Source organism: Streptomyces sp. NRRL F-5123, from assembly GCF_000721495.1.
Taxonomy (GTDB): Bacteria; Actinomycetota; Actinomycetes; order Streptomycetales; family Streptomycetaceae; genus Actinacidiphila.
On the sequence record NZ_JOHY01000010.1, the window covers coordinates 111,322 to 165,525 of the forward strand.

General features: G+C 73.8%; 47 protein-coding genes, 2 tRNA genes and 1 pseudogene (1 of these 50 only partly in view). 22 read left to right on the forward strand and 28 right to left on the reverse strand.

Going from position 1 to position 54,204, the window contains the following annotated elements; translation table 11 throughout:
- Window positions 1-923, forward strand: partial view of a serine hydrolase domain-containing protein gene (locus IH54_RS0112560; protein ID WP_031515984.1) — the 3' portion only. Its footprint begins 253 nt before the window's first position; only the last 923 of its 1,176 coding nucleotides appear in the window; the start codon falls outside the window, past its left edge; its stop codon occupies window positions 921-923.
- 3 nt (window positions 924-926) lie between these two features.
- On the opposite strand, the gene IH54_RS0112565 is transcribed toward IH54_RS0112560, so the two are convergent.
- Entirely contained in the window at window positions 927-2,222 is a 1,296-nt protein-coding gene (locus IH54_RS0112565; RefSeq protein ID WP_159011798.1) for a hypothetical protein, read from the reverse strand.
- Between the two features lie 152 nt (window positions 2,223-2,374).
- On the opposite strand from IH54_RS0112565, the gene IH54_RS0112570 reads away from it, so the two are divergent.
- Window positions 2,375-3,178 carry an inositol monophosphatase family protein gene (locus tag IH54_RS0112570; RefSeq protein WP_031515988.1) on the forward strand — a complete coding sequence of 268 codons (804 nt, stop codon included), beginning with the start codon at window positions 2,375-2,377 and terminating at the stop codon, window positions 3,176-3,178.
- A gap of 119 nt (window positions 3,179-3,297) precedes the next feature.
- Window positions 3,298-3,957 carry an MSMEG_1061 family FMN-dependent PPOX-type flavoprotein gene (locus tag IH54_RS0112575; protein WP_031515990.1) on the forward strand — a complete coding sequence of 220 codons (660 nt, stop codon included), beginning with the start codon at window positions 3,298-3,300 and terminating at the stop codon, window positions 3,955-3,957.
- 25 nt (window positions 3,958-3,982) lie between these two features.
- On the opposite strand, the gene IH54_RS0112580 is transcribed toward IH54_RS0112575, so the two are convergent.
- From IH54_RS0112580 to IH54_RS0112590, 3 genes are read right to left on the reverse strand one after another with little or no spacing between them, the layout of a single operon-like run.
- Window positions 3,983-4,450 carry an NUDIX hydrolase gene (locus tag IH54_RS0112580; protein WP_234343476.1) on the reverse strand — a complete coding sequence of 156 codons (468 nt, stop codon included), beginning with the start codon at window positions 4,448-4,450 and terminating at the stop codon, window positions 3,983-3,985.
- Between the two features lie 48 nt (window positions 4,451-4,498).
- Window positions 4,499-4,651 carry a hypothetical protein gene (locus tag IH54_RS45460; RefSeq protein WP_159011800.1) on the reverse strand — a complete coding sequence of 51 codons (153 nt, stop codon included), beginning with the start codon at window positions 4,649-4,651 and terminating at the stop codon, window positions 4,499-4,501.
- A 17-nt stretch (window positions 4,652-4,668) separates the two neighbouring features.
- On the reverse strand, window positions 4,669-5,949 hold the full coding sequence (locus IH54_RS0112590; protein WP_159011802.1) for an MFS transporter: 1,281 nt from the start codon (window positions 5,947-5,949) through the stop codon (window positions 4,669-4,671).
- 272 nt (window positions 5,950-6,221) lie between these two features.
- On the opposite strand from IH54_RS0112590, the gene IH54_RS0112595 reads away from it, so the two are divergent.
- On the forward strand, window positions 6,222-7,208 hold the full coding sequence (locus IH54_RS0112595; RefSeq protein WP_031515996.1) for a helix-turn-helix transcriptional regulator: 987 nt from the start codon (window positions 6,222-6,224) through the stop codon (window positions 7,206-7,208).
- 1 nt (window position 7,209) lies between these two features.
- Here the strand turns inward: IH54_RS0112595 and IH54_RS41550 are convergent, their stop codons facing one another.
- Window positions 7,210-9,855 (reverse strand): protein kinase domain-containing protein, encoded by a 2,646-nt coding sequence (locus tag IH54_RS41550; protein ID WP_052397349.1) that lies wholly within the window; start codon window positions 9,853-9,855, stop codon window positions 7,210-7,212.
- Window positions 9,856-10,145: 290 nt separating this feature from the next.
- Between IH54_RS41550 and IH54_RS0112605 the strand changes: the two genes are divergently transcribed.
- Window positions 10,146-11,432, forward strand: coding sequence for a choice-of-anchor A family protein (locus tag IH54_RS0112605; protein WP_052397350.1), 1,287 nt, complete (start codon window positions 10,146-10,148; stop codon window positions 11,430-11,432).
- Between the two features lie 47 nt (window positions 11,433-11,479).
- Here IH54_RS0112605 and pcaB read toward each other — a convergent pair whose 3' ends face one another.
- The 4 genes from pcaB to IH54_RS0112625 form a co-directional block, all read right to left on the reverse strand.
- Window positions 11,480-12,880 (reverse strand): 3-carboxy-cis,cis-muconate cycloisomerase, encoded by a 1,401-nt coding sequence (gene pcaB, locus IH54_RS0112610; protein WP_031516002.1) that lies wholly within the window; start codon window positions 12,878-12,880, stop codon window positions 11,480-11,482.
- A gap of 20 nt (window positions 12,881-12,900) precedes the next feature.
- Window positions 12,901-14,955 carry an FAD/NAD(P)-binding protein gene (locus IH54_RS0112615; protein WP_052397351.1) on the reverse strand — a complete coding sequence of 685 codons (2,055 nt, stop codon included), beginning with the start codon at window positions 14,953-14,955 and terminating at the stop codon, window positions 12,901-12,903.
- A gap of 226 nt (window positions 14,956-15,181) precedes the next feature.
- Window positions 15,182-15,736, reverse strand: a complete 555-nt coding sequence (locus IH54_RS0112620) for a hypothetical protein (protein WP_063762284.1) — start codon at window positions 15,734-15,736, stop codon at window positions 15,182-15,184.
- A 305-nt stretch (window positions 15,737-16,041) separates the two neighbouring features.
- Entirely contained in the window at window positions 16,042-17,856 is a 1,815-nt protein-coding gene (locus IH54_RS0112625; RefSeq protein ID WP_052397352.1) for an LCP family protein, read from the reverse strand.
- A gap of 281 nt (window positions 17,857-18,137) precedes the next feature.
- Here IH54_RS0112625 and IH54_RS0112630 point away from each other — a divergent pair, with 281 nt between their 5' ends.
- Together IH54_RS0112630 and IH54_RS0112635 are read left to right on the forward strand one after the other, a co-directional pair.
- Window positions 18,138-19,871: an MFS transporter gene (locus IH54_RS0112630; RefSeq protein ID WP_078862142.1), complete on the forward strand. Its 1,734-nt coding sequence runs from the start codon at window positions 18,138-18,140 to the stop codon at window positions 19,869-19,871.
- A gap of 188 nt (window positions 19,872-20,059) precedes the next feature.
- A complete protein-coding gene (locus tag IH54_RS0112635; protein WP_031516013.1) occupies window positions 20,060-20,680 on the forward strand; it encodes a TetR/AcrR family transcriptional regulator in 621 nt (206 codons plus the stop codon).
- Window positions 20,681-20,874: 194 nt separating this feature from the next.
- Here the strand turns inward: IH54_RS0112635 and IH54_RS0112640 are convergent, their stop codons facing one another.
- Window positions 20,875-22,125: a glycosyltransferase family 4 protein gene (locus IH54_RS0112640; RefSeq protein WP_052397354.1), complete on the reverse strand. Its 1,251-nt coding sequence runs from the start codon at window positions 22,123-22,125 to the stop codon at window positions 20,875-20,877.
- A gap of 159 nt (window positions 22,126-22,284) precedes the next feature.
- On the reverse strand, window positions 22,285-23,592 hold the full coding sequence (locus tag IH54_RS0112645) for a helix-turn-helix domain-containing protein (RefSeq protein WP_031516018.1): 1,308 nt from the start codon (window positions 23,590-23,592) through the stop codon (window positions 22,285-22,287).
- 203 nt (window positions 23,593-23,795) lie between these two features.
- On the opposite strand from IH54_RS0112645, the gene IH54_RS0112650 reads away from it, so the two are divergent.
- The 5 genes from IH54_RS0112650 to IH54_RS0112670 all read left to right on the forward strand — a co-directional run bounded on the left by IH54_RS0112650 (window position 23,796) and on the right by IH54_RS0112670 (window position 28,693).
- Window positions 23,796-24,581 (forward strand): DUF4232 domain-containing protein, encoded by a 786-nt coding sequence (locus IH54_RS0112650; RefSeq protein ID WP_052397355.1) that lies wholly within the window; start codon window positions 23,796-23,798, stop codon window positions 24,579-24,581.
- Between the two features lie 231 nt (window positions 24,582-24,812).
- Entirely contained in the window at window positions 24,813-25,556 is a 744-nt protein-coding gene (locus IH54_RS0112655) for an ABC transporter ATP-binding protein (RefSeq protein WP_078862154.1), read from the forward strand.
- Complete coding sequence (locus IH54_RS0112660) at window positions 25,556-26,914, forward strand: FtsX-like permease family protein (protein WP_031516024.1); 1,359 nt, start codon at window positions 25,556-25,558, stop codon at window positions 26,912-26,914. The genes IH54_RS0112655 and IH54_RS0112660 overlap by 1 nt, the downstream gene beginning before the upstream one ends.
- Before the next feature lie 79 nt (window positions 26,915-26,993).
- Complete coding sequence (locus IH54_RS0112665) at window positions 26,994-28,082, forward strand: sensor histidine kinase (protein WP_199923375.1); 1,089 nt, start codon at window positions 26,994-26,996, stop codon at window positions 28,080-28,082.
- Window positions 28,034-28,693, forward strand: a complete 660-nt coding sequence (locus tag IH54_RS0112670; protein WP_031516028.1) for a response regulator — start codon at window positions 28,034-28,036, stop codon at window positions 28,691-28,693. The genes IH54_RS0112665 and IH54_RS0112670 overlap by 49 nt, the downstream gene beginning before the upstream one ends.
- Here the strand turns inward: IH54_RS0112670 and IH54_RS0112675 are convergent.
- From IH54_RS0112675 to IH54_RS0112685, 3 genes are all read right to left on the reverse strand, one after another.
- Window positions 28,686-29,732, reverse strand: coding sequence for a Gfo/Idh/MocA family oxidoreductase (locus tag IH54_RS0112675; protein WP_199923376.1), 1,047 nt, complete (start codon window positions 29,730-29,732; stop codon window positions 28,686-28,688). The genes IH54_RS0112670 and IH54_RS0112675 overlap by 8 nt on opposite strands.
- Before the next feature lie 318 nt (window positions 29,733-30,050).
- Window positions 30,051-30,386 carry a DUF6092 family protein gene (locus IH54_RS0112680; RefSeq protein WP_031516032.1) on the reverse strand — a complete coding sequence of 112 codons (336 nt, stop codon included), beginning with the start codon at window positions 30,384-30,386 and terminating at the stop codon, window positions 30,051-30,053.
- The gene (locus tag IH54_RS0112685) at window positions 30,367-31,008 is read right to left on the reverse strand and encodes a nitroreductase family protein (RefSeq protein WP_234343478.1); all 642 of its coding nucleotides are present in this window, start codon (window positions 31,006-31,008) and stop codon (window positions 30,367-30,369) included. Before IH54_RS0112685 ends, IH54_RS0112680 begins: the two co-directional genes overlap by 20 nt.
- 63 nt (window positions 31,009-31,071) lie before the next feature.
- Between IH54_RS0112685 and IH54_RS0112690 the strand changes: the two genes are divergently transcribed.
- The 4 genes from IH54_RS0112690 (at window position 31,072) to IH54_RS0112705 (ending at window position 34,531) form a co-directional block, all read left to right on the forward strand.
- Window positions 31,072-31,956 (forward strand): methyltransferase domain-containing protein, encoded by an 885-nt coding sequence (locus tag IH54_RS0112690; protein ID WP_052397356.1) that lies wholly within the window; start codon window positions 31,072-31,074, stop codon window positions 31,954-31,956.
- Between the two features lie 35 nt (window positions 31,957-31,991).
- Complete coding sequence (locus tag IH54_RS0112695) at window positions 31,992-32,708, forward strand: hypothetical protein (protein ID WP_052397357.1); 717 nt, start codon at window positions 31,992-31,994, stop codon at window positions 32,706-32,708.
- 144 nt (window positions 32,709-32,852) lie between these two features.
- A complete protein-coding gene (locus IH54_RS0112700; protein ID WP_052397358.1) occupies window positions 32,853-33,644 on the forward strand; it encodes a tRNA-dependent cyclodipeptide synthase in 792 nt (263 codons plus the stop codon).
- The gene (locus IH54_RS0112705; RefSeq protein WP_031516038.1) at window positions 33,641-34,531 is read left to right on the forward strand and encodes a phytoene/squalene synthase family protein; all 891 of its coding nucleotides are present in this window, start codon (window positions 33,641-33,643) and stop codon (window positions 34,529-34,531) included. The genes IH54_RS0112700 and IH54_RS0112705 overlap by 4 nt, the downstream gene beginning before the upstream one ends.
- A 31-nt stretch (window positions 34,532-34,562) precedes the next feature.
- On the opposite strand, the gene IH54_RS0112710 is transcribed toward IH54_RS0112705, so the two are convergent.
- Window positions 34,563-35,351, reverse strand: a complete 789-nt coding sequence (locus IH54_RS0112710; protein WP_031516039.1) for a class I SAM-dependent methyltransferase — start codon at window positions 35,349-35,351, stop codon at window positions 34,563-34,565.
- A gap of 150 nt (window positions 35,352-35,501) precedes the next feature.
- Window positions 35,502-36,119, reverse strand: a complete 618-nt coding sequence (locus IH54_RS0112715) for an NAD(P)-dependent oxidoreductase (RefSeq protein ID WP_031516041.1) — start codon at window positions 36,117-36,119, stop codon at window positions 35,502-35,504.
- Window positions 36,120-36,259: 140 nt separating this feature from the next.
- Here IH54_RS0112715 and IH54_RS0112720 point away from each other — a divergent pair, with 140 nt between their 5' ends.
- Window positions 36,260-36,916 (forward strand): TetR/AcrR family transcriptional regulator, encoded by a 657-nt coding sequence (locus IH54_RS0112720; RefSeq protein ID WP_031516043.1) that lies wholly within the window; start codon window positions 36,260-36,262, stop codon window positions 36,914-36,916.
- A gap of 267 nt (window positions 36,917-37,183) precedes the next feature.
- Complete coding sequence (locus tag IH54_RS0112725) at window positions 37,184-37,543, forward strand: hypothetical protein (protein ID WP_159011804.1); 360 nt, start codon at window positions 37,184-37,186, stop codon at window positions 37,541-37,543.
- Window positions 37,544-37,652: 109 nt separating this feature from the next.
- On the opposite strand, the gene IH54_RS0112730 is transcribed toward IH54_RS0112725, so the two are convergent.
- Window positions 37,653-38,543, reverse strand: coding sequence for a LysR family transcriptional regulator (locus IH54_RS0112730; RefSeq protein ID WP_031516047.1), 891 nt, complete (start codon window positions 38,541-38,543; stop codon window positions 37,653-37,655).
- A 117-nt stretch (window positions 38,544-38,660) separates the two neighbouring features.
- Here IH54_RS0112730 and IH54_RS0112735 point away from each other — a divergent pair, with 117 nt between their 5' ends.
- Complete coding sequence (locus tag IH54_RS0112735; protein WP_420711739.1) at window positions 38,661-39,791, forward strand: DMT family transporter; 1,131 nt, start codon at window positions 38,661-38,663, stop codon at window positions 39,789-39,791.
- Between the two features lie 152 nt (window positions 39,792-39,943).
- On the forward strand, window positions 39,944-41,266 hold the full coding sequence (locus IH54_RS0112740; RefSeq protein WP_159011807.1) for a C39 family peptidase: 1,323 nt from the start codon (window positions 39,944-39,946) through the stop codon (window positions 41,264-41,266).
- Between the two features lie 26 nt (window positions 41,267-41,292).
- Here IH54_RS0112740 and IH54_RS44440 read toward each other — a convergent pair.
- Window positions 41,293-41,394 (reverse strand): annotated as a pseudogene (locus tag IH54_RS44440) (IS5/IS1182 family transposase); the annotation flags it as partial.
- A 99-nt stretch (window positions 41,395-41,493) separates the two neighbouring features.
- Window positions 41,494-43,269, reverse strand: a complete 1,776-nt coding sequence (ggt, locus tag IH54_RS0112745; RefSeq protein ID WP_031516053.1) for a gamma-glutamyltransferase — start codon at window positions 43,267-43,269, stop codon at window positions 41,494-41,496.
- Window positions 43,270-43,418: 149 nt separating this feature from the next.
- Here ggt and IH54_RS47660 point away from each other — a divergent pair, with 149 nt between their 5' ends.
- Together IH54_RS47660 and IH54_RS0112755 are read left to right on the forward strand one after the other, a co-directional pair.
- Complete coding sequence (locus IH54_RS47660; protein ID WP_267965182.1) at window positions 43,419-43,541, forward strand: hypothetical protein; 123 nt, start codon at window positions 43,419-43,421, stop codon at window positions 43,539-43,541.
- Window positions 43,538-43,774, forward strand: a complete 237-nt coding sequence (locus IH54_RS0112755; RefSeq protein WP_234343480.1) for a DUF397 domain-containing protein — start codon at window positions 43,538-43,540, stop codon at window positions 43,772-43,774. Before IH54_RS47660 ends, IH54_RS0112755 begins: the two co-directional genes overlap by 4 nt.
- 497 nt (window positions 43,775-44,271) lie before the next feature.
- On the opposite strand, the gene IH54_RS0112760 is transcribed toward IH54_RS0112755, so the two are convergent.
- The 9 genes from IH54_RS0112760 to IH54_RS0112800 form a co-directional block, all read right to left on the reverse strand.
- Window positions 44,272-44,356, reverse strand: a tRNA-Thr gene (locus tag IH54_RS0112760).
- A 293-nt stretch (window positions 44,357-44,649) separates the two neighbouring features.
- Window positions 44,650-46,218 (reverse strand): glycoside hydrolase family 43 protein, encoded by a 1,569-nt coding sequence (locus IH54_RS0112765; RefSeq protein WP_199923377.1) that lies wholly within the window; start codon window positions 46,216-46,218, stop codon window positions 44,650-44,652.
- Between the two features lie 215 nt (window positions 46,219-46,433).
- A complete protein-coding gene (locus IH54_RS0112770; protein WP_031516060.1) occupies window positions 46,434-46,841 on the reverse strand; it encodes a type II toxin-antitoxin system VapC family toxin in 408 nt (135 codons plus the stop codon).
- The gene (locus tag IH54_RS0112775; protein ID WP_031516062.1) at window positions 46,838-47,068 is read right to left on the reverse strand and encodes a FitA-like ribbon-helix-helix domain-containing protein; all 231 of its coding nucleotides are present in this window, start codon (window positions 47,066-47,068) and stop codon (window positions 46,838-46,840) included. Before IH54_RS0112775 ends, IH54_RS0112770 begins: the two co-directional genes overlap by 4 nt.
- An 867-nt stretch (window positions 47,069-47,935) precedes the next feature.
- Window positions 47,936-49,171, reverse strand: a complete 1,236-nt coding sequence (locus IH54_RS0112780; protein WP_031516064.1) for an IS256 family transposase — start codon at window positions 49,169-49,171, stop codon at window positions 47,936-47,938.
- 142 nt (window positions 49,172-49,313) lie between these two features.
- Window positions 49,314-49,390: transfer RNA gene (locus IH54_RS0112785), tRNA-Thr, on the reverse strand.
- 90 nt (window positions 49,391-49,480) lie between these two features.
- Window positions 49,481-51,112: an alpha/beta hydrolase gene (locus tag IH54_RS0112790; protein ID WP_031516066.1), complete on the reverse strand. Its 1,632-nt coding sequence runs from the start codon at window positions 51,110-51,112 to the stop codon at window positions 49,481-49,483.
- Between the two features lie 139 nt (window positions 51,113-51,251).
- Window positions 51,252-52,265, reverse strand: a complete 1,014-nt coding sequence (locus IH54_RS0112795) for a hypothetical protein (protein ID WP_052397359.1) — start codon at window positions 52,263-52,265, stop codon at window positions 51,252-51,254.
- A gap of 308 nt (window positions 52,266-52,573) precedes the next feature.
- Window positions 52,574-53,767 carry a DNA polymerase III subunit delta' gene (locus tag IH54_RS0112800; RefSeq protein ID WP_031516069.1) on the reverse strand — a complete coding sequence of 398 codons (1,194 nt, stop codon included), beginning with the start codon at window positions 53,765-53,767 and terminating at the stop codon, window positions 52,574-52,576.
- Window positions 53,768-54,204: the final 437 nt, after the last annotated feature.

Here is a 54,204-nt window from a genome sequence, read left to right on the forward strand (position 1 = left end):
GCGAGTTGGACCTCGACGCGCCTGTCGCCCGCTACTGGCCGGAATTCGCCGCGAACGGCAAGGGCGGGATCCCGGTGCGCTGGCTGCTCTCCCACCGCGCCGGGCTGGTCGCGCTGGACGAGCCCGTACCGCTCGCGGACGCGCTCGCCTGGACGCCGATGGTCGACGCGCTCGCGGCGCAGAAGCCGCAGTGGACGCCGGGGACGGCGCACGGCTACCACGGGCGGACGTTCGGATGGCTGGTCGGCGAGGTGATACGCCGGGTGTCGGGCCGTACGCCGGGGCGGTTCCTCGCCGAGGAGATCGCGGCCCCGCTGGGCGGCCTGGACTTCTTCGTCGGCCTGCCGCCCGCCGAGCGCGAGCGGGTGAGCGTCATGTCCTACCCCGCGCCGGAGGTCGATCTCGCCTCGCTGCCGCCCGAGTCGTTGCCCGCTGAGATCCGCGACGCGGTGGCGATGTGGGCGGATCCGCAGTCGCTGGCGAACCGCGCGTTCGCCGTGACGGACCCGGCGGACGTGGACTTCGGGTCCGCGGAGGTGCAGGCCGCCGAGATCCCGTCGTCGAACGGCATCTGCACCGCCCGTGCGCTGGCGCGGATCTACGCGGCGCTGGTCGGCGAGGTGGACGGGGTGCGGCTGCTGTCGCCGGAGACGGTGGCGGCGGCGACCGTGCAGCAGTCGGCGGGCCCGGACCTGGTCATGGGCTTCCCGAGCCGCTTCGGGTCGGGCTTCATGCTGCCGACCCTGCTCGCGCCGCTGACCGGCCCCGCCGCCTTCGGGCACCAGGGGCGGGGCGGTTCGCTGGCCTTCGCCGACCCCGAGCGGGGGCTGGCATTTGCCTACGTCGTGAACACCATCGTGGAGGGTGCCGACGACCGGCGCGCCGCCACGCTGGTCAACGCGGTGCGGGCGGCTCTGGCCTGAGCGCTACCCGCGCGGGGCGGCCGTGGCCCACAGGTCGGCGTTGCCGGCGATCAGGATGCGACCGCCCGCGAGGGTGACGACGGTGGTCGGCGGGTTCTCGGAGCAGCCGAGGCCGCCGCGCCGCCACTTCGCGGTGTCGGCGGTGCCGTCCCCGATCCACACCGAACCGCACGCCACCGAGCGGGCTTCGGGCTTCGGCTTGGGCTGGTGGGCGGAGCCGACGAGTACGGGGTGCCCGTTGCCGTCGACGGTCGCGGCGACGACCTCGCCGCTGCCCATCGCCGCGGTGTCGGCCCGCGACCAGTGCCGTCCGTCGGTGCTGGTGAGGACCAGCGGCAGCGTCGCGGAGACCCCGCCGGGCGCGGCATACCCGCCCACCGCGTACCAACGGCCGGACGCGTGCAGGACGTTGGTGACGACCGTGCCCGCGGGGGTGCCGGTGACCCGGCCGGCGGTCCAGTGCGTACCGGAGTCCGCGCTGTACCAGAACGGCAGTGTGCCGTCGGGGGTGTGGTAGTCGTACGCGTTGCTCGCCTTCAGGGCAACGGCGACGACCTGTGTGCCGTTCACGGCGAACCCGCCGACGGGCGTGGGGGGTTGGAGGCCGTCCACGGTCGGCAGCGGGACCCGGCGCACGGTGCGGCCCGCGTCGTCCGACGCGAGGACGTACGGCGTCTCGACCTGGTGGACGTACTCCCCGCCGCCGATCAGCAGCCGGTCACCCACCTTGACGGCGGTGTTGACCGAGGCGTCGTCGGAGGTCTCCTCCTCGGGGCGCAGGCGGAAGGTCAACGGCAGCTCGGCCAGGGTCGTCTGCTTGCCGCCGGGCGCCCGCAGGGTGAGGTGGCCGCCGACGCCGAGGAGCGCGCCCCCGGTCCACGGCACGACGACGTCGGCGGCGAGGCCGCCGCCCGTCCACCCGGTGCGCATCGAGTACGGCTTGTCGTCCTCCTTGTCCGCCGCGGGCCGCGGGGTGATCGCGAAGGACGTACAGCCCTTGGAGCCGGTCCAGTTGACGTTCGCGTAGTGGTAGCCGTTGTTGTACGTGCCGATGCCGAGGGCGCAGTCGCCCAGCGGGACGAGCTGCCGCAGCCCCTCGCCGGGGGCGACGTACGGTTCGGAGCCCGGGTATTCCACGGACGCGTACTCGACGGCGTTCGCGTACCGGGTGAAGCCGAACTTCGTGGCGCTCGTGTCCCCGCCACCTGCTCCGTGCGCGGTGCCGCAGCCCGCGAGCGCCAGCGGCGCACACGCCGCGAGGCCCGCGATGACCGCGAGCCGCCCCCCTCGTGGTGTCATGCCGCCCACGCTAGCCGAGCGGCCGGCCTCGCGGCCGGGCGGTTCCGGGACGGCCCCGGGGCCAAGAGGTCGCGTGGCGGGCCTCCGCGGCGTCGCGTGCCCCGGCACCTCCCCCACGCGGGACCCGCACGCCGCCCCCTAACCTTCCTGTCATGATCAGCTCCTACACACCGGCCGCGGACGCCGAGGTCGCGGCGGCCGCCGCCAAGGCAGGCGCGGACGTGGTCCGCGCGATGTACGGGACGCGGCTGGACCGCGTCGACAAGGGCGGCGGCGACTTCGCGACCTCCGCGGACATCGAGGCCGAGAAGACGATCCTGGGCGTCCTCCGCGCCGCCCGCCCCGACGACGCGTTCCTCGGCGAGGAGGGCGGACGGCAGGGCGGTGCGGCCGGCACGCAGCGGGAGTGGCTGGTCGACCCGCTGTGCGGCACCCTCAACTACGCGGCCGGCACGATGCTGGTGGGCGTCAACGTGGCGCTGCGCGGCGGGCCCGCGGCCGTCGCCGACCCCTTCTCCGGCGAGGTCTTCTGCACGGACGGCACCACCGCCTGGCTCCGCGAGGACGGCGCCGCGTCCTCCCCCCTGGCACCGTCCGCCGCGACCCGCCTCGTCGACGTCAACCTCGACCCGCTGGCCCGCGGCCCCTACGGCTTCCGCGCCCTCGACATGCTGGCCGACCCCGCCTTCGACGAGCACTTCCGCACCCGCGTCGGCTCCACGTCCCTGGCCCTCGCCTGGGTCGCCACCGGCCGCCGCGCCGCCTACGTCACCGACGGCGGCGACGTCGCCTCCAGCGTCCACTTCGCCGCCGGCATCGCCCTGTGCCGCGCTGCCGGCTGCACCGTCACCGCCCTCGACGGCTCCCCCCTCACCCCGACCACCCGCGGCCTCCTCGCAGCGGCGGACGCCCCCACGCACGCACGGCTGCTGTCCATCGTCACCGCGACGCACTGAGTCCCGGGGCCGCGCGGGCGGTTCCGGCTGCACGCCGGACACCCCGCGCGGCCCCGCGCGGCCCCGCCGGGCACGACCGGGCACCACCGGGCGCGGACCGGCTGGTTAGGGTCGACGGCATGACGACACCCCTCGCCGGCAGCGCCTTCGACTCCCTCCGCCTCGACGCCGTGCCCGACCGGGAGGCGCTGCGCCGTGCGTACGCACTCCCCAGCGACGCGGCCGTGCGCAAGCAGATGACCGAACTCACGCCCCAGACACGGCGGTTGATCGGCTGCGCGGCGCTGGTCCTGATCGCCAGCGCGGACGCCGAGGGCAACTGCGACGTCTCGCCGCGCGGCGGCCCTCCCGGCTTCGTCTCCGTCCTGGACGACCGGACCGTGGCGATACCCGACGCGACCGGCAACAAGCGCCTGGACACCCTCCAGAACGTCATCGCCACCGGCCGCGCCGGCCTCCTCTTCGTCATCCCCGGCCGGACCACCACCCTGCGGGTGAACGGCCGCGCCGTCGTCTCCACCCGCCCGGACCTCCTCTCCCAGCTCACCCCCGTGGGCAAGCCCCCCGCCGGCGCCCTGGTCCTGGGCATCGAGGAGGTCTACCCCCACTGCCCCAAGTCCCTCCTCCGCAGCGCCGCCTGGAAGCCCGACCAGTGGCTCCCGGCGGACGCCCAGCCCACCTCGGCCGAAGTCACCCTGGCCCAACTGCGGATGCCCGAACTGACGATCGCCGACATCGAGCAGGCGGAGGCGGACTCGCTGAAGTACCGCTACGAGTGACGGACCGGGCCCGGCCCCGCGAGGCTCAACGGCAAGGCGTGCCCGCGGGCTTGTGCCAGCCGTGGAGGGAGAAGGGCTCGCCCTTGAGCCAGTGGCCGATCCCGTAGGCGTTGTACGGGACGGTGTTGTCCGGCAGGACGTCGGCCGGGTGCCAGGACAGGCCCGCGCACTTGTGGGGCTCCATGTTCCGGGGCTCGCCGTGCCAGTACCGGGCGGTGAAGAACCAGCCGACCCGGGTCTCCCCCTCAGGATTGCGGAAGTGCATGACGTGCACGATCCGCAGCGCCTCGCGCTCGACGACGATTCCGGTCTCCTCGCGGGCCTCACGTATCACGGCCGCACAGACGTCCTCGCCCTCGTCGAGCTTGCCGGACGGGAGGTTCAGCATCCCGTCGGCGTAGCCGGTGCCCCGCCGCTCGGCAAGGCACACGGCACCGTCGCGCTCGCGCTGCAGGATGAGCATCACGTCGTTCACGGGGCGTTGCGGGGCCACTTCGTCCTCCGACCGGTGAGGCGTTGCCGGCAGGGGGCTCCAGCCGGATCAGGCGGCGGGCAGCCCCATGTCCTCAACGCGCTCCACGGTCCGCTGGACACGCTCGGCGACCGTCAGCCCGGTGGGCATGTCGGGGATCCGTACCGCGGTGAGCGCCCCGGCGGAGCCCACAGGCTGCCGCGAAGACCGCCGGACGTCCATGTCCTCGCCGAACGCCTTCAGGGCGCGGTTGCCGCGTCCGGCAGACCCGACCCGACGCCGGTCGGCTCGGCTCCCCCGGGTGCGCGGGCGCCGCGGATCGCCGGGTGCGCGGTCGTCAGGAGGGCCAGCGCGAGCAGCCATGCGGTGGAGGCCCAGACGAGGGGGTGGGTGCCCAGCACGGAGATGAGGAAGCCGCCGGCCAGGGTGCCGGCGGAGAGTGCGCCCGTCGTGAGGGTCGAGACCGCGGCCGAGGCGCGGCCGCGCAGCGCGTCGGGGGTGGCGGAGAGCTGGTGGGCTGTCATGGCCACCATGTAGACGGGAGCCGCCACGGACTCGGCGGCGGCGACGGCCGCGAGGGCGAGGGGGCCGGGCGCGAGGGCGTACAGGGGGAACATCAGCGCCTCGGACCACAGCATCACCACCGCGATCCGCCCGAGCGGGAAGCGGCGGACGGCGTATTGGGAGACGAGCGCGCCGGCCATCGTGCCCGCGGCGGCGCCGCTGAAGATGACGCCGATCCACAGCGGCGAGGCGCCCGCCTCCCGGGCGAGGGTCACGATGAGGAGGTAACCGGCGCCGTAGCGGATCTTGTCAGCGGCGTTGACGAGGGTGAGGAAGCGGATGACGGGCCTGCCCCACAACCACCGCAGCCCCTCCCGGATTTCGCGCGTGAGCTGCGCAACCCCGCGGCCGGACGCAGTGGTTGCGGGGCGGAAGTCCGCGCGCATGAGGCGCAAGGAGAGTGCGGACCCGGCGAAGGAGAGTGCGTTGGCGGCGAACGGCACGATCCGGCCCACCGCGTACAGCGCCCCCGCGAGCGGTGCGCCGAGGACGCCGACCGCGCCCGACGCGGACTGCGACCAGCCGAGCGCGGCGGCCAGCCGCTGCGGGCCGACGACGGCGGGCAGCGCCGCAGTGCTCGCCGCCTGGAAGAGGGTCGTGAGGACGCCGGACAGCACGGCCGTGGCGTACAGCTGCGGCATGCCGAGCGCGTCCTGCCACAGCGCGACCGCGACGCCCGCGGTGAGCAGCGCGCGGCCGGCGTCGCACCACACCATCAGCGCGCGCCGGTCGAAGCGGTCGGCGAGCGCTCCCGCGACGAGTCCGAAGACGAGGAAGGACAGGGTGCTCAGCCCCAGGACGAGGCCGGCGCGGGCGGCCGAGCCGGTGAGGGCCAGCACGACGAGCGGCAGGGCCATGCCCTGCGCCTGGTCGCCGACAGCCGAGACGACCTGGCCGCACAGCAGCAGCGAGAAATTCCGGTCACGCAACAGACCGGGCTTACGAGAGGTGTTCACGAAGATACGCTCCGTAGTAGCTCATGGGCACAAGGGCGGTGTCGCGCTTGGTGCCGGGCTACGAGACCCGGGGCGTGGTGAACACGCGCGGATCTTCCCGTGCCGAACCGGCCTCCCGCAACCGATTTCGGGCCGGAAGCAGCAGCGCGCGGAACCTCCGGGCGCGGCCGATGCGTCGCGGCATATGGCGTCCCCACGGGGGAATGCGGTTGACTCCGCTACGCAAGCGGCGGGGAGGCCGGTTGGGGCAGGTGTGCCGGGGGTGATCCTGAGTGCTGGACGAGATGGTCTTCCGCAGCGAGGAGCTGGCGGCCGCCGACAGGTTCGACGTGTGGCACGACCTGATGAGCAGCACCCACGCGCCCATGGACCTCACGAGCGACTACGCCGCGGACTTCCGCGGGACGCTCCGGCTGATGGACCTCGGCGGGATCACCCTGTGGCCGGCGTCCTTCCCGCAGCTCACCTTCCACCGCACGCCCCGCCGTATCCGGCAGTCCGACCCGGAGACGGTCAACCTCTCACTGGTCGTGCAGGGCGACGCGTGGACGAGCTGGCCCGACCGCCCGCAACGGGCCCTCCGGGTACAGGACTTCCACATGAACGTCTCGTCGGTCCCGATGAGCGTCTGCGGCGTCGGCCCGTGGATCGAGATGATCGGCGTCGAGATGCCCCGGTGCGCGCTGAGCCTGCCGTGGGACCGGGTACGGGACGTCCTCGGACGGGACCTGCAAGGGCGGACGGGCATCGGCGCGCTGGTCGCGCAGTTCCTCACCCAGGTGACCTCGCACACCGGCCAGTACCGGCAGGCCGACGCGCCCCGCCTCGGCCGGGTCCTCGCCGACCTGGTGAGCGCGCAGTTCGCGCAGGTCCTCGACGCCGAGGACGGCCTCGCGCCGGAGACCCGCACCCGCGCGCTCACGCTGGAGCTGATGGCGTTCATCCGCCGCCACCTCGCCGACCCCGACCTGACCCCGAGCAGCGTCGCCGCCGCCCGGCACATCTCCCGCAGCCACCTGCACCGGCTCTTCCAGGCGCGGGGCACGACCGTCGCCGCGTACATCCGCGAGCAGCGGCTCGAAGGCGCGCGCCGCGAACTCGCCGATGGCGCCGGGGAGGTCCCCGTCCACGCGATCGCCGCGCGCTGGGGCTTCAAGGACCACGCGACCTTCACCCGCAGCTTCCGCGCCGCGTACGGCGTCAGCCCGCGCGACTTCCGGCACGCCGCGCACCTCGTCCCGACCCCGGCAGGACGGTGAGTCAGCGCGGGGGGCGCACCGCGTAGAGGGTCTTCGGCTGCATGCCCTTGCCGGACGCGAACGTGGACGCCTGCGCGACGAGCAGCCCGCTTCCCGGGTCCTCCGCCCACGCCTCGATGTAGCCGTCGGGGATGCCGTCGGGAGCCGTCCACACGTCGTGGCCCGTCGCCGGATCGACGCCCGCGAGGCCGAACGGCGCGGGCGTGGGCGGCCGTCCGGCCGGGGCCGCGGTGGCGGGCGGCCCGGAGCTGACGGTGAACGGGACCCAGGGGGCGGCGACGGCGGTCGGAGCCGTGCCGTCCGCGCCGGCCCAGGAACCGGCGGGCAGCGGCATCCGGCCCTGCCCCTCCCAGAGCACCGCGCCGGTTCGGGCGTCGAGGGCGCTGTACTTCCCGCCGGGCGCCGAGGGGCCGGGCGGCTCGTCCACGCTGATCACGCACGGCCGCGGATCTCCCGCCCCGAGCCCCATGAACCACGCGGGCGACTTCCGGCTCCACAGCGCGTGGCCGTCGTCCATCGAGTACGCGGTGAAACCCCCCGCGTACTGCGCGCTGCCCTCGCGTCTGAGGCGCTGCACGAAGAAGGCGCCCGACGGGGAGGACACCCCGACGTAGCCCTCCGCCCCGGACACCGGCACGCTGCCGCGTACCGTGCCGTCCTCGACGCTCACCAGGGTCAGGGACGACGGGTCGGTCTCCCCGGCGGCGAGGAGGGCGGTGGGCGCGTGGGCGGACACGCGCCACGAGCCGGTCCAGCGGGTGGACTTGGTGGTCGGGTCGAGGCAGAGCAGGATCCCGAACCCGCCCGGTGACTGCGGGTCCTCGCGACCGATCAGCAGGGCCTCGGCGGAGACCGTCGTCACGGAGTTGATGATCGCCTGGCCGTCGGTCTCGTCGGTCTCCCACGTCCACCGCCACAACTCCTCGGCGTCCGACGCCCGGAGGGCGACGAGGAATTTCGCGAGGACCGCATAGAGGGTCCTGCCGTCGGCCGAGAGCGCGAGGTGGGGGAAGCCGGTGTTGAGGAGCCAGTTGCTGCCGGAGGGCGGGGCCGGGAGCTGGAGGGAGTAGCTCCAGGACGCCTCGCCCGTCGCGGGCGCGATGCGGCGGATCCGCCGGTCCTCGGTACTGAGGTAGAGCGCGCCGTCCTGGCCGATGACGTAGCCGTAGGCGCTGTCGTCGGCCTTCGAGGCGTCGGAGAGGTCGGGCAGCTTCCACCGGCGCTCGCCGGTGGTGAGGTCGACGCCGATGAGCTGCTTGTCGTCCTCCAGGAGGGCGGCGCCGGAGGCGAGGCCGACGAACTGCTCGGTGGCCGGGATCTGCCAGGCGAGTGCGGCCTTCCCGAGGCCCTTGCCGCTGCCGCTGCCGCCGTCGCCGTCGCCGTCGCCCTTGTCCGGGAGCAGGGCGAGGGTGGTGGCCGTGGCCCCGCCCGCGACGACGACGCCGATCCCCGCGAGCAGCACCGTCCGCCGGGTGGGGCGGCGCCTGTCCGGTACGGGCGCGGGTACGGGCTCGGCCGGCGGTACGGGAGCGGGGGCGGTCTCCGTCGGAGCCTGCGGGACGGATACGGGGTCCGGCTCGGGCGGACGTACGGGCGGCGGCGCGTCCGGGCGGGTCGGGACGGACGCGGGGTCCGGCGCCGTACCCTCCGCCCCCTGCGGCGTGAGCGCACCCTCCGGCGTACCCGGCGACGCACCCGCCACGGGCCCCAGCGCCGCCGCGGCCCCCGCGTACGGCATCAGCCGGGCCGCGACCTCCGTCGCCGACGCCGGGCGGGCGGCCGGGGACTTGGCCAGCAGCGCGAGGACGAGCTCGTCGAGGGCGGGCGGGATGCCGGGGCGGGCGGCGGAGGGCGGGACCGGGGCCTCGGTCGCGTGGGCGAGGAGTTGCGCGGTGACGACGCGGTCGCCGAACGGCGGGCGGCCGGTGAGCAGATGGTGCAGCAGGCAGCCGAGCGCATAGAGGTCGGCGCGGTGGTCGACGGCCGCGCCCGTGGCCTGCTCGGGCGACATCCAGGGCGCCGAGCCGAGGACGGCGGCGGGCGCGCTGAGCTTGGTGAGGTCGTAGGAGAGGTCGAAGGCGGCGATGCCGAAGTCCAGGACGGTGGCGCGCCCGCGGTCGTCGACCATGACGTTGGCGGGCTTGATGTCGCGGTGCACGATGCCGCGCGCGTGCGCGGCCGCGAGCGCGAGGGCGACCTGCCGGGCGAGGTCGGCCGCGGCGGCGGGCGGCAGCGGGCCGCGGTCGTCGAGGACCCGGTCGAGGCTGCTGCCGGCGGCGAGGGCCATCACGATGAAGACCTCGGAGCCGTCGCGCCCGAAGTCGTGGACGGTCAGCACGTGTTCGTCGACGAGCTGCGCCGCGGCCGTCGCCTCCCGCTCCAGCCGCCGTACGGCGCCGGCGTCGTCGGCGAGCGGGCCGCGGATGAGCTTGATCGCGACCGCGCGGTGCAGCACCGGGTCGTCCGCCCGCCACACCTCACCCATGCCGCCGCGCCCGAGCCGCTCCTGCAGCCGGTAGCGCCCGGCGAGCGTCCGCCCGTCCGGAACCCCGGGAGCCGCCGGAACGCCCGGACCCGCCCCCGCCCCCTCCGCCGCGGGCTCCCCCGGCGTACCGCTCCCGGCGCCGGCCACGTTCCCGTCCACCACGTCCGCATCCCCCCGGCTGACCAGACGTCAATCATCGACTACGACGTGATCACCGCGCCAGCGGATCCGGCCATCCCGCCCGCCGGACCGGGCGCGACCGTGCTCGCCGCTGCCCCGCACCCGTATCCGCTCGGCCCCGCCCGCGGCGGGGAACCGGGACAGCCCCGGTCGGGCCCGTCCTCCCGGACTACTCGCACGGCCCACGCCGGTGTGCGCCGATCGGATGCAGGAGGAGACGCGCCCCCGCCGGTCCGGAGGATTCGCGAGCCCGTCTGCCTACGGTCGCGGGCATGCGCAAACCACTCTTCGCCACAGCCGGCCTCGCCGTGTGCACGTGCAGCCTCGCCGTCGCCGGGCTCGTCGCCATGCCCTCCGCGCCCGCCGCGGTCGCCGCGACCCGCGCGGTCGGCAACCCCGTCACCGGCAACCAGGGCTTCGGGACCATCGTCGAGCACGACGCCGTGCTCGGCACCACCGAGACCGAGGGGACGGTCGCCCTCGGCGGTGACCTGTCCTTCGGCCCCGCCTACAACGTCGCGCTGCACACCGCCGGCGACTTCGTCGACGACGGCGACGCGCAGCCCACCGCGCTGCTGGTCGGCGGCCGTGTGCAGACCGCCACCAGCGACCCGGCGGGCGTACTCCAGGTGCTGAACAACGGCTACGTCAAGATCGGCGACCCCACCGGGGTGGACGTGCTCGACCGGGACCAGAACAACGCGAGCGTCAACACCCGGGTCGTCCCGGAGGGCGCGGGATACGACGCCACGCCCCGCATCCAGCTCACCACCGACCAGCCGCCCGCCTCCGTCGCCCCGAAGCCGGGCCTCATCGACTTCACGACGCTCTTCTCCGACTACCGCGCCCGGGCCGCCGCGATGGCCACCTGCGACGCCAACGTCGTGCTGCGGCACGCGAACGGCGACCCGCTCGACCCGCAGACCGGCTTCCCCGACGGCACGGACGCCTACGTGAGCCTCGTCCCCGGGCGGACCAACGTCCTGCACATCACCGGCGACGACCTCAACCACATCGGCAACCTCACCTTCCGCGACCACCCCACCGCGAACACCCCCTTCCTCGTCGTCGTCGACACCACCGCCACCGGCGGGCAGTACACCTGGGACGTGCCGACGCTCGCAGGCGTCAGCGGGGACCAGGCGCCCTACATGCTCTGGGACTTCCCGGACGCCACGGACATCGAACTGGCCACCGGTGACAGCCTGGAAGGCACGATCTACGCCCCGAACGCCCACCTCACCGACACCGACGCCGCCAACATCGAGGGCGACATCGTCGTACGCCAACTGACCGCGGGCCCACAGCTCGCGAACGGCACCTGGGTCAACGCGGGCGAGATCCACAACTTCCCCTTCAACGCGTCGATCGACTGCGGCACCCTCCCGACGACGACGCCGCCGACCACGACCCCGCCCACCACCCCGCCGACGACACCCCCGACCACGCCGCCCACCACGCCTCCGACCACCCCGCCGACGACACCCCCCACGACCCCGCCCACCACCTGCCCGCCCAGCACCAAGCCGCCGACCTACGGGCACGGCTACGCGGACTGAGGCCCGCGCACCCGTCACCCCGCCCGGGGCGGCGGCCCCCGCCGGGCTCAGCTCTTGAGGGCCCGGTCCACGAGCGGGCCGGCCGCCCCGGTGTAGTTCGCCGGGTCCAGCAGGTCCGCCAACTGCTCCGCGTCCAGCAGGCCTTGCAGCCGCGGCTCGTCCGCCAGGACGTCGGCGAGCGGGCGGCCCTCAGCGGCGGCCCGCTGCGAGGCCGCGCCCATCAGCTCCTTCGCCGCGGCCTTGCCGAGCGCCGGGGCCAGCACCGCCGAGACGCGTTCGGAGGCGATCTGCCCGCCGGTCGCGGCGAGGTTGGCGCGCATCCGCTCCGGGTGGACGCTGAGCCCTCGCACCAGCTCGACCGCGGTGTACGCGGCCCCGCCCGTCAGCCGCAGGCACTCGCGCAGCGGCTGCCACTCGGCGTGCCACACGCCCGCCGAGCGCTCGTCCTCGGTGACCAGGCAGGACGCCAGCACCCCTGACAGCGCCGGGACCTGGATCGCCGCCGAGCGGATGAGCGTGGCCAGCACCGGATTGCGCTTGTGCGGCATCGCGGAGGACACCCCGCGGCCCGCCCCGCCCGGCTCGGCGGCCTCGCCGACCTCCGTGCGGGCCAGCACCAGCACGTCGGCGGCGATCTTGCCGAGCGCCCCCGCGGTGTGCGCGAGCGCGGCCCCGAGATCCGCGAGCGGCGTGCGCAGCGCGTGCCAGGGCAGGACGGGCACGGCCAGGCCGGTTTCGGCGGCGAAGGCGGTCACCAGGTCGAGCACGGCGGCGGGTTCGGCGCCCTCGCCCGCGTACTGGTGGTAGCCGGCCAGCGTGCCGGCCGCGCCGCCGAGCGACACCGGCAGCCCGCGGTCGGCGACCGCGCCGATCCGCTCCGCGGCGTCCAGCACCAGCTGCCGCCAGCCCGCGGCCTTCAGCCCGAAGGTGGTGGGCACGGCGTGCAGCGCGAGGGTGCGGCCGGCCATGACGGTGTCGCGGTGCTCGGCGGCGAGCGCCGCGAGGGCGTCGGCGACGGTGTGCAGGTCGGCGCGGATCAGCCGCAGCGCCCGCGCGGCGACCAGCATCGCGCCGGTGTCCAGGATGTCCTGGCTGGTGGAGCCGCGGTGCACGAACTCCGCCGCGTCCGGCGCCCGTTCGGCGACGACACGGGTGAGCGCCGCGACCAGTCCGACGACCGGGTTGGCGGTCTCCCGCGCGGCGAGCGCGAGCCCCCGTACGTCCAGGTGCTCGGCCCGCGCGGCCGCCGTGATCGCCTCGGCGGCGGCCGCGGGCACGGTCCCGCAGCGCACCTGCGCCCGCACCAGCGCCGCTTCGGCGTCCAGCATCGCCTGCAGCCAGGCGGCGTCGCCGACCGCGGCCTCCGCCGGGGTGCCCGCCCGTACGGGGGAGAGCAACCCCAGGTCGGCCCAGGCGGGTTGGTGCTCCCCGTACGGTGTCGCGCTCATGTCCTCGTCCTTCCGCTCCGTCATGCCCTCGTCCCCGTGCCCTCCACCGTACGGTCGCGCCTGCCGGCCGGCTCCGGCAGCCGGCCCTGCGGGAGGCCGGGTTCTGGCAGCGCGAGGACGGCGGCGGCGATGTCGTCGGACTCCTCCAGGGTGACCGAGCCGACGCCGGGGCGGATGCCCGCCGCCGTCACCCAGTGCACGGACTCCGTCGGCACGCCGTACGCGAAGCGCCGCGGGTGTGCGGTGCCGTGGGCGTCGAGCAGGCGGCAGGGGCGGCGCGAGACGGCGAGGCCGCCGGTCTCGTAGTCCGTGCCGTCGGTGCCGGGGACGCGGTAGGTGCGGCACTGTCCGGTCCGCAGCAGGTGCGTCATCAGCGGGTCGGCGGTGCGGCGCAGGTCGATGTCCGGCAGCCGGGCCTCGATCAGCGCGGTGGCCCGCACCCGCACGTCGGCGATCTCGGTGGAGGTCGCCACGAAGCACGGCCCGCCGTCCGCCGGGTCCGCGGCGATGCCGACCCGCATGCCGGGCCCGGTGACGTCCAGGATCCCGGCGTCGATGAGTGCGGCCATCTCCTCGATACGGGACGCGGGCGGGCCGATCGACAGGTAGGCGTTGAGCGGGGTGTACCAGCCGTCCAGCTCGTCGCGGTGCGAGGCGGCGTCCAGCCCGCCGTGGTCGACCGCGAGCCGCACCTCGTTGCGCAGGTCGCGCAGGATGTCCAGGGCGGCTTTGAACGGCCCGTCCACGTTGCCCTCGTGGGCCTTGCGCACGTCGTCGTCGAGGTAACCGCGCAGCCAGCCGCGGAAGGCGGCAACGTCCCGCAACTCCGGTGCGCCGTAGGGGCGTTCGACACGGCCCCAGTCCCAGCGGTCGGCGGGCGCGATGCCCGCCTCGTCCAGCAGCCGCTGCTCGTCCTCGCCGGGCGCGGCGCGCAGGTAGCGTGCCGCGAAGTCCGCGGCCCTCGCGGGGGTTTCGCGGTGTGCGAGCAGCGTCTCGTAGTAGACGCACTGCACTTCCATCGCGATCAGCGCCCACAGCCCGGTGCCGAAGCGCACCGGCTCGCTCGCGGTGGCCGGGGTGCGCAGCGCCGCGACGTACTCGGCGGTGAGCAGCCGCGGGGTGTAACGCCCGTGCGCACCCTTCTGGTTGTCGCCCCGCGCCTGGTACGGCACGCCGCGCCGCGACCCCGCCACCAGGTGCGGCTCCTTTCCCGAGGGCCGGTAGACCAGCCGTCCGCCGCTGCGCTCGAACACCCCGCCGCGGGCGTGCGTGAAGAGCGCCATGTAGTCGAAGAAGCCGAGGCCCAGGCCGCGCAGCAGCACCGTCTCACCGGGCGCGACCGCCGACACGTCGGTGTCCGCGGGGTTGGCGGGCGGGATGTACGTGAGCTGGTGCCGGGCGGCGAACGCCGTCAACTCCCGCTCGGTGCTGGTCGGGTGGACGGGCACATGGCCCTGCGCGAGCAGCACCGCGCCGAGGCCGGCCAGCCGGGTGCCGTCCTCCAGCAGCACGGTCTGCGGCCCGTGCGGGCCGAGCGCGCTGTCCCCGTCGTCCAGCGCGACCGCCCGCGACGCGTGCACCCTGACGCGTACGTGCGCGGGGGCGTCCGCGGCGACGTGGCGGAAGGCCCACGTCAGGTACTGCCCGTAGAGCGCGCGGGTCGGGTAGGTGTCCGGCCCGATCGCGCGGGCCTCGCGCAGCGCGGCGTCGTCCGGTCCCGGCGCGCCCGAGGCGTCCGCGATGTCGGCGAGCGCCTTCGCCCACTCGTACAGGCTCGGGCCGCGCTCCAGCGGCCCCTCGATGCTGACGCTCGCGTCCGTGAAGACGGTGACCTGGCTCGCGACGGTGTTCATGAGCAGGTGCCGCGACTGGTCCAGCCGCCACACCCGCCCCGCGCCGGGCGGGTCGGGGTCCACGACGTGCAGCGTGAGCCGCTGCCACCGCGGGTGCCGCCGTTCACGGGCGACGATCCGCTCCAGCAGCGAGAGCCCGCGCGGTCCGGCGCCCACGACGCACACCTCCAACCCGCGCCCCGCCGCCCCGTCGGACGGCGGTTCGCCCCCGTAGTACGACATCCGGGCCAGCCCCTCTCCCACGTGAGTGCCTCACTTCACGGACTACGCCCACCTTTGGTCCGCCGCCTTGCCGCCCACTATCCGCGCCCTTGGCGCCCTGGTAGTCGCGATCTGCCGCGCGGGGCGGCATGCGTTTCGCGCCGCGGGGCGAGCGTTCTGCGCTGCCGCGCCGGGCGGGGGCGGCGGGCGGCGGGCGCGTCCGGGGAACGACTGCGTCGCCGGGCCCCTAGGAGCACTCACCCCGCACGGCGGCGCGGTCCAGCGCGGCAAGGCGGCTGCTCGCGTACCCGCGGATCCGCTTCGTGCGCCCGCGTTCGCCGAGCCGGCGGAGCACGGCCGGTTCGGGCGAGGCCTGCGCGAGGCGCACCTGCAGCCAGTCGCTCCACGACTCCTGGACCTCGCCGTCCGCGAGCAGCGGGGTCAGCGCGGCGCTCTGCAGGAGCGCCACGTCCCGCGCGTACCGCTGCGCGTACTCCCTGCTGTACTCCCAGCGCAGTTGCGCGATCCACCGCGCCCGCTCCCCCTCCGGGAGCCTCTCGAGCACCGGCAGCAGCACGCTCAGCGCGACGTTCTGATCCGGCTCGAACCAGATCACCTCGAAGAGCAGGCCGAAGTTCTCCGCTTCCCCGAGGGCCGCCTCGTACAGCCTCCACCGGTCGTGCCCGTTGTCCGCGTCCCCGACCGGCAGACCCGTGCGGTCAGCCAGCTCGTCGAGGACGGCGACGAGCCGGCCGTCCTCGTCCCGTCTTCCGTCGTCCACCCGGAATCGCCCCCCTGTCATGAATCCCCCTCCATGGACGGGCGCGCGCGGCCTTCCCGTTGCACGGAATCGGCCGCTGCCGCGGCCGCCCCCCCGACGCTCCATGGCCGGAACGGCCGCTGCGCCCCCGCGCAGCCGACCGGACAAATGACCATACGCCCAGCAGCTGTGATCCGGCCCCGAATGATTCAGCCATGAACAAGTCTGCGGAGTCGCACCCGTCACCAGCGCCACCGGCGCGCGCTCCGGCGCGCAGGAGGCGGCCACCCCACCGCCTCGGAGACGCGGCCGACGCCGCGGTGAGTCGAACACCGGGCCGGCGGAGCTTACTTGCCGTGGTAGACGTACGGCCAGTAGACCGGCATGCAGCCCTCCTCGGCCCCGTTGACCACCTGGGCGGACTTGGGGACGCCGCCCGCCTTGGGGGCGGTCTTGGCGAAGTCGGTGCCGGTGCGCCAGTCCGCGCCGATCGTCAGGGTGATGTGCTCGACGTCCGGGGACGCCTTGACGTCGCTCACCGGGATCTTGAGGACGCCCGCGACCGCCGTCGCGTCGGCCTTCGCCTGGGCGCCGCCGCTCGCCGGGTAGACGACGGTCGTCGCGGGGTTGGGCGCGGGCGTCTTGTCGAAGTCCGCCTGTGTGTAGCCCGCCGCCTTGAGCGCGTCGGCGATGTCACCCGCGCGGCCCGGAACGGCCTGACCGGTCGCCGCGTTGCCCGCCGTGCCGTTGACGACCGTGACGGCGACGGTCGCCGGCGCGCCCGCGGGCGGGCCCGAAGGCTTGGGCGAACTCGTCGGCGAGGCGGTGGACTTGGGCTTGCCGTTGGGGTCCATCTCGGTGTCGTTGCGCAGCAGCGACCAGACGGTGTCGGCGTCCTTGGACGGGATGTAGTGGGCCTTGGGGGCTTCGGGGTCGGCGTCGTGCGGCATCGTCGCCATGGAGATGCGGTTCGGCGGCACGGTCTTGAGCTGCATCCCCAGGTCGTACAGCTTCTTCGGGGTGCCGATCTCCTCGGAGACGACGAAGGCCGACATCGCCGTCGTGGCGATGTCGTTGAGCTTGGCCGGGTTGCTGAAGAGGTTCTCGCCGCGCAGCTTCCGGATGAGCGAGTTCATGTACATGTGCTGGGCCTCGGCGCGGCCCGCGTCGTCCATGAAGGGGTGCCGGGCGCGCAGCCAGGCGAGCGCCATCTCCGGGTCGGTGATGGTCTGCTTGCCTGCCTTCTTCAGCAGCAGGTGGGAGGTGCCGGGCGCGCTCGCCGTCGGGTGGTCGTAGACGGGCTTCTCCACGCAGACGTCGACGCCGCCGACGACCCTGGCCATCTCCACCACGCCGTGGAAGCGGATCATCATCCAGTGGTCGATGTAGACCTTGGTGAGGTTCTGCACGGTCGCGAGTGTGCAGCCCGCGCCGCCGCGGGTGAGGGAGGCGTTGATGATGTCCTCCGTCGGCGCGTAGACGTGGTGCGTCTTCGGGTCGGTGCACTCCGGTATCTGCACCCGGGTGTCGCGCGGGATGCTCACGACCGACATGTTGCTGCGGTCCGCGGACAGGTGGGCGATCATGATGACGTCCGCGCGCTCGCCCTTGGCGTCCTTCGCGCCGCCGAGCTTGGCGTCCTCCGGGTCGTCGCGGTTGTCCGAGCCGATGATGAGGATGTTCATCGCGCTCGTGCCGTCGGCGTTGGCCTTCGCCTTGTGGACGGTGCTCTTGCCGCTGACGCGCTCGCCCTTCTGGATCTTGCTGGCGAGGTATTCGTAGTAGCCGAACGCCGCGCCCGCCGTGCCGAGTACGGCGACGCAGGTGCCGATCGCGGTCCACTTGAGGATCTTGCGGCGGCGGCCGACGGGCTTCTTCCGGCCCCGGCCCCGGGCGCCGCCGCGCCGGTGGCCGCCGCCGTGCTGGGGGCCTCCGTGCCGGCCGCCGCCGTGCTGGGGGCCTCCGTGCTGCGGACCGTCCTCGCCGCCGTCCCGGCCCGGCGGGGAGCCCCCGTGATGCCCCGCGCGGTGCCCGCCGGGCTCCGCGCGTCGCGGGCCGGGGACGCCGGGGGCGCCGGCGTCCGGGCCGGAGCCCGCTCCCGTACCCGTACCCGTACCGCCGTCCGGCCAGAACCCGCCGCCCTCCGCCGTGCCGCCGTGCATCCGCAACCATCCCCCATGTCATGGGCGTTCGCCCGTGGCCCGGCCGGGCGGGACAGTCCGCCGACACCGCATCAGACGATCACGGTCGGCCGAAAGTTGTAGGGCACGCGATCACCGCCGCCCAACCCCGCCCGTTTCCGGACCTGTTGTGCCCATACGGTCCGCCGCACGCGGCCGCGCCCGCACCTCCTCGGCGCCGGTCCGGTCAGGGCCGTTGACATGGAACTCAACAGGCGTAGAGTTCTGCACGGCAGAAGAACTCAACACGTGAGGAGTTAAGGATGTCCGCCGCAACTCCCGCCGCCGGAGGCGCAGTGACCGCCACCGGCGGGCTGCTCGCCGCCAGGCGCGGCCACCGCGTGCTCGCGCTGGTGGTGGTCCTCTCGGCCGTCTTCATGCAGCTGCTCGACACCACGATCGTCACGGTCGCGATCCCGTCCATCCAGGACGACCTCGGCGCCGGCTTCGGCACCGTTCAGCTCGTGCTGGCCGGCTACAGCCTCACCTTCGCCTGCACCCTCGTCACCGGCGGCCGGCTCGGCGACAGCCACGGCAGGCGCCGCCTCTTCCTCACCGGGATGCTCGGCTTCGTCCTCACCTCCGCGCTGTGCGGCGCGGCGCCGGACGCCACCACCCTCGTCGTCGCACGGCTCGTCCAGGGCATGTGCTCGGGCCTGATGTTCCCGCAGGTCCTGGCCATCATCCAGAGCCTCTACGACGAGCGGAGCCGCCCGAAGGCACTCGGCGCGTACGGCGCCTCCATCGGCCTGGCGACCATCTCGGGCCCCGTCCTCGGCGGCGCCCTCATCGCTGCCGACGTCCTCGGCACGGGCTGGCGCGCGATCTTCTACCTCAACCTGCCCATCGGCGCCCTCGCCCTCGCCGGCGCGCTGCGCATCCTCCCCGAGACGTACGGCGACCGCGGGCGCCGCCTCGATCTGACGGGCGCGCTGCTGGTGACCGGCGGGCTCTTCCTACTGGTGCTGCCGCTCGTCGTGGGCCGCGACCAGGGGTGGCCGGTCTGGGCGTGGGTGCTGCTCGCGCTGAGCGTGCCCGTGCTCGGCGCCTTCGTGGCGCAGCAGCGGCGGCTGGGGCGGCGCGCGGACGCCGACCCGCTGATCCGGCCGGGCCTCTTCGCCCGCCGCTCCTTCAGCGTGGGCCTGGCCGTCAACCTGGTCTTCTTCGCCGGGATCCCGAGCTTCTTCTTCCTCTTCATCCTCACCCTCCAGGCAGGCTTCGGCTACAGCGCGGTCGGCGCGGGCACGGTCACGCTCGGCTTCGCCGTCTTCGTCGCCCTCGCCTCCGCCCGCTCCAGCGCGGTGGTCCGCCGCCTCGGCACCCGTACGCTCTCGCTCGGCACCGCGCTGCTGGTCGCCGGCATGACCGGCGTGCTGCTCACCCTGCACGCCGCCGGCACCGGCCTGCACGGCTACCAGCTGCTGCCCTCGCTGGCGGTGGCCGGCATCGGCGCCGGGCTCTTCCTCGCACCCGTCACCGGCGTCATCACCGCCGGGCTGCCGCAGCGCGACGCCGGATCGGCCTCGGGCGTGCTGGCCACCGCGCAGCAGGTCGGCGCGGCGCTCGGCATCGCGGTGGCGGGCGTGATCTTCTTCGGCCTGCTCGGCGGCAACGCGCAGCGCTCGGTCGACGCGGTCACCCCGGCCCTGCGCGAGCAGCTCACCGCGGCCCACCTCACCGCGGGCCAGCAGCACGACGTCCTGGCCGGCTTCACCGCCTGCTTCACCGACCGCGCCCACGCCACCGACCCCGCGGCCACCCCCGCGAGCTGCGCCCGGATGAGCAGCCGGGCGGCCGCCGCCCCCGCGGACGTAAGGGCGGCGGTCCAGCGGGCCGTCGTCGCCGAGGCCCTCCCGCAGGCCCGGCGGCACGACTTCAGCCGCACCCTGCAGCAGGCACTGGGCTGGCAGGTGGGCGTCTTCGCCCTCTCCTTCCTGCTGGTGGCGGCGCTGCCGCGGGTACGCGGCGGGGACGTCAGCACCCTCCCGGCGGCATGACCTCCGGCCGGCCGGGCTATGGGCCGCGCGCCCGTACCCGGCGTTCCGCCCCGGAAGGCGCGGCGGTGACGGCGGTGGCGGGCCCGGCGCCGGCGAAGGGGACGGCGGTGACGGCCCGGGACGTCCCGGAGGGCGCCGCGGCGGCCGGGGACCGGAAGGGCGGGGAAGCCCCGCCTATACTTCCGGCTGTGCCCCCCTCCGCCCCGCAGCCCCCGGCCCGCCGCCGGGGAGGCCGCCGCGGGGGCGACGCCGACACCCGCGGGGACATCCTGCGGGCCGCGCGCGAGCAGTTCGCCCAGGGCTACGAGGCGACGAGCGTACGCGCCGTCGCGCGCGCGGCGGACGTCGACCCGTCGCTGATCGTGCAGTATTTCGGCGGCAAGGACGGCCTGTTCAAGGCGGTGCTCGACGAGGCCGTGCAGCCGCACGAGGGCGTGGGCCGCGTACTGGCCGCGGGCGGTGAGGGCGCCGGCGGGCCCGACCTCGGGCACGGGCTCGCCGCGTACTTCTTCGGCATCTGGGAGGACCCGGCCCGCCGCCACCCCTTCCAGGCGATGCTCGTCTCGGCCGCCTCCAACGAGGCCGCCGCGACCGTGCTGCGCGACTTCGTACGGGGCGAGGTCATCGCCCGCGTCGGCGCGATGCTCGACGGCGACGACGCGGAACTGCGCGCGGAACTCGCCGGTTCGCACCTCATCGGCGCCGCCCTCGTGCGCTACGTCTACCGCATCCCGCCGCTGTGCGACGCCCCGCTGGACGACGTCGTCGCCCGCATCGGCCGCGCCGTGCGGGGCTACCTGACCGGCTGACCCCGCACCCGCCGGGCCCGTCGACGTAGCAGCCGTTCCCGCGCCGGGGTGCTCGACGTCGTCCGGTCAGGCCTGCTCGCGGGCCACCCGCCGGGGCGCGTCGCGCGGGACGCGCGGGCGTCGGCGGGGGCGGCCCCGGACGCGCTCGAACGGGGCTCCGCCCGAGGGGCGTCGGCGCCCGCGGTGTACCCGGCTCAGCCCCGCCCGTGCTTCAGCCGGCGTGCCGCGCTGCGCAGGGTGCGGGCGGGGGTGCGGGTCACCGAGTGGCGGACGCGGGCGGTCTGGCGCTTCCAGGCGCGGGAGCGGCGCGAGGCGGCGAGGTCGGCGAAGAGGGCCTCGTACGCGGCGACGGCACGGTCGGGGTCGTAGCGGTGCGCGGAGGCGAGGGCGGCCTCGCCCATCCGGCGCCGGGCCGGCTCGTCGGCGACGAGCTCCAGCAGCGCGGCGGCCAGCGCGTCCCGGTCGCCCTTGGGCACCAGGCGGCCGTCGACCCCGTCGGTGATGATCTCGGCGGGGCCGAGCGGGCAGTCGGTGGAGACGACCGGCACACCGCAGCGCATCGCCTCGACGAGCGTCATGCCGAAGGACTCCGCGTCCGAGGCGGACGCGACGATCGACGCCTTCGCGAACTCCCCCTCGATCGGCGAGACGACACCCATCAGCACCGCCCGGCCGTTCAGCCCGCGGTCGTCGATGAACTGCTGGATGGCGGCCTTCTCCGGGCCGACGCCGTAGATCCGCAGCGTCCAGTCCGGGTATTTGGCGGCGACGTCGCCGAACGCGTCGATGAGCAGGTCGTACCGCTTGCCGCGCGCCAGCCGCCCGGCGGCGGCGATGACCTTGGCCGTGCCGTCCGCCGGTGAAGTGCCGATGTCGGGCACCGAGTTGGGGATCGCCAGAACGCGCAGGCCGGGCAGGCTCATCCGCGCCCGGTACATGGCGGCGTCCGCCTCGGTGATGGTGACCAGCGCGTCCAACCGCCGGTAGAAACGGGCGAACTGGCCGCGCAGCCTGGCGCCGTGGCTGTCGTACGTCAGGTGCTCCTGGGCGATCCGCAGGGCAGTGGGCGGGCCGAAGCGCGAGAGGTAGACGTTGATACCGGGCCGGGTGCCGATGATGACGTCGGCGTCGCACTCCCGCAGGTACTCCTCGACCCGCTGGTCGATGAGCCGGCTGTACTGGGCCAGCCGCTTCTCGGCGGGCGGGAAGGCGGTCGACGGCTCCGCCGTCAGCGGGTGGGCCCGGTCGTCGGACCCCGGCCGCGCGTCCACCAGCGGCACGACCGTCAGTCGCGGATCTATCTCGAACTCCGGCTCCGTGCGGTGCCGCCGCACGGACACGATCGTCACCGCGTGCCGCTCCGCCAGCGCCACGGCGAGATTGAGCGTCGTCCGGTTCGTGCCGCCGAGCCCGTAGAGGTCATGAATCAGGAATGTGATCTTCATGTCTGCCGCTCCCCCGCGTCCCGCGCCTGGGTCCACCATGTGACCCACGAACCTAGGCAAAAGCTGTGCAAAAGCCAAACGCGAGCTGAACGACGGGCGTGCTGCCGGTGCGCGGCAGGGCTGTGACCGGCGGGGGGACGTGTCGCGGACGCGCGGCCGTCAGCTGTCGGGCGTCGTGGGGGCCCAGGACTCACCGTCGTAGAAGTAGGCCGGGTCGCCCTTGAGGCCGAGGGTGCGGAAGGGGTGGCCGTGGTCGTCGACGGTGAGCTTGCCGGAGTGGTCGCCGCTGCTCCAGGCCAGTTCCAGGTACCAGCTGACGTCACGATCGGCGGTGCTCGCGTCCACGTCCAGGACCTGGGGGTCGGTCGCGGAGATCCGGTACGGGAATCTGCTGAGGGTCACCGTCGTGCCGTCGGCGGCGAGGCCCCGGACCGGGGTCGTACGCGGGGCCGGCGCATCGAGGTCCACCGCGAAGTTCGCAGGGTCGAGGGGGCCGCCGCAGCCGGAGCCGGGCGTGTAGACGTTGCCCTTCCGGGCCGGCTTGCTGCTCACGACGTGGACGTAGAGGGCGTGCAGCACGATCGGCTGCGTCGCCCCGGTCTGCGCGGTCAGCTCCAGCCGCAGGTGCCCCGCCGGAACGCCGCCCAGTGCGGCCGCCCACGCGTTCGTCTGCTCCAGCGACGGCGGCGGGGGCACCTTGCCGGGCTGCTGCGGCATCCGGAACCACGCCCCGCACTGCGCGTTCCAGTTGTCGGCCATCACGTCGACCGCGAAGGGCGCCGGGCCGGTGTACGGGGCGGGGGCCGTCGTGGTGGGCGTCGCCGCCGTGGGGGTCGCGGACGCGGACGCCGGGGACGCCGGGGACGTCGCGGCCGGGGCGGAGGTCGGGGGCGGGGCGGCCGCGGTACGGCTGTGCGTCGCCGGGAGCGGGGAGGCCGGGCCGGCGTCGCGGCCGCCGTCGCCCCGGCCGTTCAGCGCGACCGGCAGCGTGGCGACGGCGGCGATCGCCGCGACCGCGCCCAGGACGAGCAGGGTGCGGCGGACCCGCGGCGACCTGCCCGCTGCGGCGCCTGGCCCGGCGGTGACGTCGGGCCCGGCGACCGGCGCCTCCGCCTGCTCCTCCGCCGCCCCCTCCGTCTGCTCCCCCACGGGCTCCCCCACCGGCTCCGCGGCAGGCTCCGTCAAAGCCGCGGGCCGCGCCTCCCCCGGTCGGTCGGTTTCGCGGCGTGTTGCGTCCGCGAGCACCCAGCAGCGGTGGAGTGTGAGCAGTTCCTCGGGCGTCGCGCCGCAGAGCCGGGCGAAACGCTCGACCGGGGCGTAGTCCGCGGGTACGGCGGCGCCGTTGCAGTAGCGGTGCAGGGTGGAGGTGCTGAGGTGCAGCCGGGTGGCGAGCTGGCCGTAACTGCGCCCCGAGCGTTCCTTCAGCTCGCGCAGCCGCCGCGCGAATTCCTCGACGTGCGTGGTCATTCCCCAGCCCTCCCCGTCCCGGAACGGCGTTCCAGGTGGGGACATCATCGCAGCTCAGAGGGGCTGGAACGTCCCAGCGTCCCGGACTGTCGCGAGATTGTGGCGTACGGGACGGACCACGTCCGACGGTGGTGAGGCAAGCCAGTCAGCGATCCACACGAAGGGCGGCCACCATGCCGACGAAGCCCGCTTTCCTGTCCGTTGTGTCTCTCACGTCCTTCACGTCGCTCGCCTCCGCCGCGGTCCTCGGCCTCGGCGTCCTCACCCTCACGGCGTGCCAGTCGGACGACACCGGCGCGGCCCCCTCCACGACGTCGTCGAGCCCCGCCGCCCCGGCCGCGGGCACGAGCGGCACGCCCACCGCGTCCACGGCCCCGGCCGCCCCGGCGTCCGCGAGCCCCGGCGAGGGCGACGGCAGGAGCAGCACCTCGAAGGGCGGCGGCTCGAAGACCGGCACCCCGCGGAGCGGGACCTCGAAGGGCGGCGGGTCGAAGGGCGGCGGTGACGCGACGAGCGACAGCTACGCGTTCACCCACCCCTGCACACCGCAGCAGCTCTCGGTGCACGTGACGGGCCGCTCGGGCGCACCGTCCCAGCGGGTCATCGCGGTGCGCAACACCGGGCAGCGCTCCTGCGGCCTGAGCTACTACCCGCTCGTCCACCTCGACAACGCGAAGGCCCCGAACGGCGAGAGGGCCGTCCACCCGATGATCCCCAGCGGCCTCGGCGGCGCCCCGGCGTTCCCGGTGTACGCGGGCGCCACCGCCTACGCCGTCATCGACCTCGACCCGAGCGGCGCGACCACCGGCACCGTCCCCGGCATCGACGAGCTGAACGTCCTCCCGGACGGCGACCACATGCCCAACGCCGCCACCCTCGGCTTCCCCCTCCCCGCCGCCACTCCCGTCCTCCACCCCAAGCTCGGCCTCTACCGCACCACCGTCGCTGACGCCGTCTCCTCCATGCGGTCCGCCGACTACCAGTCCTGACCCGCCGCGGCCCGGCCGGGCAGCCCCGCCCCGCGGGGAGTACCACCGCCGGGGTGGGGTTTTCTGTAGGGCGGGATCCGGATACTGGCTGCATGTCCGCCGCCTCCGCGGATCCGTAGCGTCGTCGGTGTCGGAAGATACGGACGGCGGAGGGACGGGGACGTGGACGGCAGGACGGGCAGGACGGCCGGCGCGGTCAGCGCGGGCACGGGCGCCGGGGAGGCGCTGCGGATGGTGGACGTGGTCAAGGTCTACGGGGGCGGGAAGGACGTCGTCGCACTGGACGGGGTGTCGCTCGCGCTCGGGACGGGGACGTTCACGGCGGTCATGGGGCCGTCCGGGTCGGGGAAGAGCACGCTGCTGCAGTGCGCTGCGGGGCTGGACCGGCCGACGGCCGGGCGGGTGCTGGTCGGCGGGGTGGAGCTGCCGGGGGGCGGCGAGTCGGAGCTGACGCGCTTCCGGCGGTCGCGGATCGGGTTCGTCTTCCAGCACTACAACCTCGTGCCGTACCTCACCGTGCGGCAGAACGTGCTGCTGCCGCAGTCGCTCGCCGGGCGGCGCGGGCGGCGGGCCGGGGCGGAGGCGGCGGCGGTGCTGGAGCGGCTGGGCGTCGCGAACCTGGCGGAGCGGCGGCCCGCGGAGCTGTCGGGCGGGCAGCAGCAGCGGGTGGCGATCGCCCGGGCGCTGGCGACCCGGCCCGCGGTGCTGTTCGCGGACGAGCCGACCGGCGCGCTGGACACGGCGAGCAGCCGGCAGGTGCTGGCGCTGCTGCGGGAGAGCGCGGACGCCTTCGGGCAGACGGTCGTCATGGTCACGCACGACCCGGTGGCGGCGGCCTTCGCCGACACCGTCCTCTTCCTGGCCGACGGCCGGCTGGTCGACGAGCTGCGGTCCCCGGACGCGGCGGAGACCGCGCGCCGGATGGCCGCCCTGGACGGCGCCACCGCCACCGCCTTCCGGAAGGAGGCCGCGTGATGGCCGCCGGACTCGCCCGCGCGTCGGTACGGCACCGCCGCGGCACCTTCCTCGCCGCCTTCCTCGCGGTCTTCCTGGGCGCGGCGATCCTGATGTCCTTCGCCGCCCTGCTGGACACCGCGGGCGGCCCGCACGTCACCGGGACGGACCGGAACACGCTCACGATCATGGCCTCGGTCGTCGGCGGCTGGGGCGTGCTCGTGGTCGCCTCCGCGGTGGCCACGACCCTCGCGGTGGCGGCCCGCCAACGGGCGGGCGAGCTGGCCCTGCTGCGCTCGCTGGGCGCCACACCCGCGCAGACCGTACGGCTGGTGGTCGGCGAGACGGCCCTGGTGGGGCTGGCCGGGGTGCTGCTGGCGCTGCCGGTCGGCTACGGCGGCGGCTGGACGCTGCTGCACCTGCTCCAGGACACCGGCCAGGTCGGCGACGCGGTGGGCTTCCGGTTCGGCGCGTCGGCGCTCGCCGTCGGGGCGGGCGGCAGCCTGCTGGCGGCGCTCGCGGCGTCGTTCGGCACGGCGCGGCGGGCGGCCCGCCGCAGGGCCGTGGAGGCGCACCGGCAGGCGGCCGCGGGCGGCCGCCGCACCAGCCGCTTCCGGCTGGCCGCGGGCGCGCTGCTGGTGGTGGCCGGGGCGAGCTGCGCGGTGGTCACGGCGACCGCCCTGGACGCCTCGAAGATCGAGTCGCAGTCGGTCGCGGGCGAGGCCGCGGTGCTGTCCGCGCTGGGCTTCGCGCTGCTCGCGCCCGTACTGCTGCGCGCGGTGACCGCGGCCCTGGCCCCGCTGCTGGGCGCGTTCGGGGCGCCGGGCAGGCTCGGCGTGCTGGCGGTGCGGCAGCGCGTCCAGCGGGCGGCGACCGCGGTGATGCCGATCGTGCTGTGCACGGCGATCTCCACGGGGACGCTGGCCATGCAGTCGGTGTGGAATGCGGCGCACCCGCACCTGTCCGCGGACGACAAGGGCACGGCGACGCTCAACTACGTGGTCGTCGGCATGCTCGCGGTCTTCGCCGCGGTGATGCTGGTCAACCTGGTGGTCGCCGAAACGGCCGCCCGGCAGGGCGAGTTCGCCCAGCTGCGGCTGGCCGGTGCGACGCAGCCGCAGTTGCTGCGGCAGGTCGCCGCCGAGACGGCGCTGACGCTGGTGACGGGGCTGCTGTTCGGCACGGCCGCGGCCGCGGCGTCCGCGGTGCCGTACAGCCTGGCCGTGTCGGGTGACGTCCTGCCGGGCTCGGCGGTCGGCATCCACACGGCGGTGGTCGCCGGGGTGGCGGTGCTCGCACTGGGCGCCGCCCTCACCGCCGCCCGCCGCGCGGGCCGGGCCCCCGCGACGGTGGCCCTGCGGACGGCGGTGGCGGCGTGACGGCGGGGGGCCGCGGGGCGGGGCAGGCCGCGACGGGTCCCGTACGGCGCACCGCGGGCGTACGCACGGAGGTGTCCGCGTGAGCGCGGCATTCCCTCTCTCCCGACCGGGGCGGCGGCTGCGCCGGCCCGGTTGGGGCGTTCTCCTGGTGTGGCAGGCCGTCGCCTCGGTGGTCGTCGGGGTGGTCGGCACCCTGGTGTGGGCGCAGCTGAGCCCGATGTACTTCTGGCCGCGGTGGGTGTGGTTCGGGCTCGGCGTCAACCTGGCGCTGCAGTACGGGCTGCGCTGGGCGCTGCGCAAGCCGCGCGGGCGGCGGCGGGCGTTCGCGCTCCAACTCGCCCTGAGCGCGGTGTGGGTGGGCATCGACGTCGTGTCGTGGGCCCTGTCCGGCGGGGGCTTCTTCTGGCCGGTCTTCAGCACGCCTGTGGTGGCCGTCGCACTCGTGGTGCACGCGTGGTGGCTGCAGCGGCTGCCGCCGGCCCGCGAGCAGGAGCTGACCGAGCGGGTGGCTGCGCTGCACCGTACGCGCAGCGGCGTACTCGACGTCCAGGCCGCGGAGTTGAAACGGATCGAGCGGGATCTGCACGACGGGGCGCAGGCCCGCATGGTGTCGCTGGCGATGAACCTCGGGCTCGCGAGCGAGCTGCTGCGCCGCGACCCGGACGCGGTCGCCGCGCTGCTCGCGGAGGCGCGGGAGACGACGCTGACCGCGCTGGAGGAGCTGCGTACGGTCATGGAGGGCATCCAGCCGCCCGTGCTGGCCGACCGCGGGCTGGTCGGCGCCGTGCAGGCGGTCGCGCTGGACCTGGCGCTGCCGGTGGCGGTCGAGGCGGACGTGCCGGGCCGGCCGGAGGCACCGGTGGAGTCGGCGGTGTACTTCGCGACGACGGAGTGCCTGGCCAACGTCGTCAAGCACGCGGGTGCGACGCGTGCGTGGGTGGGCCTCGTACACCGCGCCGGTACGCTGACGGTCGTCGTCGGCGACGACGGCCGCGGCGGCGCGGCCGTGGGTGCCGGAAGCGGGCTGAGCGGGGTGGCGCGCCGGCTGGAGGTCTTCGACGGCACGCTCGCTGTGGACAGCCCGCCCGGGGGCCCGACCCGGGTCACGATGGAGGTACCGTGCGCGTTGTCATCGCCGAAGACCTCGCCCTCCTCCGGGACGGCCTGACCCGCCTGCTGGAGGCGCACGACTTCGAGGTGGTGGCCGCGGTCGGCGACCCGGAGGCGCTGTCGCAGGCGCTGGCCCGCGCGGAGGTGGACGTCGCGGTCGTGGACGTCCGGATGCCGCCGACGTACAGCAACGAGGGGCTGGTCGCGGCCCTCGCCGCGCGCGAACGCCGCCCGGGGCTCCCGGTGGTGGTGCTCAGCCAGTACGTCGAGCAGCTCTACGCACGGGAGTTGCTCAGCTCGGGCGAGGGCGCGATCGGCTACCTGCTCAAGGACCGGGTGGGCAACGTCCCGGACTTCGTCGAGGCGGTACGGCAGGTGGCCAGGGGCGCGACGGTGCTGGACCCGAAGGTCGTCTCGGCGATGGTCTCCCGGCTGGAGGCGACGGGGCCCATGTCCCGGCTCACCCCGCGCGAGCGCGAGGTGCTGTCGCTGATGGCGCAGGGCCGTTCCAACGCGGGCGTCGCCGCGGCCCTGGTCGTCACGGAGAACGCCGTGAGCAAGCACATCAACAGCATCTTCGCGAAGCTGGACCTGCCGACCGCCTCCGACGACAACCGCCGGGTGCTCGCGGTCCTCGAATACCTGCGGACCGAGGGCGGGCTCAGCTGACGCCGGCCAACTCCCCCCGCATCTCCCACGCTTCGAGCGGGAAGGCCAGCTCCTTGGCCTCGCCCAGCAGCCCGACCACCCGCGCCTGCTCCTCGAAGGCGGCGGCGCCCGGGCCCCCGGAGGCGAAGTCGGCGTAGGCGCGCAGCACGAACTCCGTCAGCGCGTCGTCGCGGAAGACCGCGCGCGGCTCGGGCGGTACGTCCCGTACGAGCAGGCGCAGTTGGGCGTAGTGGTCGGAGGCCTCGGCGGGGTAGTGGCCGATCGCGGTGCCCTGGTCGAAGCGCAGCGTGATCCGGCGTTCGCGCACGGGCGAGGTGAGGTCGGAGCGGATGACGCCGCGGACTCCGCCGTGGTGCGCGAGGCGCAGGGTGGCGCCGCCGAGCCGGGGCAGCCGCCGCCCGTTGACGTCCAGGTCGGTGCAGATCGCGCCCGCCACGTCGGCGTCCCCGGCAAGCCGCAGCAGGACGCCCATCGCGTGCGGGATCTCGACGTCGAAGGCGGTCGGGTGCCCGGAGCCGGCGAGCGAGCGCCGGAAGCGCGGCTTGCTCTGGACGACGGAGATCTGCCGCAGCGCGCCCAGCGCGGACCGCTCCCGGACGAGCACGGTCAGCCGGTCGGTGAGCGTGCTGGCCAACCAGGGTGCGACGACGGCGACTTGCACGTCCGGACCGCGCAGCAACTCCAGCAGCCGCGCGAGGTCGCGCGGCCCGGAGGCGAGCGGCATCTCCACCAGCAGCCTGCGGAAGCCGAGTTCGAGCAGCTCCTCGATCAGCTCGACCCGCGCGACCGGCGGCGTGCAGACGTGCACGACCGTACGCCCGGGGTCCAGCACGCGCCGGGCCTGCGCGAGCGAGGCCACCGTGTGCACGCCCTCCGCCGTGTGGCGGGCGCGGGCCGCGGCGTCCCGGTCGAAGGCGGCCACGGGGCCGGGCGCGAACCAACGCGGCTGCCGCTCCCGGGCCTTGGCCAGGACCGGCAGATGGAGGCCCGCCCCCGCCCGGCCCAGGCCGACGACCATCGTGTGCAGCATCTCCGGCATGTCCGGCAACAACCTTCCGTAGCGTTCCGCCCTCACGGGGGCGGTGTTCCGTCGAACCAGCGGTGCCCGGTCGCAGGAGATCCGGGACAACGCGGGCCAGCCTGCGCGCCCGAACCGGACGAAGTCAACGAAACGCGCCGGTCGCGCCCTTTTCACAGGAAACAACCCAAGAGGCTTGCCGCGTACCGGTGTTCGCCGCCCCCGCGGACGTGGGCCGGGGCGATGCGCCGCGGACCTGCCCGGCCGACCCCGAGGGCCGCGGATTCTGCACCCTCTTTCCGTCCTGGCCCCCGACCCCCCGCCGCCGTGCGGCCCGGCTCACGGGCGCGGGAGCAGGTCCACGTCCCGTCCCCGGTCGCACAGCACCTCCGCGAGGCGGTCGCACGCCGAGTCCAGCAGCGTGTTGATGTCCCCGCAGCCGCCTATCGGCCCGGTCATGAACGCCTCCAGCTCGGTGCGCAGCCCGGTGACGGCCGGGTCCTGCCCGCCCAGCCCCTCGACAAGGGCCAGCGTGCGCCGGGCGGCGTCCAGGCACCGCGCCTGGCCGTACACGGCCGGCTCGTCCGCCAGTCCGCGCCCGCTGCTGAGCAGGAAGGCCGCCAGCAGCAGCAGTTCCTCCCGCATACGGCCGCTGTCACTGCTCCCATGTGTCATGTCTGAGCACCTCGTTCCGGTCACGTCGGTCGGTCGGGCGCAGCGGCCCGGCGGGGTGGCCGACCGGCACCAGCAGCACGGGGTCGAGGTGTGCGGGGAGCCGGAGGACCGTCCGCACCGGCCCCTCGCGGAAGCCGCCGACGGGGCAGCCGCCGAGCCCGAGGGCGTGGGCTGCCAGCAGCAGGTTCTCCACGGCCATGGCCACGCACAGCAGCCCCATGTCCCAGCCGCCTTCCCCGGGCCCGCGTTCGTCGACCGGCCGGGACCGGTCGAAACAGGCGGCGACGACGAGCGGCGGCGTGCCGATGATCCCGGGGGCGAACGCGCCGAGCAGGCGCAGCGTCCGCCGCTCGCGCACGGCGACGAAGGCCCACGCCTGCTTGTTGGAGGCCGTGGGCGCCGCGAGCATCGCGCTCACGAGCATCTCCAGGACCTCGTCGTCGACCTGCCGGCCGGTGTACTGCCTGACGACACTTCGGCTCCGCAGTACGCGCAGCACCGCGTCCGCCGAGCCCGCCGGACCCGCCGGACCTGCCGGACCCGCGTCCACCGCGTCCACGAGCGCGCGGCCCGCACGCTCCTCGCGCACCCGGAGTGACGCCCCAAGGGAGATATCAGCCACTTCACTAACTGTACGTGATGAGATAGAGCAAATACGCTCAAGGCAGACAGGGAGTCTTTCCGGATGCAGCAGCAGACCACGGCGGCCCGTGCCCCCGGCGCCCCCGCCGTCCTCCCGCCTCCCGGACAGGGCGGCGAGGGGGACGGGGACGGCATCGGCGGCCTCTACGACAAGGTGTCGCACATCCTGTCCGGCCCCTACGGAGGGAATCTGCACATCGGCCTGTGGGCCGAGCCCCGCGAGGACGACACGCTCCCCCGGGCCGCCGACCGGATGACCGACCTGGTCGCCGACCACCTGATGCTCTCGCGCGGGCAGCACCTGCTGGACGTCGGCTCGGGCACCGGCGCACCGGCCCTGCGCATCGCGCGCCGGCACGGTGTCGAGGTCACCGGAGTGTCCGTCAGCGCCGTGGAGACGGACCGGGCCACCGCGCTGGCCCGCGCCGAGGGGCTCGCCGAGCGCGTCCGGTTCGAGCGCGCCGACGCCCTGGCGCTGCCGTACGGCGCCGGATCCTTCGACGCGGCCTGCGCGGTGGAGTCGATGAGCCATATCCGCGACCGCGCCGGTGCGCTGGCGCAGATCCGCCGGGTCCTGCGTCCGGGCGGGCGCCTGGTGGTCGCCGACGGAATGCTGCTGCCCCCGCAGGGCCCGCGCCCGCGGGAGGCACGGGCGCTCGACGCCGGCCCGGCGATGCACCTGCCGCCCACGCTGGAGGGATGGCGTACGGAGCTGCGGGAGAGCGGGCTGACCCCGCTGGAAGCCGTCGACCTCAGCGACCACTGGCGTCACTCGGCGGCCCAGATGCTCCGGCTGATGGCCGAGGCGCGCGGGGAGTTCGAACGGGCCATCGGCGCCGAGGAGTTCGGTGCGGCCCTCGCGGGGCTGGAGCAGTTCTGCGGCCATCCGGATCTGGGTTACGTCCTGCTCGTCGCCGCGCGGAACTGAGCCGGGGTCCCCATGTCACAGCATCGGGAGTCCACATGTCACAGCAGATGACACCGGTCACGGCCATGATCGCGACGGCGAACATGCTGTGGGCGGTCGTCTACGTGCTGATCATCCGGGCCGGGCTGCGCGACCGCACCTACGGCATGCCGATCGTGGCACTGTGGCTGAACCTCTCCTGGGAGGGGAACTTCTCCTTCGTGCGCCCGCAGCCCGGAGCGCTGTGGGTGACGAACGTGGTCTGGTTCCTGCTGGACTGCGGCATCCTGTGGACGGCGCTGCGCTACGGCCACCGGGAGTTCCCCTGGCTGCCGCGGTGGGGGTACGTCCTCGGCCTCGCGCTGACCGGCGCGTGCTGCTGGACCGGCATGGAGGCGGCGCTGCGCCAGCTCGAACGCGCCGGCGGCATCGAGACGGCGGGCACGTACACCGGTTTCGGCGCGCAGTTGGTGATGTCGTGCCTGTTCCCGGCCATGCTGATGGCCCGGCGGTCCACGTCCGGCCAGTCGACCGCCATCGGGGTGTGCCGGCTGGTGGCCGACGCCGGAGCGGTGGCCGGCGGGGTGGTCTGGCTGCGGAACGGCACCGTGGTCGGCGGTCCGGTCCTGCCGGTCGTCTTCACCCTCGCGATCGTCCTGGACCTCGCCTACGTGGCCGGCGTGTCCGCCGTGCGGCGGGCCGAGCGGCGCGTTCCGGCCGCCGTCGCCCCGGATCCGGCCGCAGGCGCCCCCGTCGTGCTGGGAGGCGGGTGAGCTGCTGCGAGGCGTCCCGCACGGCAGTCGGGTGAGGCCTGTCACCCACGTGCCGGACCGCCGCACACCGGTAGTGGCAGGCGGGGAAAGTCCTGGTATATCCCTGTAGTCGTCGCGTCAGCCGCCCGTATCAGGAAGCGCTCTATGACCAGCAGGACCGAAACCAGCGTGCCGATCCCGGAGTCGTCGGAGCCGCCTGAGCCCTCGTTCGGCGTCGAGCCCCTCACCGGCAACTGCCGACGGGTCTTCGACCGGGGCGAGCACGCCCTGATCGGAGTGAGCCCCGGCAACAGCTACTTCAGCGAGGAGCTGCTGACCGGTCTCCTCCGCTGGACCGCCCTGCGCTTCGACCGGATCGACGTCGTGATCCCCGACAGCGCGCGGCGGGAGACGTTCCTGGCCCTCGGCTACGCTCCCGAGCGCGCCCGGAAGAAGTCGTGGGAGGAGGCGTCCCGCATCCGCAACCGGGTGCTGCGCGCGTGGGAGGCGGCCGGGGTGACCAGCCGGCCCTTCGCCGCCCACCGGCTGTCCCGCCTCACCGAGCACCCCGCCTACCAGGCGCTGCTGCACCGCACCGAGCAGGAGTGGGCGAAGGGCTCGGTCCTGCGGGAGTCCTACCTGGCGGCCGCCCGGTCGGTGCTGCACGGGCTGTTGAAAGGTGCCGCGCCCACCCAGGAGCAAGCCGAGCTGGCGGCCCGTCACCTGATCGCGGAGACCCCGCTGCTGATCGGTGCCCCGGACGTCTTCGGCGTCGCGAGTTCGGCCGCTTTTTACCACAAGCGCATCGACTTCATCGACGCCGTCTACGCCGGGCACACTTCCCTGGACGCCCATCCGGACCAGGGGTTCGTCATCGTCCAACGGGAGCCTGCCGAGGCCCCGGCGCCCGCGCCCGCTTCCGTCCAGGCTGTGGCCGGCCCCCGGCTGCTTCCGTGAGCGCGCGGGAACTGGACGCGGCCGGCATCCACGACCCCCTCCTCCGCGACGCCTACGGCCACTGCGAAGCGCGCCTGCTCCACCACAACCACGCGGCACACGCGGGCAGCCGCGCCCTGATGGCACCGGCGAAACGCCCGTACTGGGACGCGATCATGGCCTTCTGCGGCCACGCGGACGACCTGGCGGACGCCCGGGACAGCTCCCCGGAGCAACGGCGCCACGACTTCGACGCGTTCGTCGCCGACTTCGACCGGACCCTGGCAGCCGATCCGGCTCCGGCGCCCGCGGCGCAGCCGGCGTCCCTGGTCTGCACGGCGTTCGCGGACTTCGTACGCACCTGGCAGATCCCCGGCCACAGCCTCCGCCAGGCCCAACGGGCCGTACGGGAGGACATGGCCGTACGGGAGTACCGCACGACCGCCGAACTGGACCGCTACATCGCGGGCGTGAGCGGCCAGCCCGCCCTCTGGCTCGCCGACCTCTTCGGCACCGCCGACACCGCCGACCGTACGGCGGCCCGCGACGCGGCGGTCTCCCTGGGCGTGAGCCTGCAGATCCTGGACAACCTCACGGACGTCCCCGAGGACCTGCACCTCGGCAAGCTCTACCTCCCGCTGGACGACCTGTCGCGCTGCGGGCTGACCCGCGCGGACGTCGAGGAGGCGGTCGCCGGCAGGCACAGCACCGCCCCGCTGCGCCGCCTCGTCGCCCTGCACACCCAACGCGCCCGCGACCACCTCTCCCAGGGTGAGGCGTGGCCCGGCCTGGCCCACCCCGCGAGCCGCGACTTCGTACAGGCCATGGTGTCCCAGACCCGCCAGGCGACCGAGCTCCTCGAATCGGCGGACTACGACCTGTTCGTCCTGTCGGCCACCGCCGCCTGACGCCCGGGTGGGCCCCGACCCGATCACAGCACTAGCTCCGCGCCGCCCGCCAGGTGAGGGCGCGGAACGGGAGGTCGAAGGCGTCGTCGGGGCCGATGCCGAGCTGCGCGCAGAGCGTGTCCCGGGCTCGGGCCAGCAGCGCCCGGCGCTCCTGCTCGGGGAGCAGGATGACGCGGCTGTACGTGCCGAGCAGCGCCGCCGCCTCGGCCGGGGTGGTGCGGCGGGTGGTGGTGAAGGCGGCGTGCTCCAGCGCGCCGAAGGGCGAGTCCGGGGTCTCCAGCGCCGTGCGCAGCAGCTCCCCGCGACGGGCCCAGCGCTCCGTGGGGGCCGGCTGGCCGCCGGTGCCGCCGAGCCCGCTCGACCAGCGGTCCACCCAGTCGACGCCGCGGTCGATGCCGTTCCAGACGATGCCCAACCGCCCGCCGCTCCGCAGCACGCGAGCGATCTCGGGTACGGCCCGGCCGGTGTCGAACCAGTGCCACGCCGAGGAGACGATCACCGCGTCCACGGCCGCGTCCGGCAACGGGATCGACTCCGCGCTGCCGCGTCGTACGTCGGCGTCCGGAAGCCGCTCGGCGAGCACCGCCCGCATCCGGTCGTCCGGCTCGACCGCGTACACCTCCGGCACGCGGGGCGCCAGCAGCGCCGTGAGGGTGCCGGCACCGGCCGCCAGGTCGAGAACGGCGGACGCGCCCTCGGGCAGCATCCAGCCGACCGCCTCTTCCTGCGGAGCCGGGCGCAGCCGCCCGTAGTCCTCGGCGACCCGCCCGAAGGCGGCGGCGCGCTCCGGAGGGAAAGGTGAGGGCGAGGAAGTGGCCATGGCTCGGGTGCCTCCGTCGGGTCGGACGTCCACCCGGCAGTAGATCACGCCCCCCGGTCACAGCCCCGCACCCGTCCGGGAACGTGACCCCGCCCCCGCCGCCGGGTCAGCGGCGGAGGCCGGCCCCGGGAGTGCACTCCACGGCGGCCCTCACGCGCCCGCCACCGGCACGAGGATGCCGGCTTCGGGCGTCGGCCGTTCGGCCTCGTCCACGATGAGGGCCGCGACGGTGGCGCGCGAGGCGTGCGGCGGCAGGAAGGGCTTGGGGTACTGCGCCAGGGGTACGTTGCGGCGGGCCGCGCTGACGTCCCCGACCCACAGGTCGGGCGCGTGGAAGACGGTGGCGCCGCTCTCCAGGACGATCGCGTCGGCCGCGGCCTTCTCCGCCAGCTCCTTGCCGACGAACATCTTCATCACCGCCTGGTAGATGCCTCCTCCGGCGCCGGTCGACAGTCCCGAACCCAGCGCGCCGAGCCACAGGGTGCGGACGGGCAACGCCGCCAGGATCCGCGCGCCCGCCACCAGGGCGCCCGGGCCGTCGCCCTTGCTGATGCCGAGCGCGGACACGACGACGTCCACATCGCCCAGGTCCGGGAAGGACCGCGGCCCGGTCACGTCCGCCTCGCGGACCTCGACCCCGCCCCGTGCGGGCTGGACGTACTTCTGCGGGCTGCGGACGAGCGCGACTGCCTCGTGGCCCCGTTCGACCGCCTGGTCCACGACCAGGCGCCCGACCCGGCCGGTCGCGCCGAGAACTGCGATGCGCATGACGACTCCACTAACTGAACAAGTGTTGGTGAACTTGAGTGAACACCTGTTGGTCAGAGGTGTCAAGCCGTACGGCCCGGGCGCCCGAGCGGCGCCGAAAGGTAAGGTGAACGCCCGTTGCCGACGAGGAGGAGCCGGGTATGGCCGGGGAGCAGGCCCCGCGTCGCCGACGCAACCCCCGAGGTCAGGGGCAGACGCTCAAGGCCGAACTGGTCGAGGCCGCCGCCCGGCTGCTGGCCACCCTCGACCGACCGGAGACGTTGACCCTGCGGCAGGTCGCCCGGGAGGTCGGCGTCGCGCCCGCCAGCATCTACAGCCACTTCCCCGACCTCGGCGCCCTGATCCAGCACGTGCTGCGACTGCGGTTCGCCGAGCTGGCCCGGCTGATGGACGAGGCGGCGGCACGGACCGCCGACCCCCTGGACGACCTCGTCGCCCGCTGCGCCGCCTACGCGCGCTGGGGGGTCGAGCACCCCGGGGAGTACCGCACGCTCTTCGGAGGCCGCATGCCGGCCGAACTCGTCCCCCTCCAGGCGTACGGCGCCGGCGAGGCCCTCCTGGGCTCCGTCATCACGTCACTGGCCGACGTCCGGCAGCGCGGCGGTGAGCGGTCCGGCCCCGAGCGGCAATGGCAGAACGGGCTGCTCCTGTGGACCGCGCTGCACGGTCTCGTCGCCCTCTACAACGACCACGGCGCCATCCCCTGGCCGCCGCTGGACACCCTCGTCGCCGACGTCCTCGCCCTCCACACGGGCGAGCCGGCCGAAGAGATCTCGGCGCGTCTCCCGGCGGGATGACCCCGGTGGGCCCGGGGCCCGCGGGACGCCCACCCGCAGGGCCCGGGCATCACCCTGAACCGCACCCTCCCCGCGGCCGAGACCGCCCGGACTTCACGGGGCCGCTCCTCCTCACCGTACGGCGGCCCTCCTGCCACAGCCTGCCGCCGCGTCCCGGGTGGCACGAACGGCTCAAACGGGTCACTCTCGTTCATGTACGGGGAGTGGGCCGTCCGAGCGACCGGCCGGCCCCGTTCGACGCCACCGCCGAACCCCATGGAGGTCGCCATGTCCACGCTGGCCTGGGAACAAGGAGGCGTGATCAACGCCAGCTACTCCGCCGGAGGCCTCGGCGCGCCGTACGGCGTGTATCCCACCGAGACCGTGCACATCCAGGTCGACAAGGTCCCCATCCCGCCCCCTCCTGACGGCTGGGCGGTGCACGTCCATGTGGGGCTCGCCCTCGTCAAGGCCGAGTCCGCAGAGATCGGGATCATGTCCGCCACCAAGGTGGGCCTCGGACCGGATGTGACCTTCGACCCCTGGGAAACAGCCGCCTACGGCCAGATCCTGGGATTCACCGTGGGCGCCGACGTGACGAACGGCGCCATGCGGGGCTGGTGGTACTGGCAGCTGTGGCAGTGGTGACCGACGAAGCTGCCCCGGGGCGGTCGGGCGGCGTATTGCGCGTCGTAGGCGCTCAGGTCGGCGTGGAGCTCTGCCCGAACTGACCGTGCTGGACCGGCCCGCCTGAGGCCTACCGCCCGGACACCTCCCTGAGGGCGGCCAGCAGCCCGCCGAGCGCCGGCTGGGCCGACGGGGCCTCCCGTACGGCGGCGTGGATGGCCCGGCCCGGCTCCGGGTGCCGCACCGCGCGTACGACCACCCCGGGGTGGCGGTTCGTCAGCCCCATGGCCGGGATCAGACCGACCCCGAGCCCCGCGGCGACAAACCCCTGCGCGGTGGCGTAGTCCTCGCTCTCCGCCACGAAGTCGGGGCTGAAACCCGCCGCGGCGCAGCCCTCGACCACCGCGTCCAGGCACGGGCCGGGCCGGTCGCTGCGCACCCAGGGCTCGTCGGCGAGGTCCGCGAGGTCCAGGACCTCCTCGGCGGCCAGTCGGTGACCCAACGGCAGCACCGCGCGGTAGGGGTCGTCCAGCAGATGGACGAAGCGGACGCCCTCATGGGTCCGCCCGCGCGGCCGGACCACCAGGGCGAGGTCGGCCCGGCCCTGGACGACATCGGGCAGCGGATCCTCGGGGTCGGTCATTCTGAGGTCGACCCGGATGCCGGGGTGCTGCTGCCTCAGCTGGGCGAGCGCGGGTGCGATCAGGCTCGCACCCGCCGTGGCGAAGTAGCGGATCGACAGCAGACCGGTGCGCCCGGAGCGCAGATCGGCCAGTGCGGTCTCCGCCTCGGCCACGTGCCTGCTGATGACGGCCGCGTGCTCGCTGAGCAGCCGGCCGGCCTCGGTCGGCCGCACCCCGCGGCCGACCCGCTCCAGCAGCGGCAGCCCGGCCTGCCGCTCCAGCGCCGCCACCTGCTGGCTGACCGCGGAGGGGGTGTAGCCCAGGTTCGTCGCCGCGGCGGTGATCGACCCGCTGGTGACCACGGCGCGGAGGACCTGCATGCGTCGCACATCAATCATGCAGCAGAGCTTAAAGGTTGAGCCGAATCTTTTGCTTGTCCTGTTGCGAATCGGCCCGGCACCATGCAAGCCGGGCCGGGCAAGTGGCAGCAGGAAGACAGCAGGGAGGCGGACGTGATGGACGGCGGACGGGGCTCATCGGTGCGGATGGCCGCACTTGCGCTGCTGTGGGGATCGGCGTTCCTGTGGATCAAGATCGCACTCAACGGAGGACTCACCCCGTTCCAGATCGCCTTCGTCCGGTCGGCCCTCGGCGCGGCGGTCCTGCTCGCCCTGATGCACGCCGCGGGGCAGCGGCTCCCGCGCGACCGGGCCGTCTGGGGGCATCTGGTGGTGGCCGCCTTCTTCTGCAACACCCTGCCGTTCCTTGCGTTCGGCATCGGCGAGCAGACCGTCGACTCCGGCCTGGCCGGGGTGCTCCATGCGACCACCCCGCTGTGGTCCGTGCTCATCGGCACGGCCATCGGCACGGAACGCGGCATCGGCGCCGTCCGCCTGGGCGGGCTGCTGCTCGGCTTCGCCGGAACGCTGGTGATCTTCGGCCCCTGGCAGGGCACGGGCCCCCTGGGCGGCGGCGCACTCGCCCTGTTCGGGGCGGCGGCGAGCTACGCCGTCGGCTTCGCCTACATGGGGAGCCGGCTGACCGGGCGGGGAACCGCGCCGCTCGCCCTCTCCGCGGCCCAGCTCCTGGTCGCCACGGCACTGAGCGTCCCCGCACTGCCGGCCACCGGCGCCGCACCGGCCGGCACCGGTCTGCGGGCCGTACTCGCCGTCACCGTCCTCGGCATATGCAGCACCGGCCTGACCTTCTACCTCAACTACCGCCTGATCGCGGACGAGGGGGCCACCAGCGCGGCCACCGTCGGCTACCTGCTGCCGGTCGTCTCCGTCGCGCTCGGCGCGGCCGTCCTCGGGGAGCAGCTCGGCCCGCGGGTCGTCGCCGGGGCTGCCGTGGTGCTCGCCGGAGTCGCGGCCACCCGGTGGCGCAGCCGCCCGTCAGGATGCGCGACCTGCGCGCCCGGCCACGCGGGTGTGGACCGCCAGGCGGGTCGCCCGCCGGAAGCGCACGGACAAGAAGCCGTCACCCGTGACGGTGTGGAACAGACCACCGCCTCGCCGGCGAGGATGGTCCCCCGCACACCGTGCGTCGGACCCGGACAGGCGAGACACGTCCCAGCGCAGGACTCGAACAAAACTTCGCATAAATCACCACAAAATACCGTGCTGGCTCTTGACGAAATGGATTGAAGCTGCCACCTTGCCTCGGCAAGAGCCGTCGCCCACCGTGCCGTACCAGTGCTCAACCTCCCTACCGCGCAGCCTCCGGAGGCCCGCGAATGAGCTCACGCCACGTCAACTTCACTCTGCGCCGGCCCCACCGACCGGTCCAGGCTGCCTTGGTGCTGGCCCTGGCAGTCGGCGGCCTGAGCGGCGGGGTCGCGCCGGCCGCCGCCGGACCCGATCCGGCCACCTCACCGACGACCCACGCCTCGGCCTCCCCCGGCCGGGTCGACTTCCACAAGTGGACGACCCTGGCCGACTTCACCTCCGGCAGCGGGAGCGGCGTCGAGGAACTGTCCGGTGACCGCACGGGCATCGACATCGCCGGCACCGTCGGATCCATCAGCTACAAGGACCCCTACCTGCATACGACCAATTCGTACGGCTACGCCACGTGGACCTCGCCGGTCCACCCGCTCGGGTTCGGCGCGACCGAGCTGGTCTCGTCGTGGAATGCGCAGACCCCCGCCGGAACGTGGACGAAGGTCGAAGTGAACGCCACGATGGAGGACGGCGTACAGACCGGCTGGCTGGACATGGGCCACTGGGCGGCGCTGGACACCGACATCGCCCGGACCTCGGTGAGCCCCACGGCCGCTCCGTACGGTCGGGTCAGCACCGACACCTTCAACGCTTCTCCCGGGCACTCGGTCCACGCGTACCAGCTTCGCGCCACGCTGTACCGCCGGTCCGGCTCGACCGCGACGCCCAGGCTCTGGCAGCTCGCCGCGTTCGCCTCGCTCGTGCCCGCCCGCACATCCGTTGTCCCGAGTCCGCTCGGCGGCGCAGAGGGAATCGAACTGGCAGTACCGAAGTACTCCCAGCAGATCCACGCCGGCGAGTACAAGAAATACGGCGGCGGCGGGGACGCGTGGTGCAGCCCGACCTCGAGTGAAATGATCGACGAGTTCTGGGGCGCAGGACCCACAGCAGCCGACATGTCCTGGGTCGACCCGTCCTACGCCGACCCCAGTGTCGACTACGCCGCGCGGGAGACGTACGACTATCTGTACCAGGGCACGGGCAACTGGCCGTTCAACGCCGGCTACGCCTCACACTTCGGTCTGGATGCCGAGGTCGTCCAGCTCCAGAGCACCGACGACCTGGAGCAACTGATCAAGGCCGGCATCCCGGTGGCGATCTCCGTCGCGTTCGACAACGGCGAGCTCACGGGAGCCGGCTACGGCACGGCCGGCCACCTCATGGTCGTCGACGGATTCACCCAGACCGGCGATTTCATCGTCAACGACCCGTTCTCCGCCTCCGACGCGCAGGTCCGCCACATCTACGCCCGCGGCCAACTGGAGAACATCTGGCTGCGTACCTACTGGACCCGGGCCAACGGTTCGACAGGCTACGGCTCCGGCGGCGTCGCCTACGTGATCACGCCGCACAGCTCGACGCTGCCCCCGGTCCTCGACCCGGCGAACCCCACCTGGTGACAGCCCGGACCCACCGGTGGGGCGGGGTCACCGACTTGCCCGGCGGTCAGCACGAAGGCCACCGGCCTGCGGCGGTCGTCGGCGGCGAGGTGGATCTTCGTGGTCAGTCCGCCGCGGGACCGGCCGATGGCATGGTCGTGCGGCTCGTCGGCCGGGGCCCCTTTTTGTGGGCCCCGGCCGCGTGCCGATACGCGCGCACGCACGATCGTGGAGTCGACCGGGACGGCCTAGCCCGCCGGGACCACCACCATGGCCGAGCCGCCGCCCCGCCGCACCGGCTCCGCCGCGGCCAGCCAGCGCCCGTCGCCGAGGCGCTGGATGCCGGTGGCCGCACCGATCTCCGGGTTCTGGGCGAAGTGGTGCCCGATGCCCTCCAGTTGGGCCTTCAGCGGACTGTTCCACAGGTCCGGTTCGAGTTCGGTGTTCGCCGCGTTGCGCTGGCTGGCCCGGGGCGCGGCGATCGCGTCGACCAGGGGCAGGCCGCGGTCGACGTGCTCGGTGAGCACCTGGAGCACGGTGGTGATGATGGTCGCGCCGCCGGGCGAGCCGATCGCGAAGTCCGGGCGGCCGTCCTTGAGCACGATGGTCGGGGAGATCGACGAGCGCGGCCGCTTGCCGGGACCGGGCAGGTTCGGGTCCGGCACGGCGGGATTGGCGGGGACGAAGGAGAAGTCGGTCAGCTCGTTGTTGAGCAGGAAGCCGCGCCCCGGCACGGTGATGGCGCTGCCGCCGGTCTGCTCGATGGTGAGGGTGTAGGCGACGACGTTCCCCCACTTGTCGGCGACCGTCAGGTGCGTGGTGTTGTCGCCCTCGTACGTGGTGGGCGCGGCCGTCCCGGTGCCGCCGCACGCCGCGGGGTGGGCGGGGTCGCCGGGGGTGAGCGGGCTGGTCAGCACCGCGTCGTCCTTGATCAGGCAGGCCCGCGAGTCGGCGAACGCCTGGGAGGTCAGCCCGGCGGTCGGCACCTGCTCGAAGGCGGGGTCGCCGACCCAGCGGCCGCGGTCGGCGAAGGCGATCCGGCTGGCCTCGATGTAGTGGTGCAGGTACTGCAGTTGCGAGGCGTCCTTGAGATCGGTGTTCTGCAGGATGTTCAGCGCCTCGGCCACCGTCGTCCCGCCGGAGGAGGACGGCGCGGGCCCGTACACGTCCAGGCCGCGGTAGGCGGTGTGGGTCGGCGCCTGCTTCTTCGCGGTGTACGACGCCAGGTCCGCGGTGGTCAGGTCGCCGGTGCGCACCACGCGGGTGGCGGCGGGGTCCACCGGGGGCTTGCGGACGGTGCGCACGATGTCCGCGCCGATGTCGCCGTGGTAGATCGCGTCGATCCCCTTGGCGCCCAGCTCCTGGTAGGTGCGGGCGAGTTCGGGGTTGCGCAGGGTGGAGCCGACGGCCGGCGGCTGCCCGCCGGACAGGAAGAGCGCGGCGGTGGCCGGGAAGTCCTTGAACCGGTCCTGGTTGGCGGCGGTCTGCGAGTTGAAGGTCGGGTCGACCGTGAAGCCCTGCCGGGCGATCGTCTCGGCGGGCTTGAGGACCTCGCCCAGCGACCGCGTGCCCCACGAGTCGAGCGCGGTCTGCCAGGTCGCGGCGGTGCCGGGGACGCCGACGCTGCGGCCGCTGGTGACCGCGTCGGCGAAGGCCAGCGGCTTGCCGTTCTCGACGAACAGCTGGTCGGTGGCGCTGCGTGGGGCGGTCTCCCGGCCGTCGATGGTGAACACCTGGTGCTGGCGGGCGCTGTAGTACACGAAGTAGCCGCCCCCGCCGATGCCCGAGGAATACGGCTCGGTGACGCCGAGCGCGGCTGCCGTGGCCACGGCGGCGTCCACCGCGTTCCCGCCGCGCCGCAGCACCTCGACGCCGGCCGCGGTGGCGTCGGCGTCCACGCTGGCGACGGCCCCGCCGTACCCGACGGCGAGCGGGGTCTTGGCGGGCGGCGCCGCCGGGTCGTGGTGCGCCGGGGCGGCGGCGGTGAGGGCGCCGGTCAGCGCCGTGACGGCGAGCACGGACACCGCCCGTACGACCCGGGGCCGTGCCTGGTTCCTGGTCGGATGTGCGTCGGGGTGTGCGCGACGGTTGCGTCCCACTGCGACCTCCAGTCAACGACGGTCCCGGCAGCCTAACTTCGCCCCGGCCGGCACGACAGGAGGACGCGGAGCAGGTGGACTTCCTGGAGAAGGACTTCACCGCAATCGCCGACATCGCACTTCCCGTCGACATCGCACTTCCCGTCGACACGTCGCGGGACGTTCTCAGTGAGTACCTGGAAGGACTGCACCAGTGATCACCGACAACCTGACGGCCTCGGAGCTCATGGGCGCCGTCTGGAGGAAGTCTTCCTCCAGCGGAGGCAACGAGGGCCAATGCGTCGAGGTCGCTGACCTCACGGCCACGCCGTTCGCCGGACAGCGGGGCATCGAGGACTCCAAGAACCCAGAAGGCCCCGCGCTGCTCATTCCCACGGAGTCGTTCGCGAGCTTCATGACTGCCGTGAAAGCAGGCGGGTTCGACATCTGATGGGCCAGGCTCCGTCGAGGCCCGTCTCCCCCGCCCCAACGGGGACGGACGAGCCTCGACGTGTCCGCATCATCCAACCCCTGGGACCGACACAGGCGGCGGCCGCAGCGGATCAGCGCGCTGGGTCTGTCGAAGTGGGCGGCGAGCTGGACCAGGGTGTTGGCTTCGTCGTGCAGCGTTTCGAGCACCTATGACACGACAGACCGGCTGATGAGGTCCCCCACCTTCTCAGCGGAGCAGGGCGGGCTCGGCCCCCGAGGCCCGTGGCAACACGAAGCGGCCCCTGAGGCCCTCACCTGGCCCGTGGAGAAACCGGACAGCATCTCTGCCCGCGCCGGGTACGCCCTGGCCACGTCCGTTGCACGCTCGCTGCACGGATGGCCACGGTTCGGCCACCGGACGCCCCCGGACCGCGTTCCGCGAGGGGGCCTGCGGGCGTCCCGGCTGCCGAGGAAAAGCAAAACCCCAGGTCACGGGCTATGTGACCTGGGGCTTCGTGGAGCCGCCTTCGGGATTCGAACCCGAGACCTACGCATTACGAGTGCGGGGCCGGCCATGCCACCGCATTCCAGCTCATGCCGCGCAGTGATGTTTCACCTGGTCAGAGCACCTGTATCTGGGTAAGCGGTCATGCCTTGTGCCGCCCCGTCCAAAGGCGTCCGCGCTCCCCTCGCGCACCCCCGATGGCGATAGCGGGTCACCGTCCGCGATGGGGTCGAGCGTCGGTCTGCAAACGAGAGGCCCGTTGCCGGAGCGAGAACCCAGCCCAGCTTCTTGCTCACCCATCGCCACGGTGGACCGTTCCCTCGGACGAGGAGCATGTGTTGCTCTTCGACAATGCCGAACCGCCCACACCGGTCGGTTCCGCGGTCGATCTAGCGCGCCACGCCGCCCGTTCCACTGCTTTGACCGGTGAGCGTCGCAGGCGTGTAGTCGAACCAGTCGAAGGCGACGCTGCCTTCGATGGCGTACATGCCGATCACACGGCCGGTGAAGCCGGTGCTGAGCTGGGTCGAAAGGTAACGCCCGTCGAGTTCCGCCAGCAGTGCCGTGTCGGTGCCGACGATCGAGAAGGCAAGCGTGTCCGGCCCGGCGGCTTCCGTGCCCAGCGGCCCCTGCTCCAGTTCGCCGGCGGAGGTGACGGAGGGCGGCAGCACGCCGGTCGTCCGGGTCTCGATGACCAGGGTGAGTGGTCCCGGCGGTACCGGGCGCCGGGCCACGGTCTGCCGCAGCGGGCCGATCCGGGCGACCACACTCGCCTCTCCGCCACTGACTTCGAGTTCGTAGTGGTGTGCCTCGTCCATGCGCACGCACAGTCCGCCGCGGCCCGTGCCCGGATCGATACGGACGGAGACCCGGCAGTCCAGGTGCTGCTGGCGGCGTCCGACGAAGGTGTACCCGGGGCGGTCGAGGCTCGGGCCGGCCGCACGGAGCGTCAGCCACCCACGCCTCTCGCCCAGTGACCACGACGTGTCAGGCAGGCTGCGAGGGGAGATCCAGCCTGGTGACAACGCTGCGGAGTCGAAGTCGTCCCGGGCGGGTTCGGGCGCCCACGGGTGCCATGCCGCGGGGGCCGGATGCTGTGCCTGGACCGGGCCGGCGACGGGCCAGCCGTCCTCCCACCGCACCGGCGCCAGGAACGTCTCCCGCCCCATGACATGGAATCGGGGGAAGGCTCCTCGGGGCCGGGTGCCGAGCAGGACCAGCCACCACGTGCCGTCGGCGGCCTGGACGAGATCGGCGTGTCCGGTGCTCTGGATCGGCAGATCGGTGCTGCGGTGGCTCAGGAACGGGTTCGAAGGGCACGGCTCGAACGGCCCGCGGGGGGAGCGGCTGCGCGCGATGGAGACGGCGTGCCCGTCGCCGGTACCGCCCTCGGAGACCAGCAGGTACCACCAGCCGTCGATGCGATGAAGATGCGGCGACTCCGGATACTGCCCACCGGATCCCGACCATGTCCGCCATGGGCCCTCCAGCACCGCCCCTGTCGACGGGTCGATGCGCGCCATACGGACGCCGGAGGTGCTGCACCAGCACGCGCCGTCGTCGTCCCAGGCCAGGTCGGGGTCCACACCGGGCAAATCGACGTGGACGGGATCGGACCACGGACCCTCCGGCCGCTCGCTGGTGACGATCAGATGCCCGGCGGGGACTCCGCCGGCACCTACCCGGGAAGTGATCACGTAGAACAGGCCGTCGTGATGCCGGATCGTCGGCGCGTAGATACCGCGGGAAGACGGTATGTCGTCCGTCAGGCCCAGTTGCCCGGGCCGGTCCAGGACGTTGCCGACCTGCCGCCAGTGCACCAGGTCGCGGCTGTGGAAGAGGGGGACTCCGGGGAAGTACTCGAAGCTCGAACTCACTGCGTAGTAATCATCGCCGACCCGGCACACGCTCGGGTCTGGGTAGAAGCCACTGATCACCGGGTTGTCGTACATCTGCATGGGGAGCTGGTCTTCCTCGGTTCGGTCGCCGCGCGCCCCGGCGGATGCCGGGGTGCGCGGCGGTCGTGCGTCTCGGTCGCGTGGTCGCCGTCGGGCCGCCGGTCAGCTCGCGGTCCGCCGCCGGCCGGAGCCGCCGTTGCGGGTCCACACGCCGATCTTCGCCCCGTTCGTCGCTCCTGCGCCAGGTCCGAGCTCGGTCCGGACGCCGCCTCGTGCTATTCGGTGGCACCCCCGAAGACCTCGACCGCACACTTTGCCGCGCCGCTGCGAGCGATGCGGGCATCGCAGGTGACGAGGGGGACGCCGAGCGCTTCAGCGAGGGTGACGTATTGCGCGTCGTAGGCGCTCACATTGGCGTGGAGCTTTTGGATCCGCTCCCAGAAGGGCAGCGTCTCCCTCCTGGTGATCGGAAGCAGCCGGTAGGCGGCGATCGCCTTGCCGACCTCCTTTTCCGTGAGCTTTCCGCCGCGTCGCATGCCCAGGAGGGCCGACTGGACCTCGTAGTCGAGAAGGGTGGGGGCGTAGACGTCGGTGGCTTGGGCGACACGGGTGCGGATCCGTTCGCCTTCGGCGTTGTGTGCGGTGAGGACAGCGACGAGGGCGGAGCAGTCGAGGACGATCAACGGCCCGCCCGGCCCTCGTCGATGGCGCTGAGGATGTCGGCGGTGCTGATGTCGGCGGTGGTCTCGCGGTTGAGGCGTTCCATCATCTCGGCCATGGTCGGCTTCGCCGTCTCGCGTTCGATGAGATCGAGGAAGTATGCCTGGAGAGACTTTCCGGCCTGGGCGGCGCGGATCTTCAGGGTCTGGATCTGGTCGTCGGGGACGTCCCGGATGGTGAGTGCACTCATGTTTCCATTTTAGCAGCAATGCAGGCATTTTGCAGATACGCCTGGTCGATTACACAGGGTGCCCGGCGAGACGCCCAGGAGGGTGGCGGAGGCGGGCCCGGTCCAGTCGCCGTAGTCGAGCAAGTGGAGGCGCGGTTCGGCGGTCGCCGGGGTGCCCCTGGCCGGGATGCGGCGCGCCGGGCGTTTAGGGCGCGGCGGCGCTCGGCGGCGGCCACCCGCAGCAGCCGACCGTCCTCCCGTACGGCATCCACCCCGGCGGCGCACTCGCCCGGTGGTCCAACGACCCGCCCAGCGGCGCCCTTACCTCCCTGCTCGACACCGTCTTCGGCCGCGACCAAGCCCACGTCTACCTCGCGGTCGGGGCTGCTGAAGACGGGCGGTAAACCCGCGCCGGACAGGCCACAGTGAAGCAGGCGGTCAGCCCAGGCGGCCCCGCGGCCAGCGCCGTCCCCGGAGCACAATCCCTTGCCAGAGTGCGACAACCCTTGCCGGAGCGGTCGGTCTCGTAGAGCCCCGATCCGGTAGAGCGGAACCCCCACGAAATCGCGACGGACGGGCGCGGCACAGGCTGCGGCCGGTGGAGTCAGGACAGGCAGCCAGCAGCACATCGGCGACGACCCCGTAGCTGGCCTTGACCGGGAAAGCCCAGCTCAGACGGCATCTCTGCGTATGCGCGTCCTCAGCGGCCGACGAAGGGTGACTCACCGACCTCCGCATCGGAATGCGTAGGTCAAAATGCCCTCATGGAGCCGCTTCCATGATCAAGAAAAAGAAAAACCCCAGGTCATAGGCCTAACCTGGGGTTCATCGTGGGTCACGTCCGCTGGAGTGGTGTATCGACGGCCACTCGGTGATCTTGTTTTGAGGCTATGCGCTGAGTTCGGTGGGTAGGGGCGTGTTGTCAGTTTCTGACTCGTTCGGGTGGTGGGCCTTGGCCAGGAGGTCGAGGCCCATGTAACGGCGGGCCTCTGTCCATTCGTCGTTCTGTTCGGCCAGGACGGCGCCGACCAGGCGGATCAGTGCGGTGCGGTCGGGGAAGATCCCGACGACGTCGGTGCGGCGGCGGATCTCCTTGTTCAGTCGCTCCTGCGGGTTGTTGGACCAGATCTGCCGCCAGATCTCGCGGGGGAAGGCGGTGAAGGCCAGCAGGTCGTGCTGGGCGGTATCAAGGTGGGCTGCGGCCTTGGGGAACTTCGCCTCCAGGGCGTTCAGCGCGTGCGTCATCTGGGCTTTCACGGCGTCGGTGTCGGGTTGTTCGAAGACCGTCCGCAGCAGGGTGGCCACCCAGGGCTGGGCGGATTTCGGCACTTGCGAGAGCAGATTCCTGGCGTAGTGGGTGCGGCACCTCTGCCAGGACGCGCCGGGCAGGACGGCTCCGATCGCGTTGACCAGGCCGGTGTGGGCGTCGGAGACGACGAGCTGGACGCCGCTCAGGCCGCGGGCGGTCAGCGAGCGCAGGAACGCCAGCCAGCCGGCGCCGTCCTCGGCGGTGGCGACGTCGATGCCGAGGATCTCGCGGTGCCCGTCGGCGTTGACACCGACCGCGACCAGCGCGTGGACGTTGACGATCCGCCCTTCCTCGCGGACCTTCTGGGTCAGCGCGTCGACCCAGACGAACGCATACGGTCCGGCGTCCAGCGGCCGGTTGCGGAAAGCGGCGACCTGCTCGTCCAGGTGCTTGGCCATCGCGCTGACCTGCGACTTACTCAGCTGCGTCACGCCCAGGGACTGCGCGAACTTCTCCACCCGGCGGGTCGAGACTCCGAGGAGGTAGGCGGTGGCGACCACCGAGATGAGGGCCTGCTCGGCCCGGCGGCGGCGTTCCAGCAGCCAGGCCGGGAAGTAGCTGCCGGTCCGCAGTTTGGGGATCGCGAGTTCGACGGTGCCGACGCGGGTGTCCCACTCGCGGGGGCGGTATCCGTTGCGGTGGTTGACGCGTTCGTCGCTGACCTGCCCATACCCCGCATTGCACATCGCGTCGGCCTCCGCCGACATCAACGCGTCGGTGAACGTCTTCACCATCGCGCGCAGCAGATCCGGACTCGCCGACGCGAGGTTGTCCTCAGTGAGAGCGTGCAGGGGCAGACTGTCGGTTGCGGTCATCGTGCTGATCTCCTTCGAGGCTTAGACACTTCGAAGATCAGCCGGTGGCCGTTCATCTATGCGGGCACCAACCCGGACGCCGGGACAAACCCCCGGATCAGGTCAAACCCGTTTCACCACTTCCAAAGACGCAACCTCATCGTGGAGCCGCCTTCGGGATTCGAACCCGAGACCTACGCATTACGAGTGCGTTGCTCTGGCCAACTGAGCTAAGGCGGCGTGCTGCGCGCGTAGTGCCAAGGTTGGCAGGCGCAGCGGGGGAAAGTCTACAGGGTTCCGGGGGGTGGTTCTGACCGGGCGGGGGGCTGGTCAGGTGCACTTCTTGTGGGTGGGGGGGACGGTGCCGGAGAGGAGGTAGGCGTTGACGGCGTTGTCGATGCAGGTGGAGCCGCGCGCGTAGGCGGTGTGGCCGTCGCCGTCGTAGGTGAGGAGGGTGCCGGAGGTGAGCTGGGAGGCGAGGGACTGGGCCCAGGCGTAGGGGGTGGCCGGGTCGCGGAGGGTGCCGACGACGAGGATCGGGGCGGCGCCCTTGGCGGGGATGCGTTCCGGGTGGCCGGTGGCCTGGAGGGGCCAGTAGCCGCAGACCAGGGAGGACCAGGCCAGGGCCGTGCCGAAGTGCGGGGAGGCGGCGCGGAAGGAGGCGACCGCCTTGCCGACGTCGGCCGGGGAACGGAAGGCCGGGGGGAGGTCGAGGCAGTTCACGGCGGCGTTGGCGTACATCAGATTGCTGTACTTACCGGAGGCGTCCCGCTCGTAGTAGCCGTCGGAGAGCTTGAGGAGCGGTCCGCCGTCGCCCTTGTTCGCACTGATCAGGGCGCCGCGCAGGGAGGGCCAGGCCTCCTGGTCGTACATTGCGGCGATCACACCGGTGGTGCCGAGCGCCTCAGTGAGGGGGCGGGAGGTGCCGGTGGGGAGCGGGTGCTTGTCGAGGGCGGCGAAGAGGGCGTCGAGGCGCTTGCCGGCGTCGGCGGTGGAGGTGCGGCCGAGCGGGCAGTCGGAGCGCTTGACGCAGTCGGCGGCGAAGGCGTCGAAGGCGGTCTCGAAGCCGCCGGCCTGGGTGCGGCTGCTCTGCAGGGCGTCCACGGACGGGTCCATCGCGCCGTCGAGGACGAGCCGGCCGACGCGCTGCGGAAAGAGGCCGGCGTAGGTGGCGCCGAGGAAGGTGCCGTACGACTTGCCGACGTAGTTCAGCTTGGCGTCGCCGAGCAGCTCGCGCAGGACGTCCATGTCGCGCGCGGACTCGACGGTGGAGACGTGGCCGAGCAGCGCGGCGGACATCTTCTTGCAGCCCGCGGCGAACCCGCGGTCGGCAGTGGCGAGCTTGCCCTGCTCGGCGGTGTCGTCGGGGGTGGTGTCGACGGCCGTGTAGGCGTCCATCTGCTTGTCGGTCAGGCATTTCACCGGCTCGCTGCGGGCCACGCCGCGCGGGTCGACGGCCGCCATGTCGTAGCGGGCGGTGACGGCGGCCGGGTAGCCGAGGGCCGCGTACTGCATGTAGTCGATCGCGGAGCCGCCGGGCCCACCGGGGTTGACGAGCAGCGAGCCGAGCCGCTTTCCGGGGCCGGTGGCCTTCTTGCGGGCCACGGCGAGTTCCAGGTCGTTCTTGGCGGACGGATGTGCGTAGTCCAGCGGGACGCGCATGGTGGCGCAGTCGAAGTCCGGGACGCCGCAGGAGTGCCAGGCGAGCTTCTGCTGGTAGTACGGCTTCAGGTTCCCGGGCGTCGCGGCCGGGAGGGGGTTGAGCGTCGCCTCGGTGGCGGGCTGCGCCGTCGCGCCGGACGCGGCGCCGGCGTCGGGCGCGGCCGTTTCCGGCGCCGGGGAGGCCGAGGCGGAGGGAGCGGCCGGGTGGTCGCCGTCCGAGCACGCCGAGCATGTGGACAGCAGCAGCCCGGCCACCGCGAGTGCGGCGGCCGGGAGGCGGAGCAGGCGTGTGGGGTGCATCGGCGGCTCAGGTCCTCCCGTCGGATGAATGCGAGCGTATCGGGGGTCCGTCGCGGGCGCGCTGCGAGGTGTCCCTCTCACGGGTGAATACGGTTTTTGAGGTGATTTGCTGGATTGCGGGCCGGTGTGGCGTGGGTAGTCAGCTGGCGGGGCCGCCGCGGGGGTTGGCGGGGGCCGGGGAAGCGGGCGGGGTTGCGATGGCGGCGGGGCCGTCGAGCTTCTCCGTGAGGTAGCCGGCGATCTGGGCGAAGAGTTCGCGGCGGACCGGCACGCCGTCGACGAGGCGTACGTCGTCGGCTCCGCGCGGGCGAAGGGCGGTGCGCAGCCGCCGGGCTGCGGTCTGGGCCGCGGTCTCGCCGGGGGCGGAGGCGAGCAGCAAGGGAGGTGGCGCGGTGCGCGACGAGGAGGAGGCGGCAAGTGGTGGGTACAGACCGGAGACACCGGCGGCGGCGCCGTAGCGGCCGGTGGTCGCAAGTGCTGCGTTCACGGCGCAGGGAGCACCGGCACCGACGCCGATGACGCCTGTGCCGCCGCGCGCGGGCAGGACGCGGAAGTGCCGGCCGGCGGCGGCGAGGGCGGCGCCACCGCGGGCGCAGTCCGCGGGGAGGACGAGGACGAAGGGGTCGGCGAGCCCGCGCCGGAGGGCGAGGGCGAAGCCGTCGAAGAGGTCCGCCTCGCGCTCCGCGGGCAGATGGGCGACGGCGACCGGGAAGGCGACGCGCACGCCCCGCGGGGAGGCGTACCACGGCGGCAGCCACACCCGGGTGCCGTCCGCCAGCTGGTCGAGGGTGCCGCCGGCCGGATACCCGAGGGTGTGCAGCGCGGGCGGCGGGGGTGCGGGCTGCGGGGTACGCCGCGGGGCCGGGGGGGCGGGCACGCCGGACGCCTTGCCGCCGTCGGCGCTGACGCGGGTGGTGCCGCTGCCGCTCGCGCCGTTCGGGCCGCCGCCGAGCAGTGGAAGGGCCAGCACTCCGGCCAGGAGCGCGGCGGTCCCGGCTGCCCCGGCACGCAGGACGGTGCCGTTGCGGTCGACGGGCAGCTCGTAGACCCGCCCGGCCCGCTCCGCCCACCAGTGCCGCACCGCCCGGTGCCCGAGCAGCACGGCCGCCGCCCCGGCCAGCACGACCAGCACGGACCACACGACGTCAGCCACGGCAACCCCCTCGGGACGGCGCCCCCGCAGGGGCCACGACGGGCAGGCAGCACCCTTCCTGCACCTTGCAACGCCCACCGCCCGAGCCCCGGCTGCCGTCACGCACTCCACCCCGCGATCACCCGAACGCCGCACAACCGCTCCGCGGGGGCGCGGGAGGGGACCTGTCGCAGGCCCCGCGCAACCAGCCCCACCAACACCAGGCTCAGGCGGCCCGGCAGACAGGCCCAACCGGCGCAGAGGCCCGGAACAAGCCCCACGCCCCACGCAACCAGCCCCACCAGGCGCCGGCGGCCCGGCAGACAGGCTCAGGCGGCGCGGAGGGTGAGGGTCATGGCCTCGACGGCGAGGAGGGGGGCGACGTTGCGGTCGAGGGCCTCGCGGCAGGCGAGGACCGCCTCGATACGGCGCAGGCTCTGCTCCGGACGGGAGTCGGCGGCGAGGCGGCGGATACCGTCGGCGACCTCGACGTTGGCGATGCGCTCGTCCGAGCCGAGCTGGACGGCGAGGACGTCACGGTAGAAGCCGGCGAGATCGGTGAGGGCGAGGTCGAGGGTGTCGCGCTGGGTACGGGTGGAGCGGCGCTTCTGCCGGTCGGCCAGGTCCTTCATCACGCCGGCCGTACCCCGCGGCATCCGCCCGCCGGTTCCGGCCGCCGCGCCGAGGGCGGCACGAAGCTCCTCGGTCTCCTTGGCGTCGACCTCCTCGGCCACCGCCTTGGCGTCCTCCGCCGCCGCGTCGACGAGCTCCTGCGCCGCCCGCAGGCACCCGCCGATGTCGCCGATCCGCATCGGCAGCCGCAGCACGGCCGCCCGCCGCTCGCGGGCCGCCTCGTCGGTGGCCAGCCGCCGGGCCCGGTCGATGTGCCCCTGCGTGGCCCAGGCGACCTGCGCGGCAAGGCCGGGTTCGATGCCGTCGCGCCGCGTCAGGACGTCCGCGACCGCCTCGGCGGACGGCGTCCGCAGCGTGAGCAGCCGGCAGCGCGAGCGGATGGTCGGCAGCGCGTCCTCGACGGAGGGCGCGCACAGCAGCCACACCGTGCGCGGCGCCGGCTCCTCGACGGCCTTGAGCAGCACGTTGCCCGCGCCTTCGGTGAGCCGGTCGGCGTCCTCCAGGACGATCACCTGCCAGCGGCCGCCCGCCGGCGACATCGACGCCCGCCGCACCAGGTCACGCGTGTCCTTGACGCCGATCGAGAGCAGGTCCGTACGGACGAACTCCACGTCCGCGTGCGTACCCACCAGCGTGGTGTGGCAGCCCTCGCAGAAACCGCACCCAGGCGCACCGCCCAGCGCCCGGTCCGGACTCACGCACTGCAACGCGGCGGCGAACGCCCGCGCGGCAGTCGCCCGCCCCGACCCGGGCGGCCCCGTGAAGAGCCACGCATGCGTCATCCGCGACCCCGCCGCCCCCGAGGTGACGACGGCGTCGGCATCCGCCGCGGCCGCGGCCAGCTCGGCCACGACATGGGACTGCCCGACCACGTCGTCCCAAACGGCCACCGCGCACTCCTCTCACCGATCCGCTCCATTCTGCGCCATCCCTCTGACACCCCCGCCCACACCCTTGCCCATCCGGGCGAGCGATCCACCCCCACCGGCATGCAGCCGCCGACGAAACCGGGGAGGGGGACGATCCGGGGGTTGCCCTTGCCCAGCCGGGCGAGCGATCCCCCACCGGCGGGACAGCCGCCCACGAAACCGGTGAGGGGGACCGTCCGGGGTTTGCCCTTGCCCCGCGGGGCGAGCGATCCCCCACCCCCGCCCGCGTGCACCCGCCCTCCGGCCGGGAGGGGGACGATCCGGGGGTGCCCCCGCAGGAATGCGCTTCCCAGCCCCTCACCAATTCGGGAAGAGGGCGAACGCGCATTCCGAGGAGGTACCCCCGGAGTGGCACCCGACCCCACCCCCGCACGGACAGCGCGATGCCCCGCCGGGCA

Bases quoted from the DNA above. Each gene is read 5' to 3' on its own strand.
- IH54_RS0112565 (WP_159011798.1), bottom strand. From the start codon at position 2,222: ATGACACCACGAGGGGGGCGGCTCGCGGTCATCGCGGGCCTCGCGGCG.
- IH54_RS0112570 (WP_031515988.1), top strand. From the start codon at position 2,375: ATGATCAGCTCCTACACACCGGCCGCGGACGCCGAGGTCGCGGCGGCC.
- IH54_RS0112575 (WP_031515990.1), top strand. From the start codon at position 3,298: ATGACGACACCCCTCGCCGGCAGCGCCTTCGACTCCCTCCGCCTCGAC.
- IH54_RS45460 (WP_159011800.1), bottom strand. From the start codon at position 4,651: ATGGACGTCCGGCGGTCTTCGCGGCAGCCTGTGGGCTCCGCCGGGGCG.
- IH54_RS0112605 (WP_052397350.1), top strand. From the start codon at position 10,146: ATGCGCAAACCACTCTTCGCCACAGCCGGCCTCGCCGTGTGCACGTGC.
- pcaB (WP_031516002.1), bottom strand. From the start codon at position 12,880: ATGAGCGCGACACCGTACGGGGAGCACCAACCCGCCTGGGCCGACCTG.
- IH54_RS0112615 (WP_052397351.1), bottom strand. From the start codon at position 14,955: ATGTCGTACTACGGGGGCGAACCGCCGTCCGACGGGGCGGCGGGGCGC.
- IH54_RS0112620 (WP_063762284.1), bottom strand. From the start codon at position 15,736: ATGACAGGGGGGCGATTCCGGGTGGACGACGGAAGACGGGACGAGGAC.
- IH54_RS0112625 (WP_052397352.1), bottom strand. From the start codon at position 17,856: ATGCACGGCGGCACGGCGGAGGGCGGCGGGTTCTGGCCGGACGGCGGT.
- IH54_RS0112630 (WP_078862142.1), top strand. From the start codon at position 18,138: ATGTCCGCCGCAACTCCCGCCGCCGGAGGCGCAGTGACCGCCACCGGC.
- IH54_RS0112640 (WP_052397354.1), bottom strand. From the start codon at position 22,125: ATGAAGATCACATTCCTGATTCATGACCTCTACGGGCTCGGCGGCACG.
- IH54_RS0112645 (WP_031516018.1), bottom strand. From the start codon at position 23,592: ATGACCACGCACGTCGAGGAATTCGCGCGGCGGCTGCGCGAGCTGAAG.
- IH54_RS0112655 (WP_078862154.1), top strand. From the start codon at position 24,813: ATGGTGGACGTGGTCAAGGTCTACGGGGGCGGGAAGGACGTCGTCGCA.
- IH54_RS0112660 (WP_031516024.1), top strand. From the start codon at position 25,556: ATGGCCGCCGGACTCGCCCGCGCGTCGGTACGGCACCGCCGCGGCACC.
- IH54_RS0112675 (WP_199923376.1), bottom strand. From the start codon at position 29,732: ATGCCGGAGATGCTGCACACGATGGTCGTCGGCCTGGGCCGGGCGGGG.
- IH54_RS0112680 (WP_031516032.1), bottom strand. From the start codon at position 30,386: ATGACACATGGGAGCAGTGACAGCGGCCGTATGCGGGAGGAACTGCTG.
- IH54_RS0112690 (WP_052397356.1), top strand. From the start codon at position 31,072: ATGCAGCAGCAGACCACGGCGGCCCGTGCCCCCGGCGCCCCCGCCGTC.
- IH54_RS0112695 (WP_052397357.1), top strand. From the start codon at position 31,992: ATGTCACAGCAGATGACACCGGTCACGGCCATGATCGCGACGGCGAAC.
- IH54_RS0112700 (WP_052397358.1), top strand. From the start codon at position 32,853: ATGACCAGCAGGACCGAAACCAGCGTGCCGATCCCGGAGTCGTCGGAG.
- IH54_RS0112710 (WP_031516039.1), bottom strand. From the start codon at position 35,351: ATGGCCACTTCCTCGCCCTCACCTTTCCCTCCGGAGCGCGCCGCCGCC.
- IH54_RS0112715 (WP_031516041.1), bottom strand. From the start codon at position 36,119: ATGCGCATCGCAGTTCTCGGCGCGACCGGCCGGGTCGGGCGCCTGGTC.
- IH54_RS0112720 (WP_031516043.1), top strand. From the start codon at position 36,260: ATGGCCGGGGAGCAGGCCCCGCGTCGCCGACGCAACCCCCGAGGTCAG.
- IH54_RS0112725 (WP_159011804.1), top strand. From the start codon at position 37,184: ATGTCCACGCTGGCCTGGGAACAAGGAGGCGTGATCAACGCCAGCTAC.
- IH54_RS0112730 (WP_031516047.1), bottom strand. From the start codon at position 38,543: ATGATTGATGTGCGACGCATGCAGGTCCTCCGCGCCGTGGTCACCAGC.
- IH54_RS0112735 (WP_420711739.1), top strand. From the start codon at position 38,661: ATGGACGGCGGACGGGGCTCATCGGTGCGGATGGCCGCACTTGCGCTG.
- IH54_RS0112765 (WP_199923377.1), bottom strand. From the start codon at position 46,218: ATGCAGATGTACGACAACCCGGTGATCAGTGGCTTCTACCCAGACCCG.
- IH54_RS0112775 (WP_031516062.1), bottom strand. From the start codon at position 47,068: ATGAGTGCACTCACCATCCGGGACGTCCCCGACGACCAGATCCAGACC.
- IH54_RS0112780 (WP_031516064.1), bottom strand. From the start codon at position 49,171: ATGACCGCAACCGACAGTCTGCCCCTGCACGCTCTCACTGAGGACAAC.
- IH54_RS0112790 (WP_031516066.1), bottom strand. From the start codon at position 51,112: ATGCACCCCACACGCCTGCTCCGCCTCCCGGCCGCCGCACTCGCGGTG.